45 protein-coding genes and 2 pseudogenes (1 of these 47 only partly in view) are annotated in these 57671 nt (G+C 69.6%); 26 read left to right on the top strand and 21 right to left on the bottom strand.

Annotation, left to right across the window (positions count from 1 at the left end):
• Nucleotides 1-23 precede the first annotated feature (23 nt).
• Nucleotides 24-599 (top strand): TerD family protein, encoded by a 576-nt coding sequence (locus ACFXHE_RS30045; protein WP_379387905.1) that lies wholly within the window; start codon nucleotides 24-26, stop codon nucleotides 597-599.
• Here the strand turns inward: ACFXHE_RS30045 and ACFXHE_RS30040 are convergent.
• Complete coding sequence (locus tag ACFXHE_RS30040; RefSeq protein WP_379387785.1) at nucleotides 596-1375, bottom strand: SGNH/GDSL hydrolase family protein; 780 nt, start codon at nucleotides 1373-1375, stop codon at nucleotides 596-598. The two genes, ACFXHE_RS30045 and ACFXHE_RS30040, sit on opposite strands and share 4 nt — an antisense overlap.
• Before the next feature lie 76 nt (nucleotides 1376-1451).
• Nucleotides 1452-1889 carry a nuclear transport factor 2 family protein gene (locus ACFXHE_RS30035; RefSeq protein WP_379387784.1) on the bottom strand — a complete coding sequence of 146 codons (438 nt, stop codon included), beginning with the start codon at nucleotides 1887-1889 and terminating at the stop codon, nucleotides 1452-1454.
• 164 nt (nucleotides 1890-2053) lie between these two features.
• Here ACFXHE_RS30035 and ACFXHE_RS30030 point away from each other — a divergent pair, with 164 nt between their 5' ends.
• Entirely contained in the window at nucleotides 2054-2986 is a 933-nt protein-coding gene (locus tag ACFXHE_RS30030; protein WP_379387783.1) for a LysR family transcriptional regulator, read from the top strand.
• Nucleotides 2987-3049: 63 nt separating this feature from the next.
• Here ACFXHE_RS30030 and ACFXHE_RS30025 read toward each other — a convergent pair whose 3' ends face one another.
• The 3 genes from ACFXHE_RS30025 to ACFXHE_RS30015 all read right to left on the bottom strand — a co-directional run bounded on the left by ACFXHE_RS30025 (nucleotide 3050) and on the right by ACFXHE_RS30015 (nucleotide 6444).
• Nucleotides 3050-4813, bottom strand: coding sequence for an oleate hydratase (locus tag ACFXHE_RS30025; protein WP_379387782.1), 1764 nt, complete (start codon nucleotides 4811-4813; stop codon nucleotides 3050-3052).
• 90 nt (nucleotides 4814-4903) lie between these two features.
• Nucleotides 4904-5764, bottom strand: coding sequence for a 3-hydroxyacyl-CoA dehydrogenase (locus tag ACFXHE_RS30020; RefSeq protein ID WP_379387781.1), 861 nt, complete (start codon nucleotides 5762-5764; stop codon nucleotides 4904-4906).
• Nucleotides 5765-5766: 2 nt separating this feature from the next.
• Nucleotides 5767-6444 (bottom strand): TetR/AcrR family transcriptional regulator, encoded by a 678-nt coding sequence (locus ACFXHE_RS30015; protein ID WP_379387780.1) that lies wholly within the window; start codon nucleotides 6442-6444, stop codon nucleotides 5767-5769.
• 273 nt (nucleotides 6445-6717) lie between these two features.
• On the opposite strand from ACFXHE_RS30015, the gene ACFXHE_RS30010 reads away from it, so the two are divergent.
• Nucleotides 6718-9006 (top strand): molybdopterin-dependent oxidoreductase, encoded by a 2289-nt coding sequence (locus ACFXHE_RS30010; protein WP_379387779.1) that lies wholly within the window; start codon nucleotides 6718-6720, stop codon nucleotides 9004-9006.
• On the opposite strand, the gene ACFXHE_RS30005 is transcribed toward ACFXHE_RS30010, so the two are convergent.
• A complete protein-coding gene (locus tag ACFXHE_RS30005) occupies nucleotides 8993-9874 on the bottom strand; it encodes a LysR family transcriptional regulator (RefSeq protein WP_379387778.1) in 882 nt (293 codons plus the stop codon). The two genes, ACFXHE_RS30010 and ACFXHE_RS30005, sit on opposite strands and share 14 nt — an antisense overlap.
• 103 nt (nucleotides 9875-9977) lie before the next feature.
• Between ACFXHE_RS30005 and ACFXHE_RS30000 the strand changes: the two genes are divergently transcribed.
• A complete protein-coding gene (locus tag ACFXHE_RS30000) occupies nucleotides 9978-11240 on the top strand; it encodes an MFS transporter (protein WP_379387904.1) in 1263 nt (420 codons plus the stop codon).
• On the opposite strand, the gene ACFXHE_RS29995 is transcribed toward ACFXHE_RS30000, so the two are convergent.
• From ACFXHE_RS29995 to ACFXHE_RS29985, 3 genes are all read right to left on the bottom strand, one after another.
• Nucleotides 11213-12604 carry an aminotransferase class I/II-fold pyridoxal phosphate-dependent enzyme gene (locus ACFXHE_RS29995; RefSeq protein ID WP_379387777.1) on the bottom strand — a complete coding sequence of 464 codons (1392 nt, stop codon included), beginning with the start codon at nucleotides 12602-12604 and terminating at the stop codon, nucleotides 11213-11215. The two genes, ACFXHE_RS30000 and ACFXHE_RS29995, sit on opposite strands and share 28 nt — an antisense overlap.
• Nucleotides 12601-18939, bottom strand: coding sequence for an SDR family NAD(P)-dependent oxidoreductase (locus ACFXHE_RS29990; protein WP_379387776.1), 6339 nt, complete (start codon nucleotides 18937-18939; stop codon nucleotides 12601-12603). Before ACFXHE_RS29990 ends, ACFXHE_RS29995 begins: the two co-directional genes overlap by 4 nt.
• 101 nt (nucleotides 18940-19040) lie before the next feature.
• Entirely contained in the window at nucleotides 19041-19673 is a 633-nt protein-coding gene (locus ACFXHE_RS29985; protein ID WP_379387775.1) for a GNAT family N-acetyltransferase, read from the bottom strand.
• A gap of 283 nt (nucleotides 19674-19956) precedes the next feature.
• Between ACFXHE_RS29985 and ACFXHE_RS29980 the strand changes: the two genes are divergently transcribed.
• Nucleotides 19957-21051, top strand: coding sequence for a TerD family protein (locus ACFXHE_RS29980; protein WP_379387774.1), 1095 nt, complete (start codon nucleotides 19957-19959; stop codon nucleotides 21049-21051).
• A gap of 177 nt (nucleotides 21052-21228) precedes the next feature.
• Nucleotides 21229-22569 (top strand): hypothetical protein, encoded by a 1341-nt coding sequence (locus ACFXHE_RS29975; protein WP_379387773.1) that lies wholly within the window; start codon nucleotides 21229-21231, stop codon nucleotides 22567-22569.
• A 70-nt stretch (nucleotides 22570-22639) separates the two neighbouring features.
• Here the strand turns inward: ACFXHE_RS29975 and ACFXHE_RS29970 are convergent, their stop codons facing one another.
• Both ACFXHE_RS29970 and ACFXHE_RS29965 read right to left on the bottom strand, forming a co-directional pair.
• Complete coding sequence (locus tag ACFXHE_RS29970) at nucleotides 22640-23983, bottom strand: TerD family protein (protein WP_379387772.1); 1344 nt, start codon at nucleotides 23981-23983, stop codon at nucleotides 22640-22642.
• 56 nt (nucleotides 23984-24039) lie between these two features.
• Nucleotides 24040-24747 (bottom strand): haloacid dehalogenase type II, encoded by a 708-nt coding sequence (locus ACFXHE_RS29965; RefSeq protein ID WP_379387771.1) that lies wholly within the window; start codon nucleotides 24745-24747, stop codon nucleotides 24040-24042.
• A 65-nt stretch (nucleotides 24748-24812) separates the two neighbouring features.
• Between ACFXHE_RS29965 and ACFXHE_RS29960 the strand changes: the two genes are divergently transcribed.
• The 5 genes from ACFXHE_RS29960 to ACFXHE_RS29940 all read left to right on the top strand — a co-directional run bounded on the left by ACFXHE_RS29960 (nucleotide 24813) and on the right by ACFXHE_RS29940 (nucleotide 35503).
• Nucleotides 24813-25685, top strand: a complete 873-nt coding sequence (locus ACFXHE_RS29960) for a class I SAM-dependent methyltransferase (protein ID WP_379387770.1) — start codon at nucleotides 24813-24815, stop codon at nucleotides 25683-25685.
• Between the two features lie 64 nt (nucleotides 25686-25749).
• Complete coding sequence (locus ACFXHE_RS29955; RefSeq protein WP_379387769.1) at nucleotides 25750-27054, top strand: DUF1800 domain-containing protein; 1305 nt, start codon at nucleotides 25750-25752, stop codon at nucleotides 27052-27054.
• A gap of 13 nt (nucleotides 27055-27067) precedes the next feature.
• A complete protein-coding gene (locus tag ACFXHE_RS29950) occupies nucleotides 27068-28261 on the top strand; it encodes a DUF1501 domain-containing protein (RefSeq protein WP_379387768.1) in 1194 nt (397 codons plus the stop codon).
• Nucleotides 28262-28378: 117 nt separating this feature from the next.
• The gene (locus ACFXHE_RS29945; protein WP_379387767.1) at nucleotides 28379-34423 is read left to right on the top strand and encodes an amino acid adenylation domain-containing protein; all 6045 of its coding nucleotides are present in this window, start codon (nucleotides 28379-28381) and stop codon (nucleotides 34421-34423) included.
• A gap of 51 nt (nucleotides 34424-34474) precedes the next feature.
• Nucleotides 34475-35503: an LLM class flavin-dependent oxidoreductase gene (locus ACFXHE_RS29940; RefSeq protein WP_379387766.1), complete on the top strand. Its 1029-nt coding sequence runs from the start codon at nucleotides 34475-34477 to the stop codon at nucleotides 35501-35503.
• On the opposite strand, the gene ACFXHE_RS29935 is transcribed toward ACFXHE_RS29940, so the two are convergent.
• The gene (locus ACFXHE_RS29935; protein WP_379387765.1) at nucleotides 35495-36817 is read right to left on the bottom strand and encodes a hypothetical protein; all 1323 of its coding nucleotides are present in this window, start codon (nucleotides 36815-36817) and stop codon (nucleotides 35495-35497) included. The two genes, ACFXHE_RS29940 and ACFXHE_RS29935, sit on opposite strands and share 9 nt — an antisense overlap.
• Before the next feature lie 141 nt (nucleotides 36818-36958).
• On the opposite strand from ACFXHE_RS29935, the gene ACFXHE_RS29930 reads away from it, so the two are divergent.
• The 5 genes and pseudogenes from ACFXHE_RS29930 (at nucleotide 36959) to ACFXHE_RS29910 (ending at nucleotide 39995) form a co-directional block, all read left to right on the top strand.
• The gene (locus ACFXHE_RS29930) at nucleotides 36959-37120 is read left to right on the top strand and encodes a hypothetical protein (RefSeq protein ID WP_354841596.1); all 162 of its coding nucleotides are present in this window, start codon (nucleotides 36959-36961) and stop codon (nucleotides 37118-37120) included.
• A gap of 285 nt (nucleotides 37121-37405) precedes the next feature.
• Entirely contained in the window at nucleotides 37406-38014 is a 609-nt protein-coding gene (locus ACFXHE_RS29925; protein ID WP_379387764.1) for a MerR family transcriptional regulator, read from the top strand.
• A 325-nt stretch (nucleotides 38015-38339) separates the two neighbouring features.
• Nucleotides 38340-38795: pseudogene (locus ACFXHE_RS29920) on the top strand (SDR family NAD(P)-dependent oxidoreductase); the annotation flags it as partial.
• A gap of 37 nt (nucleotides 38796-38832) precedes the next feature.
• Nucleotides 38833-39057: pseudogene (locus tag ACFXHE_RS29915) on the top strand (ferritin-like domain-containing protein); the annotation flags it as partial.
• A 173-nt stretch (nucleotides 39058-39230) separates the two neighbouring features.
• Entirely contained in the window at nucleotides 39231-39995 is a 765-nt protein-coding gene (locus ACFXHE_RS29910; RefSeq protein ID WP_379387763.1) for a MerR family transcriptional regulator, read from the top strand.
• 20 nt (nucleotides 39996-40015) lie between these two features.
• On the opposite strand, the gene rplL is transcribed toward ACFXHE_RS29910, so the two are convergent.
• Together rplL and ACFXHE_RS29900 are read right to left on the bottom strand one after the other, a co-directional pair.
• The gene (gene rplL, locus ACFXHE_RS29905) at nucleotides 40016-40399 is read right to left on the bottom strand and encodes a 50S ribosomal protein L7/L12 (RefSeq protein WP_357001394.1); all 384 of its coding nucleotides are present in this window, start codon (nucleotides 40397-40399) and stop codon (nucleotides 40016-40018) included.
• A 41-nt stretch (nucleotides 40400-40440) separates the two neighbouring features.
• Entirely contained in the window at nucleotides 40441-40689 is a 249-nt protein-coding gene (locus ACFXHE_RS29900) for an acyl-CoA thioesterase (protein WP_379387762.1), read from the bottom strand.
• A gap of 359 nt (nucleotides 40690-41048) precedes the next feature.
• Here ACFXHE_RS29900 and ACFXHE_RS29895 point away from each other — a divergent pair, with 359 nt between their 5' ends.
• The 5 genes from ACFXHE_RS29895 (at nucleotide 41049) to ACFXHE_RS29875 (ending at nucleotide 45959) form a co-directional block, all read left to right on the top strand.
• Nucleotides 41049-42005, top strand: coding sequence for a GlxA family transcriptional regulator (locus ACFXHE_RS29895; protein ID WP_379387761.1), 957 nt, complete (start codon nucleotides 41049-41051; stop codon nucleotides 42003-42005).
• A gap of 15 nt (nucleotides 42006-42020) precedes the next feature.
• On the top strand, nucleotides 42021-42752 hold the full coding sequence (locus ACFXHE_RS29890) for a DJ-1/PfpI family protein (RefSeq protein WP_379387760.1): 732 nt from the start codon (nucleotides 42021-42023) through the stop codon (nucleotides 42750-42752).
• 20 nt (nucleotides 42753-42772) lie between these two features.
• On the top strand, nucleotides 42773-43963 hold the full coding sequence (locus tag ACFXHE_RS29885) for a cytochrome P450 (protein ID WP_379387759.1): 1191 nt from the start codon (nucleotides 42773-42775) through the stop codon (nucleotides 43961-43963).
• 131 nt (nucleotides 43964-44094) lie between these two features.
• On the top strand, nucleotides 44095-45099 hold the full coding sequence (locus ACFXHE_RS29880; protein ID WP_379387758.1) for a saccharopine dehydrogenase NADP-binding domain-containing protein: 1005 nt from the start codon (nucleotides 44095-44097) through the stop codon (nucleotides 45097-45099).
• A gap of 11 nt (nucleotides 45100-45110) precedes the next feature.
• The gene (locus tag ACFXHE_RS29875; protein ID WP_354841619.1) at nucleotides 45111-45959 is read left to right on the top strand and encodes an NAD(P)H-binding protein; all 849 of its coding nucleotides are present in this window, start codon (nucleotides 45111-45113) and stop codon (nucleotides 45957-45959) included.
• Here the strand turns inward: ACFXHE_RS29875 and ACFXHE_RS29870 are convergent.
• The 6 genes from ACFXHE_RS29870 to ACFXHE_RS29845 all read right to left on the bottom strand — a co-directional run bounded on the left by ACFXHE_RS29870 (nucleotide 45946) and on the right by ACFXHE_RS29845 (nucleotide 52510).
• Nucleotides 45946-47598, bottom strand: coding sequence for a sulfatase-like hydrolase/transferase (locus ACFXHE_RS29870; protein WP_379387757.1), 1653 nt, complete (start codon nucleotides 47596-47598; stop codon nucleotides 45946-45948). The two genes, ACFXHE_RS29875 and ACFXHE_RS29870, sit on opposite strands and share 14 nt — an antisense overlap.
• Before the next feature lie 63 nt (nucleotides 47599-47661).
• The gene (locus ACFXHE_RS29865) at nucleotides 47662-48519 is read right to left on the bottom strand and encodes a class II fructose-bisphosphate aldolase (RefSeq protein ID WP_379387756.1); all 858 of its coding nucleotides are present in this window, start codon (nucleotides 48517-48519) and stop codon (nucleotides 47662-47664) included.
• Nucleotides 48516-49454: a hexose kinase gene (locus ACFXHE_RS29860; RefSeq protein WP_379387755.1), complete on the bottom strand. Its 939-nt coding sequence runs from the start codon at nucleotides 49452-49454 to the stop codon at nucleotides 48516-48518. Before ACFXHE_RS29860 ends, ACFXHE_RS29865 begins: the two co-directional genes overlap by 4 nt.
• Nucleotides 49451-50608: an N-acetylglucosamine-6-phosphate deacetylase gene (locus ACFXHE_RS29855; RefSeq protein ID WP_379387754.1), complete on the bottom strand. Its 1158-nt coding sequence runs from the start codon at nucleotides 50606-50608 to the stop codon at nucleotides 49451-49453. The genes ACFXHE_RS29860 and ACFXHE_RS29855 overlap by 4 nt, the downstream gene beginning before the upstream one ends.
• Nucleotides 50605-51546: an ROK family protein gene (locus ACFXHE_RS29850; protein WP_379387753.1), complete on the bottom strand. Its 942-nt coding sequence runs from the start codon at nucleotides 51544-51546 to the stop codon at nucleotides 50605-50607. Before ACFXHE_RS29850 ends, ACFXHE_RS29855 begins: the two co-directional genes overlap by 4 nt.
• Before the next feature lie 10 nt (nucleotides 51547-51556).
• Nucleotides 51557-52510 (bottom strand): SIS domain-containing protein, encoded by a 954-nt coding sequence (locus ACFXHE_RS29845; RefSeq protein WP_379387752.1) that lies wholly within the window; start codon nucleotides 52508-52510, stop codon nucleotides 51557-51559.
• A gap of 158 nt (nucleotides 52511-52668) precedes the next feature.
• Between ACFXHE_RS29845 and ACFXHE_RS29840 the strand changes: the two genes are divergently transcribed.
• From ACFXHE_RS29840 to ACFXHE_RS29825, 4 genes are read left to right on the top strand one after another with little or no spacing between them, the layout of a single operon-like run.
• Nucleotides 52669-53910 carry an extracellular solute-binding protein gene (locus ACFXHE_RS29840; protein WP_379387751.1) on the top strand — a complete coding sequence of 414 codons (1242 nt, stop codon included), beginning with the start codon at nucleotides 52669-52671 and terminating at the stop codon, nucleotides 53908-53910.
• Nucleotides 53907-54806 carry a carbohydrate ABC transporter permease gene (locus ACFXHE_RS29835; RefSeq protein WP_379387750.1) on the top strand — a complete coding sequence of 300 codons (900 nt, stop codon included), beginning with the start codon at nucleotides 53907-53909 and terminating at the stop codon, nucleotides 54804-54806. Before ACFXHE_RS29840 ends, ACFXHE_RS29835 begins: the two co-directional genes overlap by 4 nt.
• Nucleotides 54803-55627, top strand: a complete 825-nt coding sequence (locus tag ACFXHE_RS29830; protein WP_379387749.1) for a carbohydrate ABC transporter permease — start codon at nucleotides 54803-54805, stop codon at nucleotides 55625-55627. The genes ACFXHE_RS29835 and ACFXHE_RS29830 overlap by 4 nt, the downstream gene beginning before the upstream one ends.
• Entirely contained in the window at nucleotides 55624-56415 is a 792-nt protein-coding gene (locus ACFXHE_RS29825; RefSeq protein ID WP_379387748.1) for a DeoR/GlpR family DNA-binding transcription regulator, read from the top strand. The genes ACFXHE_RS29830 and ACFXHE_RS29825 overlap by 4 nt, the downstream gene beginning before the upstream one ends.
• Before the next feature lie 11 nt (nucleotides 56416-56426).
• Here the strand turns inward: ACFXHE_RS29825 and ACFXHE_RS29820 are convergent, their stop codons facing one another.
• Nucleotides 56427-57233, bottom strand: a complete 807-nt coding sequence (locus ACFXHE_RS29820) for a DUF1460 domain-containing protein (protein ID WP_379387747.1) — start codon at nucleotides 57231-57233, stop codon at nucleotides 56427-56429.
• A 101-nt stretch (nucleotides 57234-57334) separates the two neighbouring features.
• Between ACFXHE_RS29820 and ACFXHE_RS29815 the strand changes: the two genes are divergently transcribed.
• Nucleotides 57335-57671: the 5' end (the start) of a class I SAM-dependent methyltransferase gene (locus ACFXHE_RS29815; RefSeq protein ID WP_379387746.1), read on the top strand. Its footprint extends 407 nt past the window's final position; the window shows 337 of its 744 coding nt (coding positions 1-337); the start codon lies at nucleotides 57335-57337; its stop codon lies beyond the right edge, outside the window.

Below are 57671 nucleotides of genomic sequence, written 5' to 3'. Positions count from 1 at the left end.
GCTCGCGGAGGGAAGGTAATGCGATGAGTGTCAGTTTGGCCAAAGGCGGCAATGTCTCGCTGTCGAAGCAGGCGCCGAATCTGACGAAGGTGGCCGTCGCCCTGGGGTGGGACGTACGCAGCACCACCGGAGCCGATTTCGATCTCGATGCCAGTGCGCTCGCCTGCGGGCCGAATCAGCGTGTCGTCTCCGACAAGCATTTCGTGTTCTACAACAACCTGAGGTCCCCGGAGGGCACCATCGAGCACACCGGCGACAACCTCACCGGTGAGGGCGAGGGCGACGACGAGGTGATCACGGTGGATCTGGCGGCCATGCCGCCGAGCATCACCAATATCTTCTTCCCCGTATCGATCTACGAGGCCGAGACCCGGCGCCAGGCCTTCGGGCAGGTGCGCAATGCCTATATCCGGGTCGTGGACGCCGTCACCGGGTCGGAGCTGACCCGCTTCGACCTCACCGAGGACGCCTCGACGGAGACCGCCATGGTGTTCGGCGAGCTGTACCGGCACGGCGCCGAGTGGAAGTTCCGGGCCATCGGACAGGGCTACGCCTCCGGATTGGCCGGTATCGCACGGGATTACGGGGTCAACGTCTAGAGGCGCACCGGGAGCGGCACCGGGCGCTTGGGCACCCGCCGGTCACCGGAGGAGATGCCGCGCAGGCGGCGCATCACCCACGGCCCCAGCGCGGTTGCCGCCCACTGGAATTCGGCCGCGATCGAGCGCAGCGCCCCGTGCTCGGGCAGATCCGGGAGCAGCGGACGGGTCCAGGCGTCGTTCGCGCCGGGCAGCCGCAGGGCCTCGGCCACGGCGTCGGCGATGCGCTGGTGCCCGAGCGGGCTGGCGTGCAGCCGGTCCGCGTCCCACAGGCGGGGATCGGTCACCACGGCATGGTGGCCGGTCTCGGCCACCAGTACCCCGTGCCGCTGGGCCGCCGACCGCAGCCGGTCGTTGATCGCCGCGATCCGGCCGCGAATCGGCCGGGCCAGCGGAATCGTCTCGGCCACATCGGGAAAGGTCAGCGTCGCCACCACCGCGCCGGTGGCGGTGAGCGCGGCGAACATGGCCTCGACGTGCCCGGCGATCTCGTCCGGGTCGAAGTTCGGGCGCAGCAGATCGTTCATGCCGGCCAGCACAGTGGCCAGATCCGGGCGCAGCGCCAGCGCCGCGTCCAGCTGGTCGTCGCGGATCTGGTGGGCCAGCTTGCCGCGTACCGCCAGATTGGCATAGCGCAGTTCGGGATTGGTGAGGGCGAGACGCTCGGCCAGCCGGTCCGCCCACCCGCGCAGGCCGGTCAGGTCGTCGCCGTCGCCCACGCCCTCGGTCTGACTGTCGCCCAGGGCGACGTATCGCGTGTACCTGCCATCGGTCATGGCGGATCGGCCTTTCGGTGACTTTTCGTGGATCATCCCAGGAAATCGGCCGGCACGGGGGTCGGGCCGAACTCGTTCACGAGCCCGCCGCTTGGCGTTCGGCCGCTGCTGCCTCCCGTTCGATTTGCGCGATGGCTTCGGCCTGGATCCGCTCGAACTGCGCGGCCATCGCCTCGGCGAGCGCCTGCGCGCCGGAGAGCGGACGCACCATCACCATGAACTCGTCGATCCGGCCGTCGGCGTCGAAGTGCAGGAAGTCGCATCCGGTGATGCGCTTGCCCGCGACCGTGGTCTCGAAGACCAGCGCGTGATCGCTGCTGTCCGCCGCGCCGATCCCCTTGATGTAGCGGAAGTCCTCGAACACCCGCATGACACCGCGCAGGATGGCCGCGGTGATGGCCTTGCCCGGGTAGGGCTTGAAGGCGACCGGGCTGGTGAACACCACATTGTCGGCGAGCAGGGCCTCCATGGCCGCCTCGTCACGGGCCTCGACGGCCTTGCGGAAGGGGTGCATGATTCCCTCGTTTCCTATAGTCAAATCATTGTCTACTACCTCTGAACCTAGTCTGTAGTGCCTGAGGATGTCCAGGTCGTACATATTCAATAAATTGACTATCAAACAGCTGTTGAACACGCGCCCGCAGCGGCCGCGCATCACCGGGCCAATAGACTCGCCGGGTGCGACATAGGAAGGCCGATGGCTCCATGGACCTGACGCAGCTGCGGACCTTCCTGGCCGTCTACCGGGCCGGGTCGATCACCGCCGCCGCGGGTCAGGTCGGCCTCTCACAGCCGACGGTGACCACCCAGCTGCAGGCGCTGGAACGCCAGGTGGGACGGCCGCTGTTCGAGCGGCTGCCGCGCGGTGTCGCCCCGACCGCGGCCGCGCACGATCTGGCCGCGCGGGTGGCCGCGCCGCTGGACGCCCTGGAATCGGTGATCGGCGACGGCTCCGATGAAGGCGTCGCAGCCGTGGAACCGCCGGTCCTGCTCGGCGGCCCGGCCGAATTGCTGGCCACCCTCGTCCTACCCGCCCTCGCACCGCTGGTCGCGGACGGTGTCCGGCTCGCGGTGAGCACCGGCCTGGCCGACGACCTGCTCGCGGATCTGCGACTCGGGAAACTCGACCTGGTCGTCTCGACCATTCGCCCGCGCGGCCGGACCGTGCTCGCGGAGACGCTCGCCGATGAGGAGTTCGTGCTGGTGGCCGCGCCCGAGGTGGCCGCCCGCGCGGATCTGGAACGCCTGCGCGCCAATGACTTCGGCGGAGTGACCCTGGTGACCTACGCCCCGGATCTGCCGATCGTCCGCCGCTACTGGCGGCACGTCTTCGACACCCGGCTGGAAGCCGACCCCGGCCTGGTGATCCCGGACCTGCGCGCCGTGCTCGCCGTCGTGGTGGCGGGCGCGGGCGTCTCGGTGCTCCCGAGCTACCTGTGCACCCGCGAATTGGCCTCGGGCGCCATCGAAAAGCTCTGGGACCCGCAGGATGCGCCGATCAATACCGTCTTCCTGGCCCGCCGGGTGGGCGGTCCCGTCCGCCCGCACGTGGACCGGGTGCGCGCTCGCCTGCTCGCGGCCGCGCGCGAATGGCACGACTGCCCGGACTGACGACAACGGCCCGGTCCCCAGGGAACCGGGCCGTGGTGGCACGTCGGACCGAATCCGTACCGCCTACTTCTCGATGAGACCGTACTGGGTGAGCAGTTCGCCGATCTCGTTGTTGCCGAGGCGCTTCGCCAGCGCGCGCCAGAGCAGGTCAGGGCCCGGGAGGTCGATGGGATCGCCGTCGCGGAGGCGGCTCATGGCGGCCAGCAGGGTGCGGACGTCGTAGGTGGAGTTGAAGACCTCCGGGACGCCGCGTTCGATATCGAGCAGCCGATACGCCGCCTCCATACCGGTGCGCACCGAGTACTCGGTGGTGAAGATGCAGTCGCGGCTGGTCTCGGCGAACTGACCGATGAAGGCGAAGTTGACCGAACCCTCCGGGACCACGTCCGGGCGGTCACCCGCCTTGCGGGGCATGAAGAAGGCGGTCACGTAGGGCATCATGACCGGCACGCACTTGGCGCCGCTCGCGGCCAGCTCGGGGATGTCCGCTTCGGGAACGCCCAGGTGGTACAGCCACTCCTGGGTGATCTCCTCGCCGGTGCACTCCTGCATCGTCTTCTTCACGTAGTCGCCGGGCTTGTCGACGAACAGCGAGTACACCCAGACCACGATCTGGTCGGCGGGCTGCTGCTTGAAGTGCGGCTGCCGGTTGACCGTCCAGCTCATCAGCCAGCTGGAGTCCTTCACGGTGACGATGCCGCCGGTGACGACCTTGCCACTGAAGGGATCCCGCTTGCAGATCTTCTGAATGTATTCGGGGATGCGCTGATCCAGCGTGGTGACGGTGGCCGACTCCCACTTGGTCTCAGGAATGTGCGAACCGAACACGTCCGGATGGCCGAAGGCCTTGTCCTTGACGGCGATTCGGCGCCACAGATCCCACGCCGGGGCCGGGCCGTCGTCGACCTTGGCGGGCGTATGGTGGTCGCCCTCGTCGGAGTTCTCGGTGAGCGAGCCGATGGTCATCAGCAGCAGATCGTCCGGTCCCAGGTCGACGCTGCCCTCGACGCCGTCCGAGATCCAGTGGATCCGGGTGGCCTGCTTACGATCCGCGGTGAGGTCGAAGTCGACATCGGTGACCGTGGTGTCGAACTTGAAGGTGACGCCCTGGTCCAATAGCCAGCGGTACAGCGGCAGCACCAGCGACTCGTACTGGTTGTACTTGGTGAATTTCAGGGCCGAGAAGTCCGGCAGGCCGCCGATGTGGTGGATGAACCGGTGTAGGTACAGCTTCATCTCGAGCGCGCTGTGCCACTCCTCGAAGGCGAACATGGTGCGCCAGTACATCCAGAAGTTGCTCTCGAAGAAGTCCTTCGAGAACACCTCGTCGATGCGCTTGCCCTCCATCTCCTCACGGGTGGCGAGGAAGATCTTGGTGATGTCCTGCTGCGCCTTGTCGTTCAGCGTGAAGAGGTTCTCGGTCTGGGCGCTCTGACCGCGGTTGACGGTGGCGCGCTCGAGGGAGAAGTTCGGGTCGTCCTTGTTGAGCCAGTAGAACTCGTCGAGCACGCTCGCGTCCTCGACCTCCATGGACGGGATGGTCCGGAAGAGGTCCCACAGACACTCGAAGTGGTTCTCCATCTCGCGGCCACCGCGAATGACGAAGCCCTTCTTGGGTTCCCGGATGCCGTCGAGTGCGCCGCCCGGCAACTTCAGCTCTTCCAGAATGGTGATCTTGCTACCGGGCATCTGGCCATCACGGATGAGGAAGGCCGCCCCGGAGAGCGAGGCCAGGCCCGACCCCACGAACCAGGCCGTCTTGTCCTCGACGCCTGCGGGCTTGCGCGGCCGCGCGAAGGCTTCGTAATTGCCACTGCTGTAGAACATAAGAACTCCTGTCCAAGAGATTGGTCTGGAAGGAAACCCCAACTCGCGGGGGCTCTCAGGGGCCGACGCCCCTGAAACCCCCTGCTCGAATCACGCCGTGTACTTGTAGAACCCTTCCCCGGTGGCGATGCCGAGCTTGCCCTGGTCGATGTAGTTCTCCTTGAGCCACTTGGCGATTCGCTGGGCGTCCTCGTCGCCGTGGGCCATGATGTTGTAGGGCGTGGTCAGGCCGATGATGTCGAGGATCTGGAAGGGTCCCGCCGGCGCGCCGGTGCCGATGCGCCAGGTGTTGTCCACCGCCTCGGGCTCGGCGTAGCCGCCCTCGGCCAGGTTCATGGCCGCGTTCAGCAGCGGCACCAGCAGTGAGTTCAGGACGTAGCCCGCCTTCTCCTTGTGCAGCTCGATGGGCACCATGCCGATGGCGGTGGCGAAGGCCACGACGGCCTGGAAGACGGCCGGATCGGTGTCGGGGGTGCCCATGATCTCGGCGGTGTTGAAGTGCCACACCTGATTCGCGAAGTGCAGCGCCAGGAACCGGTCCGGGCGGCCGGTGAAGTCCTTCATGGCGCTGGGCAGCAGCGTGGAGGAGTTGGTCGCGAAGATGGTGCGCTCGGGCGCGAGCTTGCCCAGCTTCTCGTAGGTGTCCTGCTTGATGGCGAGCACCTCGGGCACCGCCTCGATCACCAGGTCGGCGTCGGCGACCGCCGCGGCCAGATCGGAGGTCAGTGCGATGCCCGCCGCGGCCGTCTCGGCCTTGCCGTCGCCCGCGCCCGGCACCTGCTCGCGGTAGGTGGCGGCCAGTTTGTCGAAGCGGCCGCGAGCGGCGGTCAGCACTTCATCGGTGATGTCGTACGCGGTGACGTCGAAACCGCGGAACGCGGTCTGGAACGCGATCTGGGAACCGAGTACCCCGGTGCCGAGCACGGTGACCTTGCGGATCTCGATGCTCATTGTCATTGCCTCCCTAAGGATGTGAAGAATCCGGCGATTATCTGTGCGATCTGCGCCCGCAGATCCGCCATGGCGTCGTGGCCGGGATGGGCCCCGGTGGACGGTTGCACCAGTGCCAGGTGCAGGACCGCGAAGATGCTGCGCCCCGCCAGCCTGGCCTGCTCTTCCCAACGCGCCGAGGCGGTTTCGTCGCTGGGCGGTGAGCCGATCGCGTCGCGGCGCGCGTCGGCGATGAGCCGCTCGGTGATCATGGACTCCAGCCCGGCCACCAGGGCCAGGCCCTCGGAGCGGTAGGTATCGGTGGGTGAGCCGAACAGCAGCTCACGCTGGTAGACGATGGTGTTCTCGGGCCGCTGCTCGGCCGCGCGCAGGAGCGGGCGCAGCAGGGCCGTCACCGCCTCGACCGCATCGGTCTGCGTGCGGGCCGCCGCGGCGCCGTCCGCCAGCGCGGTCCGTAATTCCTCGTTGTAGACCATCAGCAACAACTCACCCTTGGTGGCGGCGTAGCGGAACAGTGTCCCGGCGGCGATATCCGCCCGATCAGAGATTTGCTGAGTGGTAACTCTATCGAACCCGTGCTCGGCGAACAGGGCGGCGGCGGCGTCGAAGATGCGTGACTGCTTGTCGTGCATCTTGCGCTGGCGTCGGCCGACGTACACCGGACTGGCCTGCGTGACCATCGGACACCTCCAACAACCCGGATCAGAAAACTGAGTGGACTCAAAAATGAGCGTACTCCGAGTTATCGATTGCGCAACCCAGTTGGGCTGCCGAATCCGCCTGGACCGCCCGCCGGATCCGCGTGGACCGCCCGCCGGTAGTCGCGGAACAGCTCATCGGCCGCGTAATCCGTTACCGCGCAGTGTTTTCGACATGGGCTGTGCAGTTGTTCCTGAGCCGGACCGGGTGTCGTTGAGCGAGCCGGCCGGGTCTGCCGGGCGTATGTTGGTCGGATGGCCACGCATCTCACCCACTGGGGCGTTTTCGAGGCGAGCAGCGACGGGGACCGGCTCACGGCGGTGCGGCCCTGGCGAGGTGATCCGGAACCCACCCCGCTGATCGAGAATGTGGCCTCGGCCCAACATCATCCGGCGCGCATCTCGCAGCCCTACGTGCGAAAGGGCTGGCTCGAGAACGGTCCTGGACCCGCGGCGCGCGGCGCCGACGAGTTCGTGCCGGTGTCCTGGGACACCGCGCTGGATCTGCTGGCCGGTGAATTGTCCAGGGTGTACCGCGAATTCGGACCGACGGCGGTGTACGGCGGTTCCTACGGCTGGGCCAGCGCCGGGCGATTCCATCACGCGCAGAGCCAGGTTCACCGCTTCCTGAACTGCCTCGGCGGGTATGTCTCGCACCGCAACAGCTACAGCCTGGGCGCGTCGACGGTGTTGCTGCCGCACATCCTCGCGGATATGGGCACGATCATGTCGCGCGCAACGACGAAATCGGTGCTGGCCGAGCATTCGAGGCTGGTGGTCTCGTTCGGGGGACTGTCGCCGAAGAACACAGCGGTGGCGCCGGGCGGAGTCTCGCGGCACAACGGTCGCGGCTGGATCGAGACGGCGCGGGAGAACGGCTGCCGGTTCGTCACCGTCTCGCCGCTGCGCGACGATATTCCGGCCGGAGCGGACGCCGAATGGATCGCCGCCCGGCCCGGCAGCGATACCGCCCTGATGCTCGCGCTCGCCCAGGTGCTGGACGCGGAAGGCTTGGCGGACAACGCTTTCCTGGACCGCTACACCGTCGGCTACGAGCGCTTCGCCGGCTATCTGCGCGGTGCGGTCGACGGCGTCGTCAAGGATCCGGAGTGGGCCGAGCCGATCACCGGCATTGCCGCGGAACGGATTCGGACGCTGGCGCGGGAGATGGCGGGCACGCGCACGCTGGTCACGGTGAGCTGGTCGCTGCAACGCGCCCGATACGGCGAGCAGCCGCTGTGGCTCGGCGTGGTCCTCGCCGCCATGCTCGGACAGATCGGTTTGCCCGGCGGCGGATTCGGCCACGGCTACGGGTCGGCCGCGAATGTCGGTCTGGCCGTGCGGCTCACGTCGCCCCCGCGTCTGTCCCAGGGCGTCAACGGCGTCGATGACTTCATCCCGGTCGCGCGCATCGCGGACATGCTGCTGAACCCCGGCGCGCCTTACGAATACAACGGCGAGCACCGGACGTATCCGACTATCCGGCTGGTCTACTGGGCCGGCGGCAATCCTTTCCATCACCACCAGAACCTGGCCCGGCTGCGCACCGCCTTCGGCCGCCCGGACACCGTGGTGGTGCACGATCCGTTCTGGACGGCCACCGCCCGGCACGCCGACATCGTGCTCCCGTCGACCATGACGATCGAACGCGACGACTACGGCTCCGGCGAGGGCGACCGCTTCCTGTTCCCGATGCCGGCCTTGACCCGCCCGCACGGCGAGGCCCGTGACGACTACTGGATGTTCGGTGAGCTGGCCGAAAGATTGGGCGTCGGAAAGGAATTCACCGAGGGGCGGACAACGCGGGAGTGGCTGCGCCATCTCTACGACGAATGGCGCGAGCGGCTGCGCGACCGCGGTCACGAGGTGCCGGACTACGACTCGTTCTGGGCCGGGGAGTCGATAGCCCTGCCCATCGAGGCCGAGGAGCACATCGCGTTCGCGGACTTCCGGGCCGACCCGTCGGCGCACCCGCTCCGCACTCCGAGCGGCCGGATCGAGATCTTCTCCGAGACCATCGCGGGCTTCGGCTACGACGATTGCCCGGGACATCCGGTCTGGCTCGAGCCCGACGAGTGGCTGGGCAGCCCGCTGGCGGCGCGGTTCCCGCTGCAGCTGGTGGCCAACCAGCCCCGCACCAAGCTGCACAGTCAGCTGGATATCGGCGCGCACAGCCAGTCCACGAAAATCTCCGGCCGCGAACCGGTCCGGCTACATCCCGACGACGCCGCCGTCCGCGGCCTCGCCGCGGGTGACATCGTCCGGATCTTCAATGACCGCGGCAGCTGTCTGGCCGGGCTGGATATCAGCGACGCGGTACGTCCCGGAGTCGCACAGCTGTCGACCGGCGCCTGGTACGACCCCGACCCGGCCGCCCCGGCTTTCTGCCGCCACGGAAACCCGAACGCGCTGACCGACGATCGCGGCACCTCCCGCCTGAGTCAGGGCTGCACCGGTCAGCTGTCCCTGGTGGAGATCGAGCCCTATACCGGCCCGGTCCCGCCGCTGACCGTCACCGGCCCGCCCGCGATCACCGGTTCCTGAGCCGGTTGTCCGCCGTGAGGGCCTCGATCACGGTGCGAGCCGCATTGGACGGCGTGCGCTCGACTGCGTGGCCGACGCACAGTTTCCAGGGCAGCGGCCGGGGTGCGAATTCGGAGTGGGGCACGCCGGGGGAGAGCAGCGCGACGGACTTCGGGATGAGGACCATCCCGAAGTCCTTGGCGGCCAATTCCAGTGCGAAGGCCTGGTCGGCCACCTCGATCACGGGAACGCGGCCCGGAAAAAGCTCGTCGGCGATGGTGCGGATGCCCCAGCCCGGCGGGAAGTCGATGTAGCGCACGCCGTCCAGGTCGGCGGCCCGGAACGGACGCCCCGCCAGCGGATGGTTCGGCCCGGTGCAGAGCACGAGGGTCTCCTCGGCGATGAGATGCGTGGTGATGCCCGGAAATTCGCTGCTCATGCCGGCCAGCAGCGCCAGCTCGAGCGAATTGTCGCGCAGCCCGGCCACATTGCCCGCGACGCCGGAGATGCTCTGCCGCATCTGCAGGGTCACCGCCGGAAACCGCTGGTGCAGTTGGGCGATGATGCCCGCCAGGTCGAAATTGTGGATGTTCATGAGATTGCCGACGACCACCTCGCCGCGGATCTCGCCGCGGGCGGCGTCGATGGCGTCCACGATGTCGCGCCGGGCGCGCAGCAGCGTCCGGGCGGGAGCGACCATGGCCCGCCCCGCCTCGGTGAGTTCCAGGGTGCGCGGCGTGCGGTCGAACAGGCGCACCCCGAGTTCGTGTTCGAGCTTGCCGACGCTGGTGGAGACCGCCGATTGGACCAGGTTGAGGGCGCGGGCCGCGGCGGTGAAGGACCGATGGTCGCAGCAGGCCAGGAAGCATTCGATCTGACGCAACTCCATACTCCGAGCCTACCGATGCCATCTACTTCAGAGATGGCAGTATCGAAAACCATCGCTTTTGTTGATCCATCGCCGCATCCACCATGGACTGGTGACTGATTCGATGACCGTGGCTCCCGCCCGGCCCGCGCCCGACACCGCGACAGCGCCCGGCGCGGCGCTGACCCGGACGACGGTGCTGGTGTTCGCGGTGACCGCGGGCTCCTCCGCGGCCGGCAACTACTATCTGCAACCCCTGCTGCACCAGGTCGCCGGGGATCTGAGCATCTCCACCGCGACGGCGGCCCTGCTGGTCAGCGCCGCGCAGATCGGCTATCTGTGCGGCCTGGCCCTGCTGGTGCCGCTGGGTGACTTCCTGCGCCGCCACCGCATGGTCCCGGTGCTGCTGCTGGCCTCGGTTGCGGCCCTGCTGGTTTCGGCCTGCGCGCCCAATTTCGCGGTGCTGTTCGCGGGGGTGGTGGCCACCGGTGTCGCGGCCTCGGCCGCGCAGGTGGTGGTGCCGTGGGCCTCGGCGCTGGCCGATCCGGCCCGGCGCGGGCAGGTGGTCGGCACGGTGATGAGCGGACTGCTGCTGGGAATCCTGTTGTCGCGGGTGCTGTCCGGGGCGGTGGCGCAGCTGGGCGGCTGGCGGGCGGTGCTGCTGGTGGCGGCCGGACTGCAGGTGGTCATGGCGGTGAGCGTGTACCTGCTCGCGCCCGCCACGCCGCGGGCGGCCACGGGCGAGAGCTACCCGCAGGTGCTGGCCTCGATCCTGGGTCTGATCCGCCGGCACGCGGTGCTGCGGCAGCGCATGATGCTGGGTTTCATCCTCATGGCCTGCTTCTCGGCGGTGTGGACGGCCATCGCGTTCCTGCTGTCCGGGTCGCACGGAAGTGATTACCACTACGGCGAATTCACCATCGGCCTGTTCGGTCTGGCGGGTGTGGTCGGGGCGCTGGGCGCGCCGGTGGTCGGGCGGATGGCCGATCGCGGGCACCTGCGCCGCGTCACCACGCTGACCTGGCTGGTGCTGCTGGCGAGCTGGGCGCTGATGGCCTGGGGCGGGCACAGCGTGGTCGCGTTGATCGCCGCGCTGGTGATCTTCGACTTCGGCATCCAGGGCGCGCATCTGACCAATCAGAGCGCCATCTACACCCTCGATCCGGCCGCGCGCAGCCGCCTGACGACCGCGTACATGGTCACCTACTTCCTGGGCGGTGTGGCCGGTTCGGTGACCGCCGGGGTGGCCTACGAGGCGGGCGGCTGGGCGCTGGTGTGCGAGATCGGTGTCGTCGCAACCATGCTGGGCCTGCTGCTGTGGGCGGTGTTCGCACTCCGCCCACAGCGCGCGGGGGTGCGTCAGCCCGTCATGTCGGCGGGCAGCTGACCGGACACGGCAATCGCCTCGGCGAGCAGGTCGGCCGTCGAGAGCAGTTGCTGCCGCGTGTGTTCCGAGGTGATGAAGAAGCGGAGCCGCTCCTTGCCCACCGGGACCGCCGGGGCCGAAATGGCCCCGGCGTACACGCCGTGCTGGAGCAGGTGGGCCGAGACGAATCCGGCCCGGATCTCGCCCGGCACGATCACCGGCAGGATCGGGGTGCCCTGGGAGTCACCGAGATTCAGCTCCCGCTCCCGCAGCGCGGCATCGAACAGGCGCGCGTTCTCCCACAGCCGGGTGACCCGCTCCGGCTCGGCCTCCAGCACCTCCAGCCCGGCCAGTGCCGCGGCGATGCCCGAGGGCACGGGCCCGCCGGTCAGCATGGCCACGCCGGGCGCGCTCGACTTCATCGCCCCGATGAGATCGGCGTCGGCGGCGATGAACCCGCCGACGCTGCCCAGCGCCTTGGACAGCGTGCCCATCCAGATGTCCACATCCGCGCCGGCCATGCCGTAGTGCTCGCGAATGCCGTGCCCGGTGGGTCCGAGGACGCCGAGCGAATGGGCCTCGTCCACCATGACCGCACAGTCGAATTCCCGTGCGACGGCGGCCAGTTCGGCAACGCGGCCGACGGTGCCGTCCATGGAGTAGTGGCCTTCGATGACCACCATCGCCCGGTCGAATCCGGAGCGCGACATCTTCAGCACCGACCGCAGCGAGTCCGGGTCATTGTGCCGGAAGTTGATCCGGCGGCAACCCGCCCACTGCGTGCCCGACACCACGCTGCCGTGAATCAGGCTGTCGCAGAAGGCCACATCGCCCTCGCGCAGCAGGAAGCCGATGACCCCGGCATTGGTGAGATAGCCGCTGGTGGTCACCATGGCGTCGCCCACGTCGTAGATCCCGGCCAGCCGCTGTTCGAGTTCGCCGTAGAGCGGGATCTCGCCGGAGACGATCCGGCTGGCCGACGCGGACGCGCCGTACTGGTCGAGCGCGTCCTTGGCGGCCCGCACCACCCGGGGGTGGCTGGACAACCCGAGGTAGTTGTAGGCGCTGAAGTTCACCAGGTCGGTGTCCAGGGCCCGGATCACGGTGTCGTTCGGGCTGGTTCGCGGCAGGAACACCGGGTTCGGCATCCCCGACTGCCCGTAGAGGGCGCCGATGGCGGCCCGCTTCACCACGGCCGCGGCGACATCGGGGTGATCGGCGAACTGACGGCCGGGACCGCGCGGGGTGCGCGCGGCCGCGATCCGGCCCGGCGGTGCGATCCCGGTGGACACCGGGTGCGGTGCCGCGGTGCCCGTGGCCGTCGTCTCCTTGATCCCGTTGCCCGCCAGGAGTTTCCGGGCCAGATCGCGTGCGGACTCGGTCATGCCGGCACCGCCTGGCCGGTTGCCGCCGCGTCGCCGCCGACCAGGAGTTCGGCCGCGCGGGCGCCCGCCTGCTGGAGGGTGAAGGACCGGCCGACCTTCATGGACATCAGGTCCACGCCGAGCGTCTTGCTCACCAGCGCACCGAATTCCACCGCCATCAGCGAGTCCAGGCCCAGTTCCGGCACCGGCACGGTCAGATCGATGGAGTCGGCGTCGACGCCCATGACCACCGCCAGCTGTTCGGCCAGCATGTGCGCCACCACGTCGGCGCGCTTCTGCTCGTCGAGCTCGCGCAGCGCCGCCACCAGATGCGACGCGGCCGAATTGTCCTCGACCGCGGCGGCGACGCGCTCGGCGGTGCGCCCGGTCATGGCGTACCAGGACACCGTGGCGGCCACCCGGGACCAGTCGATGGGAATGATGGACGCCTGGTGGTGGATGCCGAGTTCCAGTGCCTTCTCCAGGTATTCGGCGCCCTCCTCCATGCTGATCGGATCGAATCCGGCGGTGCGCAGGTAGCGGGACACGTACTCGTCCTCGGCCATTCCGCCGCCGGACATGTGGCCCCAGCCGACCGACAGCGCGGTGCCGCCCTGCCGCGCCACCACGTCCGCGGTGGCATCGAGCGCGAGATTGGCCGCGGTGTAGGCGTATTGGCCGATGCTGCCGAAAATGGCGCTGCCGGAGGAGAACAGCACGAACATGTCGAGCTCGGCCCCGGCGGCCTCGATGCCGCGCCGCAGCGCGATCACGCCCTCGGCCTTGGGCCGGTACACGGTGGCGAGGCTGTCCCGGCTCATATCGGGTACGCGCTTGTCGTCGAGGCTGCCCGCGGTGTGGAAGACGCCGCGCAGCGGGTGCTCGGCGGTGTGCGCCCGCGCGATCACCGCGGTCATGGCGTAGGCGTCGGTGACGTCCACCCGCTCCTCGACCACCTCGACGCCCTGTTCCTGCCAGAGTGCGAGCTGGGTCCGGGCGGCCTCGGTCCGCGGGCCGCCGCGCCCGAGCAGGGTGAGCCGCCGGGCGCCCAGCCCGACCAGCCACCGGCCCATGGCCAGGCCGAAGGCGCCGAAGCCGCCGGTGATCAGGTACTGCGCCGCCGGATCCACGGTGACCGCCGGAATCATCGGGCGCACCTGCGGCGCTTCGGATTCCAGGCTCACCGCGATGCGGCCGAAGTGCGCCGACCGGGCCACGTCCTCGAAGGCCTTGGCCACGTCGGCGGTGTCGTACAGCTCGTAGGGCAGGTACCGGTAGATCCCGGCGGCCAGCTTCTCGTGCACGCCCCGCACGAGTTCTCCGGTGGGCCTGCGCTTGAACGCGAGCATGCGGTCCAGGTCGAAGGAGTGGTAGGAGAGGTTCTTGTCGAAGTACCCCAGGTCGAGTACGCCGCCGGTGTAGATGTCGGCCTTGCCGATCTCCACGATGCGCCCGAACTCGGCCACCGCCTTGAAGTTCCGGCGCAGGATCTCCCCGGGCGCGGTGCTGATCACCACGTCCACGCCCCGGCCTTCGGTGAGGCCGAGGACGTCGTCGGCGAAGTTGAGCGAGCGGGAGTCCAGCGCGTGGTCCGCGCCCTGCGACAGGACGTAGGCCCGGCGCTCGTCACTGCCCGCGGTGCCGATCACGGTGGTCCCGTGCAGTTTCGCGATCTGCACCGCCGCCGAGCCGACGCCGCCCGCCGCGCCGTGCACCAGCACCACATCGCCGGCGCGCACCCGCGCCAGCTCCAGCAGCGAGTGCTCGGCGGTGGCGAAGGCCACGGTGCTCGTGCACCGGCCGACCTCGGTGCTGTCGGCGACCCGGGTGATCAGGTCCGCGTCGGTGGTGTGGAAGCGGGAGATCATGGCCTTGGAGGTCAGGAACACCCGATCGCCGACGGCCACATTGTCGACGTCCGCACCGACGCGGACGACGACGGCGTCGGCCTCCATGCCGGGTTCGGTGCCGTAGAAGGTGCCCGCCATCTCGCGCTCGCCGAGCACGCCGATGACCTTGAGCGGGTCCTTGTAGCCCAGGCCGATGGCCAGGATCCGCACCTCGACCTCGGTCGGCCCCGGGGCGCGCCGGTCGCAGCGCCGCCACGCGAGCCGGGACAGCACCCGCGACTTCGGCAGCTCCAGACGGAAATTCGCCTCCGGATCGGTGAGCGGTTCGGCCCGGTCCAGGGCTTCGAGCCGGTCGGGCAGGGTGGCCGCGACCACCGTCACCCAGCGCAGGCCGTTGCGCAGCACCACCTCGTCGGAATGGTCGTAGGTGAAGGCGCCCGCGATGGCGAGCTCGGCGGCCAGATCCGCCTCGGCCACCTCGGGATCCACGTCGATCAGCCGCCAGCGCAGCCGCGACTGCTCATTGAGCAGCACCCGGCGGGCGCCGGCCAGGGCGGCGTGGGCCGGGTCGGGCGCGGCATCCTCGTCCGGGTGCGCGAAGGCGCGCTCGGTGACCAGGGAGACGTGGATGGAACCGTCACCGGTCATGGGGATTTCGTCGCCGCGCTGCTGCAGCCAGTCCTCGAGGAAGCCCTCGATCGTCACCGCGATCCGGCGCAGCGTCCAGAGCGCGTCCAGGTCGGTGTATTCCGAACCCGCCACCAGGACGACGTGCGTGCGCTCGACGCCGCTCAGCGCCACGATCTGCTGAAGCCGTTCGCGCACCACGGCTTCCAGGTCCTCGCGGGTCGGATCGCCGACCGCGAGCACCTCACCGTGGGCCGTCGAGCCCGCGATGAAACCGGCGCGCGGACCGGCCTCGGTGGCGAGGTCGATGGCCAGGGTGTACGCCGTCTCTGGGGACGGCAGCGCGCTGGTGTCCACGGGTTCCCGCATGTCCCAGCGGCCTTCGTAGAAGTAGTCCGTGAGCCGTTGCAGCGCACCGCGATCCGGGTTGATGGCCCCCAGCCGCAGCCCGATGATCCGCATGACCACGTTCCGCTCGGCGTCGAGCAGGTCGTAGTCGCAGGTCAGATTGTCACCACTGTGCAGCCGCGCCACCACGGTCACCTGGTCGGGGATGGGCGCGAACACCCGCACCCCCTCCACCGCGACCGGAACCAGCGCGCCCCGTTCGGCATTCGGCGCGGCGGCGAGGACCGCGCCGAAGCACTGCACGGCCGCGTCGACGACGGCCGGATGGGCGAGGTGGCCGCTGTCGCGGGCGATGGCGCCGTCCAGGGTGGCGACCACGGTATTGCCGGACACCCGCAGCTCGGTGGCGCGGCGGAAGGCCGGGCCGTAGTCCAGGCCGCGTGCGGCGAAGGCGGTGTAGTAGGCGTCCGGGTCGATGGCGAGCATCTCCTCGAGCGCCGGCAGGTCGGCCTTGCTCGGCTCGTACACGCCCTCGACCAGCCGGCCGGTGGCATTGATGGTCCAGTTGATGCTCGCGGGCTCGCGGGAGCGAATCGTGAACCGCCGCGTGGATTCCTCCACGTGCAGCTCCACCACCGGCGCCATGCCCTCGTCCACCACCAGCGGCGCGAGGAAGCGGACATCCTCGACGGCCACCCGGGTGGACTCGGTGCGCAGCGCCGCCGCGCTCAGCGCCGCGTCCAGATAGGCCGCGCCGGGCAGGATCCGGGAGCCGCCCACCACATGGTCGGCCAGCCACGGCAGATCGCCCACGCTGAGCTGGATGCGCCAGGCCGTGGTCGGGTCCTCGAGCATCGGATCGCCGAGCATGCGGTAGCCGCCGGGGGTGCCGTACTTGAGCTGTTGCACGCCCAGCAGTTCGACGCGCAGCCGGGTGCGCTGCCACGGATAGCGCGGCAGGTCCACGTGCGGGGTGACGACGGTGCCGAAGAGGGCGTCGATGTCGAGCACGCCCGCGGTGTAGAGGCCCGCGACGGTCTGCCGGACGCTCTCGTCGTCGGCCTGCTTGCGATTGAGGGTGGCGACGGTGGTGCCGGTCTCGCCCGCCCCGATGAGGATCTCGCGAATGTTGGCTCCCAGCACCGGATGCGGGCCGACCTCCAGGAACACCCGACTGCCCGCGCCCACCAGCTCGGTGACGGCGTCGGCGAAGCGCACCGGCTGCCGCACATTGGCGCACCAGTACTCGGCATCCCAGTCGCCCGCGCCGACGCGGGTCCCGGTCACGGTGGACCACAGGGGAATTCGCGGATCGGCGAGCGCCAGATCGGCCAGCTCCGAGCGCAGCTCGTCGAGGATGGGATCCATCAGATAGCTGTGGTAGGGCACCTCGACCTGTAGTCGGCGCGCGAAAATGCCCTGCTCGGTGAGGGATTCGGCGATCTCGTCGAGCCGCTGCTCATTGCCGGCCAGGGTGACCGCGCTCGGGCTGTTGATCGCCGCGATGCTGACCAGCTCATCGCCCTCGATCAGCTCCAGGGCCGCGGCCTGCGGCAGGCCGATGGCCAGCATGCCGCCCGAACCGGCCGTGGTGGCCTGCAACCGCGCCCGGTGATAACTGACCAGCAGCGCGTCCCGCAGCGAGAGCATCCCGGTGACGTAGGCGGCCGACACCTCGCCGACACTGTGGCCGACCACGGCGGCGGGCCGGATCCCGAGCTCCTCGAGCAGCGCGACCAGCGCCACCTGGATCAGGAAGTTGGCGGGCTGGGCGACCGCCGTCGAGGTGACCCGCGATTCCTCCTCGGGCCGCAACAGTTCCTCGACGATGGACCAGCCCGAGATCTCCCGGAACACGGCGTCGATCCGCTCGGCCGCGGCGGCGAAAGTGCCACCGGCGGTGAGCAGTTGGCGGCCCATGGCCCACCACTGCGGTCCCATGCCGGTGAAGACGAAGACCGGCTCGGGCACCTTGCGGGTGATCACCTTGGCGGTGCGGCCCTCGCCATTGGCGAAGTCCACCAGCGCCCGCACCAGCTCGGCGTCGTCACCGAAGGTCAGGCCGGCGCGCACGGGGTGATGGTGGCGGCGCGTCCACGCCGCCTCGGCCAGCCGGGCGGGCTCGGCGCCCGCCGCGATGAGCTCGGCGAAGCCGCGTGCGAGGGCGCGAGCGGCCGTGTCGGTGCGGGCCGAAATCGGCAGTACGCCATGGTGTCCGGGCTCATGGGCGGGCGCCTCCGCCGGGATGTACTCCTGGAGGATGGCGTGCGCGTTGGTGCCGCCGTATCCGAAGCCGTTGACCGCGATGGTCATTCGCGTCTCCGGCGCGACCGGCTGGGCCTCCAGTTGCAGCGCCAGGCCGAGCTCCTCGAAGGGGATGTCGGGGTTGGGCTCGTCGAGCCAGCCCTGCGGGGCGATCGTGCGGTGGGTGATGGCCAGCGCCGACTTGATGACACTGGCGATGCCGGAGGCCGCCTCGGTGTGCCCGAGCTGCGCCTTCACCGAGCCCACGCCCAGCGGTCCGGTGCGCTCCGCGACCCGTCCGTAGGCGCGGCCGATGGCCCGCAGCTCGAGCGGATCGCCGACCGGCGTGCCGGTCCCGTGCGCCTCCACGTAGGTGACCTCGTGCGGCGCGATGCCCGCCCGCTCGGTCACCGACTTCGCCAGGGCCTCCTGCAGATCGGCATTGGGCACGGTGATGGCGGTGGTGCGCCCGTCCTGATTGGACCCGGTCGCCTTGACCACCGCGTAGATCCGGTCCCCGTCGCGCTCGGCGTCTTCGAGCCGCTTCAGGACCACCATGCCCGAGCCCTCGCCGCGCCCGTAGCCGTCCGCGCTCGCGTCGAAGGGCTTGCTGCGGCCGTCGGCGGCCAGGAAGCCGCCCTTGCACATGGACACGAACGTCTCGGGCTGCAGCATCAGGGTGACGCCGCCGGCCAGCGCCACGGTGCAGTCGCCGTTCTCCAGCGCCTGGCAGGCCAGGTGGAAGGCCACCAGCGACGACGAGCACGCGGTGTCCACCGTCAGGGCGGGGCCGATCATGTTGAGCGCGTACGCGATCCGGTTGGAGATCATGGTGTACGACGCGCCCGCCGGGGTGTGCATGTCCACCCAGGGCAGCGTCGCATTGGTCAGGGACGTGCCCATCTGGTCGAGGGTGAAGGCCCCGACGTAGACGCCGATCGGCGCACCCGAGACGCGACCGGCGATGCCCGCGTCGTCCAGTGCCTCCCAGGCGACCTCGAGCACCAGCCGCTGCTGGGGGTCCATGGCGGCGGCCTCGCGCGGTGAGATGCCGAAGAACTCGGGGTCGAAGGCCCACGGATCGCCGGTCATGAAGGCGGCGCGCTTGGTGTACATGCGCCCCGGCGTGCGCTTGTCCGGGTCGTAGAAGCGGCGGTAGTCCCACCGAGAGGACGGGATCTCCACGACCCCGTCGCCCTTGTTGATGATGAAGTCCCAGAACGATTCCGGTGAATCGATACCACCTGCGTAGCGGCACCCGATTCCGACAATGGCAATGGCAGACACTACGTCTCCTCGGCAAAACAGAAACGAACCTGGCGATCCCCCCCGAGGCAATGCGGAGCCGCCCGGGTCGTGATCCACGATCCGGGCGTCCGCTGCCGACGTCAGCCGGCGCTGACGCGCGTCGGCGGACGCAGCAGGAAGTTCATGTCCGGACCACTACTCCCGATTCGGGTCCGGCCGACCTGCTCGAAGTTGATCGTCTCGTAGTAGGCGACGTTCTCGTCCTTGCAGATTCCGCACAGCGCGCGTCCGTGCGCGTCGGATTCGGCGGTGAGCCGGGCCAGTAACGCGCGGCCCACACCCGCCCGCTGCGCCTGGGGTTCCGCGCCCAGATAGACCAGATAGTTGTGCGGTTCGGCGGGTGCGGTGCGGGCGATGGCGGCATCCACCTCGATGCCGCGCTTGGTCGCGCCGACGCCCATGGCCCACAGCAGCTGGGGGCCCGAAATCGCTTCCCGCCATGCCGGATTGCGGTAGCCGTCCGGAATCCACAGCGACACGCCGACGATCCGGTCGTCCACCTCCGCCACCAGCGCGGCATCGGCGGGCAGGTAGCGGTGTTTGATCAGAACGCGAAGCATGCCGGGCGCGCGCCGGCGGCGGACCACGGGATCGGGGAAGACGTAGTCCTCGATCGGATCGTCGGACTCGAAGGCCAGGGCGAGCACCCGGACCATGTCCTCGATGTCGGCTTCGGTGGCGCGGCGAACGACCGGTGCATCCGACTGAACCAAAACAGTCCCTTACATTTTCATGCCCGTCGGCGCCCGACCCCGATGACGGACAGTCTGCTGGTGTCCAGTGGTGCCTGCGTGTCCCCTACTGAACGGTAGCCCCGCAGGCTACTGTCGAGTAGGGTACTCGTAAGTTACTGATCATGCGACCGATTCGTGTTGTGGCATAAAACGATTCACCGGGGGATGGCCTGACGCTGTGACATGCCCTAAGGTTCGCGCGCGAAAAAGCGATATCGCTTCGTTTCGTCCGGGTGACCCATGGTTCCCATAAAGTGGGAGCGTGGCCGCACTTCTCACCCAAGGGCAGACCGGTGAACTGGGCGTCGCGGATATCACCGTGACGGTGCACTTCAGCGCGGGTATCGATCTGGCCGCGCTGCTTCTCACCGATCGGGGCGCCGTCCGAGACGACAACGACCTGATCTTCTACAGCCAACCCGCGGGCCCCGGCATCCAGCTGGTGCCCGGGCAGAACGCCGTCGCCGTCAGCCTGGCGTCGGTACCGCAGGGGGTGGCGCACATTCGCATCGTGGTCACCCTGGACGACCGCGACGGCCGCCTCGGCGACTATCCCGCACCGCACATCGGCATCGCCGACGAACGCGGAATCCCGTTGTACGAGTACGTGATCGACGGCCTCGGCAACGAGTCGACGGTGGCGGCGGTGGATCTGGACCGCGGCGCCGACGGCTGGTATGCCCGGGCGGTCGGCTTCGGCCATCCCGGCGGCTTCGCGGCACTGCTCGCCGATCACGGCGTGTCGATCAGTACCTCGCCGCAGCCGGCGCGCCCGGCCGCGCCCGTCATCGCGCCGGTGCTGCGGGTCGGCGACACCGTCGCGCTGCGGCGGCAGGGCGCCGACCTGAGCTTCGTCAAGATGGGGCTGGGCTGGGATCCCGTCCATGTGCAGCACAAGTGGGGTTCGCGCCCGGTCGAGATCGATCTGGACGCCTCGGCCCTGGTGTACGCCGGGCACGATCTGGTGGACGCGGCGTACTACGGCCAGCTGGTGACCAAGGACGGCGCCATCCGGCACTCCGGCGACAACCTCACCGGCGAGGGCAAGGGCGACGACGAGGTCATCACGGTCGACCTGACCCGGGTCGGCTCGCACGTCACCGCCATCGTCTTCGTCATCACCTCCTATGCGGGGCACACCTTCGAGCGGGTGCGCAATGCCTTCTGGCGCTTGATCGACGGCACCAACAGCGCCGAGCTCACCCGGTCCAACCTGAGCTCGGGCGGCCCGCACACCGGCATGGTGGTGGCGAAAGTGCACCGCGAGGACGGCATCTGGAAGGTGCAGGCGCTCGGTCACCCGATCCAGGCCGGACATCCGGTCGAGGCGGCGTCGCAGGTCGGTAAGTTCCTCTGAGTTCCGGACCTCGGCCGGCTCGCCCGGCCGAGTTTTCCGGCGAGTCGCCGGTGTGCCGCGGGTGAACAGGTTCATCCGGGTCCGGCCGGATCCGGATTCCGGCCATACTGTCGTAGTTTTCGTGGTTCCAATCTGTGCTGCTCTACCCCCTTCCATTGCTGAAACGAGGTAGCTCACATGTTGCGTACGTCACGACGGTTCGGAGTCACACCGAAATCCCTGCTGCTACTGGTCTTCCTGGCCATCGTCGGGCTCGTCATCACCGCCTGCACGGGCGCGCAGGGCAGTTCGGTTGCCGCGGGCACGCTGGACACCGGGTTCGGTGACGGCGGCAAGGTCACCACGGATCTAGGGTCGCAGGCCGATCACGCGAATGCCGTTGTGGTGCAGCCTGATGGCAAGATCGTCGTCGCCGGCAGCACCCAGGATCCGGCCCAGGGCGACAACTTCGCCGTGGTCCGCTACTCCGCGGACGGCAAGCTGGACAGCGCCTTCGGCAACGGTGGCAAGGTGGTCACCGACTTCGGCGGCAAATCGGATGTGGCGAGCGCGGTCGCGCTCCAGGCCGACGGCAAGATCGTCGCGGTGGGTACCAGCCACAGTACCGCCACCGGGGACAATATCGCCGTCGCCCGCTATTCCGCGGATGGCAAGCTGGACAATGGTTTCGGCGTCAACGGCCAGGTGAGCGCCGACCTGGGCACCGCGGCCGACCATGGCAATGCGGTGGCGGTGCAGGCCGACGGCAAGATCGTGGTGGCCGGCAGCACGCGGGACCAGGTGCAGGGCGACAACTTCGTGGTGCTGCGATATACGCAGGATGGCAAGCTGGACAGCGGATTCGGCACCGACGGCAAGGTATCGACCGATTTCGGTGGTAGGTCCGATATTGCGAAATCCGTTGTCGTGGAATCAGATGGCAAGATCGTGGTCGCCGGGACCAGCAGCGGCACCACCACCGGCGACAATATTGCCGTCGCGCGCTACACCTCCGACGGCAAGCCGGATCCCGGGTTCGGCGTCAACGGTCAGGTGAGCTCCGATCTGGGCACCGCCGCGGATCACGGCAATGCGGTGGCGGTGCAGTCCGACGGCAAGATCGTGGTGGTGGGCAGCACCAAGGATCCGGTGCAGGGCGACAACTTCCTGGTGGTGCGGTACACGCCGGATGGCAAGCCGGACAGCGGTTTCGGTGCCGATGGCAAGGCCACCACGGACTTCGGCGGCAAGTCCGATGTGGCGGCCGCGGTCGCGCTGGCCCACGACGGCACGATCATCGCGGTCGGCACCAGCAGCGGGACCGGCACCGGGGACAATATCGCGCTGGCCCGCTACACCTCCGACGGCAAGCCCGACAGCGGCTTCGGTGCGAACGGGAAGGTGAGCACCGACCTCGGGACGGCGGCCGATCACGGGAATGCCGTGGCGCTGCAGGCGAATGGCGGGATCGTGGTGGCAGGGACCACCAAGGATTCCGCGCAGGGCGACAACTTCGTGGTGCTGCGTTACGGCGCCTGATTCCCGGTTCGGTTCGGGGCGGGGGCGCGTCCAATCCGGGCGCGCCCCGTTTCCGGCGGGCGTTGTGCTCTCAGGAGACGGTGATGAACCGGCCCAGCTGCGGGACAGCCTCGCCCGGATGCTTGGCCTGGAAGCCCTCTCCGATGGCCTGCAGGGCCCACTCGCCGTTCGCGCGGAACACCTTGGCCATGGCGATCGCCGTGAACGGCATGCCACCCGCCAGCGCGTACCGGGCCAGCTCGGCCTGCGTGGTGTCGTCCACCAGCCGGCAGTAGGCATTGCTGACCTGCTCGAAGGTGTGGCCCTGATACGAGGTGACGATGAACAGCAGCGTGTTCACCTGGCGTGGCACCCGGCTCAGGTCGACCAGGATCACCTCGTCGTCCCCGGCAGCGCCCTCACCGGTCAGGTTGTCGCCCGAATGCCGGATGGAGCCGTCCTTGGACGTCAGCTGCCCGTAGTAGGCCACGTCCACCAGATGCCGGTCGGCGAACATGGCCACCCAGGCGTCCAGGTCGATGTTCACCGGTCGCCGCCCGAACAGACCGCCCTGCCGGGCGGGATCCCAGCCGAGCCCCATCCGAATCCGGGTCAGCGCGACACCGCCGTCCTTGCGCAGGGTGACGCGCTGGCCCTTGGACAGATTCACCGGTCGCCCGCGTGAGAGTCCGCCGTCACCGGCCGGCGGCGCGGGGTTCGGGGGCGGCGGGACCTGATACGCCGAATTCTGCTGGGGCTGAGCGGGATACGGTGAAGTCCGCGGTGGTTGAGTGCTATATGGCGAGTTCGGTGGCGGCTGAGTGGGATACGGCGAGTTCGGCGTGACATAGGTCGGCTCGGCCGGCGGCGGGTAGGCCGTGGGGGACGGCGGCGGGGGCGGGGGAGCGGTGCGGGTCTCGGCGGGCGGCGCTTCCTCGACGGTGACCCCGTGGTCGGTGACCAGGGCCGCGAAGCCGCCCGCATAGCCCTGGCCGACCGCGCGCACCTTCCAGTTGCCGTAGCGCCGGTACAGCTCGACCGCGATCACGATCGATTCGCTCTGCAGATCCTCGATCTCGTACTCGTACAGCGGGTTCCCGTGCTCATCGGAGACCAGCGCGATCGGCGGCGCGATGCGGCCGAAGGTGGACCCGGCCTCGTCGAGCGTGATCACCGCCCGGATCTGGGTGATGTCGGCGGGCACCTGGGTCAGCGCCACCGACAGTTCGGCGGGCTGCCCCGCCTCCCCGTTCCGCAGCCGCACCCCGGGCCCGGCCGGCTGGTTGTAGAACACGAAATCCGCGTCCGAGCGCACCTTCCCGTGCTCGGTCACCAGCAGCGCGGACAGCGCGGCGGCCGCCGCGACCCGGACGGAAACCACCACCTCCGGCGCGGTGAGCGGTCCGTTCTGACCCTTCACAAGCGTTGTGGACAAGGCCGATCCTCCCGTATCGAGACGCCCACTTGCCACTGTAGGAGACCGGGGTGCCCTCAGCAGCCGAGCTGATCGGCCAGGTCGAGGAAATCCACGGCATTGATATCGAATTCATCCGAAAACTCCGCATCGCCGAGCTCGGGATCGCCGTACTCCAGGGGGCGCGTGATGAACGCCGTCCGGAATCCGAGCTCGCCGGCCGCCCGGATGTCGTACTTGTGGCTGGCCACCATCATGATCTCGGCGGGTTCCAGCCCCAGATACCGCGCTGCGAGCCGGTAGGTCCGCGGATCCGGCTTGAACACCCCGGCCATCTCCGCTGCGAACACGGCATGCCACGGCAGCTCCCCGTGCCGCGAGATCTCCACCACGGCACTGACATCCGCATTCGACAGCGTCGCCAGCGTGAACCGTCCCCGCAACCGCCGCAGCCCCGCCACCGTATCCGGCCACGGGTCGAGCCGAGCCCAGGCCCGGGCCAGCTCCTCCCGCTGCGGCACCCCGATCGAGATCCCCCTCGCCTCGAGCAGCGGGTCGAGCGTCTTCCGGTACACCGAGGCCACGCTCACCCAGGGCCCCTGCTCCGGCCGCTGCGACGTCGCCGCGAAATACGCGGCCCGCCACTCGTTCACGAACGCGCCCCAGTCCTCTCCCGGCCGCTCACCCCCGAGCGTGGCCTCGGCCGCCCGCCGGATGGTCGAATGGAAATCGGTAGCGGTCCCCTGTACGTCGAACAACAGCGCCTTCGGGCTCAATACGTCCACAGCCGAAGACTAGGCGAGTTGTTTGTCATAGTTCCGACGGCCGGGGACGGTTCTAGGCTGAGCCCATGGAGACGGGTAGGGCGAGTAGGACGGCGTTGGCTACCGCGTATGCGCGGGCCCATCACCAGCTTTCGGGGGAGCCTCGGGTGTTCACCGATCCGCTGGCGGCGCGAATTCTGGGGATGACGGCGGATCGGATCGGGGATCTGGATACCGCGACCCTGGATCGGCCGGGCGGGAACGATCCGCGGCAGCGGGTGCGCCGGTATTTCCTGGCGGCGCGGGCTCGGTTCGCCGAGGAGGTGGTGGCCGCGGCGGTGGCCGACGGGACCACACAGGTGGTGATTCTGGGGGCGGGGCTGGATACGTTCGGGTATCGGAATCCGTATCCCGGTCTGCGGGTGTTCGAGGTCGACCATCCGGACACGCAGGAGTGGAAGCGTGAGATGCTCGCGCAGGCCGGGATCGAGATTCCGGAGTCGCTCACGTTCGTTCCGGTGGATTTCGAAACCGGCACGCTGGCAGGGGGATTGGCTGCCGCTGGCTTCGATCGGGAGCGGTCGGCGGTGTTCGTCTGGCTCGGTGTGGTCATGTATCTGACCCGGGTCGCCATCGAGGAGACCCTGCGGTTCATCGCGGGTCAGGGACAGCCGGTGCATGTCGTGCTCGACTACCTGAGCGCGGGGAACACGGACGAGGAGCGTGCGGCGGTACGGGCGCGGGCCGAGCGGATCGCGGCGTTGAACGAGCCGTGGCTGAGTTTCTTCGAACCCGAGGAGATCGAGAACCTGCTGCGCTCAGTGGGTTTCGATGCGGTCGAGTTGCGGGCGCTGTCGGGATTGTTCGAGGAGTACCTCGGCGAACCGCTGCCCGATCTGCCGCCGGGGTACAGTCGCGCGCCGCTGCTGCACGCGGTCCGCGGGCCGGTCGGGGACTGAAGATTGCCTGAAACTCCGCGCCCGGCACGCTGAGCGGGCGCGCGGGCGCTCGATACTGGGGGACATGGGCAAGTCTGCGGAGTGGATGCGTACCGCGCGGGTGCTGCGCCGGACCGGGTTCGGGGCGACCGGGCCCGAGATCGATGCGGTCCCGGATGTGGCGGGCTACCTGCGCGCCGCGCTGACCGCCGACCCCGAGGCCGATCCGGGTGCGCGGGCCACGCCCGTGCCGGAGCTGGTCCCGCCCGCGCCGGTCGGCAAGGGCGCGACGACCGAGGCCCGCAAGCAGTACCAGGCGCAGATCACCGGTCAGCTGGACACGCTGACCTGGTGGTGGCTGCGGCGCATGGCGGCCGTCCGGGTCCCGGTCCGGGAGAAGCTGACCCTGCTGTGGCACAACCACTTCGCCACCTCGGCCACCAAGGTGCGCAATGCCGCCGAGATGGCCGCGCAGAACCGGACGCTGCGGGCCGGGGGCGCGGGTGACTTCGCCGCGCTCGCCTACGCCATGCTCACCGATCCGGCCATGCTGCGCTGGCTCGACGGTGTCGCCAATACCGCGAAGGCGCCCAACGAGAACCTGTCCCGCGAGTTCATGGAGCTCTTCGCGCTCGGCCACGGCAATGGGTACACCGAGACCGATGTTCGCGAGGGCGCCCGGGCCCTGACCGGCTGGACCATCACCGGCGGTGCGGCCACCTTCGACGTCAAGCGTCATGACACCGGCGCGAAAACCATACTGGGCGTGACGGGTGCGCTGGACGCCCGGTCGTTCTGCGATGCCGTGCTCGCCCGCCCGGAGTCCCCGCGTTTCGTGGCCGGGCGACTGTGGCAGCAGCTGGCCTCCGACGATCCGCCCTCCGATGCCGCCCTGAACCGCCTCACCGCCGCCTACGGCCCCGGCCGGGACCTGTCCGCCCTGGTGACCGCCGTCTGCACCGATCCCGAATTCACCACTGCCCGCGACACTGTCGTCCACGGGCCGGTGGAATGGATGATCGCCGCCGTGCGGGCCTTCCAGATCCCGCTGACCGCGGACGCCGATGCCCGCGCCCTCGCCGGGACGCTGCGCAAACTCGGCCAGCTGCCCTTCTATCCACCCACCGTCGGCGGCTGGCCGCGCGGGCAGGGCTGGATGTCGAGTGCCGCCGCGCAGATACGGCTCACGGCGGCACTGGATCTGATGAAGCAGGCCGACCTGTCGCCGATCACGCGGGCGAGCCGGGGCGACCGCCTGGACGCCACCGCCTACCTGCTCGGCGTCGGCTCCTGGTCCGACCGCAGCGCCGCCGTGCTCGCGACCGCGGTCGATCAGCCGCCCCGGCTGGCCGCGCTCGCCATCAATACGCCCGAATACCTCACCAGCTGAAAGCCACACCACCATGCCGCAATTCAGTCGCAGACAGTTCCTGGTCGGCACCGGCGTGCTGGGCGCGCTCGGCGTGGCCGGCGCCTCCGCGATCACCTGGGACGAGCTGCAGCAGCGCGCCGTCACCACTCCGCTGGCCGCAGGCTCCGGAATCCTGGTGGTGCTCACCCTCTACGGCGGCAATGACGGCATCGGCACCGTGATTCCCTACGCGGACAACGCCTATCACGATGCCCGCCCCGAGCTGTCCTACCGCCCCGAGGAAGTCCTGCACCTGGACGACCAACTGGGCCTCAACCTGGCCTTGAAGGGCCTGTCCGGCCTGTGGCGCGACCGCACCCTCGCCATTGTGCGCGGGGTCGGGTATCCCGAACCCGACCACAGCCACTTCCGTTCCATGGACATCTGGCAGACGGCCTCACCCGACGAGCCGGTGCAGACCGGATGGATCGGCCGCTGGCTGGACGCGACCGGTGACGATCCGGTCCGCGCGGTCAATATCGGGCCCGTCCTGCCCCAGCTCGCCATGGGTGCGAAACACACTGCGGCAGCGCTGGATCCAGCGTCAGCGCCGCTGTCCGACGACCTGGCGGCGGCCCTGTCCGGCCTGGCCGCCGCCGACGCCTCCGACAGCCCGGCGCGGGCCCGGGTCTGTACCGGCTACCAGGCCGAACAGACTGTCCGGCAGACCTTTTCGTCCCTGAGGACGCTCGGGAAGACGGCCGCGAACCCTCTGACCGCCCAGCTGGACCTGGTCTCCCAGTGCGTCAAGGCCGGTGTGCCCACCCGCGTCTACTCGGTCAGCCTGGGCGGCTTCGACACCCACGCCGACGAACGGCACACCCAGGAGCAATTGCTGGGCCGCCTGGACGAGGCGGTCACCGCCTTCCTGAAGGACCTCTCCACGCATCCGCGCGGCCGCGATGTGGTGCTGATGGCCTACAGCGAGTTCGGCCGCCGGGTGGCCGCCAACGCTTCGCAGGGCACCGATCACGGCACCGCCGGACCCGTCTTCCTGGCCGGGGCGTCGGTGGCGGGCGGCTTCCACGGCGACGAGCCCAGCCTCACCGACCTCGACAATGGCGACCTGAAGGTGACCGTCGACTTCCGCGACGTCTATCACGAACTGCTGCACCGGGTCCTCGCCACCGACCCCACCCCGGTGGTCGGTTCCGGTCGCCGTGACCTCGGCCTGCTGTCCGCCTGACCGCGGCGTACCCGGAATGTCGGCCCCGCGACACCCGTAAGTGTTGCCGACCGGCCCGGAACGCGGTATTCAGTTCGCTCGTGTGGGAAGGCGAATCGAGGCTGAGAGTAGGAACCGGTGCGCGCCGATGTTTCTGCGGTGGGCCGGGCGAGAAACCCGCATGGCCGCCGCCACCCACGGATCCGACTGCTGCCCCAGCTGCTGGCCGCGGCGGCGGAGGGTAATCCGTCCGGGATCGCACTGCGCGCGGGCGCGCAGTCGCTGACCTATGCCGAGCTCGACGAGCGATCCACCCGCCTGGCCCGGGTGCTGGTGGCTCGGGGGCTGGGTCCGGGCGATCGGGTGGTGCTGGCGCTGCCGCGTTCGCCCGAGGCGGTGGTCGCGGTCTGGGCGGTGGCCAAATCGGGGGCGGCCTTCGTGCCGGTCGACCCCGGCTATCCGCCGGATCGGGTGGCGCACATGCTCGCCGACGCGGGCGCGCGTTGCGGGCTCACCCTGGCCGCACTCCGCGACCGGCTCGGCGCTGCCCTCGACTGGCTCGAACTCGACGCGCCCGACTGCGCCACGCTCGTGGCCGACGCCTCGGCGGAATCCTTGCACTTCACCGAACGCACCCGCCGCCTGCACGGCGGGGACATCGCGTATGTCATCTATACCTCCGGCTCGACCGGGGCCCCGAAAGGCGTGGCCGTCACGCATTCCGGCCTCGCCGGGCTCTGCGCCGAGCAGTCCCGCCGCTTCGCCGTCACCGCCGAGTCCCGCACCCTGCACTTCGCCTCCCCGAGCTTCGACGCCGCCGTGCTCGAACTGCTGCTGGCCGTCGGAGCCGGCGCGACCATGGTGCTCGCGCCCGCGGACTGCTACGGCGGTCGCGAACTCGCGGACCTGCTGCGCGCCGAGCGGGTGACGCACGCCTTCCTGACCCCGGCCGCCCTGGCGGGACTGGCGGCGAGCGGGCTGCCCGACCTGGCGGTGGTGATCGCGGGCGGCGAGGAGTGCCCGCCGGATCTGGTCGCACGCTGGTCGCCGGGACGGTCCTTCTTCAATCTCTACGGCCCGACCGAAACCACCGTCGCCGCGACCATCAGCGCTGCGCTGACCACCGCGGACACCGTCGATATCGGTGGACCGATCGCCGGGGTGACCGCGCTCGTCCTGGACGCCCGGCTCCGGCCGGTGCCGACGGCGGTGGCCGGCGAGCTGTACCTGGCCGGGCCGGGCCTGGCCCGCGGGTATCACGAGCGTCCCGGGCTGACCGCCGCCCGCTTCGTGGCGCACCCGAATGGCAAGGGGGAGCGCCTCTATCGGACCGGTGATGTGGTGCGCTGGATCAGCGGCCGTGCCGGTGTCCCGGTGCTGCAATATCTGGGCCGCAACGATTCGCAGGTGCAGCTCCGGGGCATTCGGGTGGAGCTCGACGAGATCGACGCGGTCCTGTCCGCACACGAATCCGTGGCCTTCGCAATCACTCTCGTGCGCCGCCTGCGCAGCGGGGCCGATGGTGTGGTGTCGTACGTGGTGCCCGCATCGGATGCGGTCGTGGATACCGCGAGCCTGGCCGAGTATGCGCGGCAACAGCTTCCACGTCACGCCGTCCCTGCCGCCCTCACCGTGATCGACGCCGTTCCGCTGACTCCGTCCGGCAAGCTGGATCGGGCCGCCCTGCCCGAGCCCACCGTCGCCGCGCGCCCGTACCGGCCGTCGTCGACCGCCACCGAGCGTGCCGTGGCCGCCGCCTTCACGGAACTGCTCGGGGTGGGCCGGATCGGCGCGGCCGACGACTTCTTCGAGCTCGGCGGAAACTCCCTGCTCGCCATCCGATTGGCCGGACGACTGAGTGCGGATCGGGGCACCCGGGTGCCCGTGCAGTTGATCTTCGAGCATTCGGCGGTGGCCGAGCTGGCGGCGGCCGTCGACGGGCTCGACGCCGGCGACCGGCCACCGCTGACGGTGCGGTCGCACCGCGCGACCCGGGCGCCGCTGTCGCCGGCACAGCAGCGCCTGTGGTTCCTGGCGCGCCTGGACCCGGGATCGGCGACCTACAACATACCGTTCGCACTGCGTCTGTCCGGCGAACTCGACACGGCGGCTCTGGAACTCGCCGTGCGTGATCTGCTCGACCGGCACGAGGCGCTGCGGACGAGCTATCCCGAGCACCACGGTACCGGCCATCAGGACATCCGGCCCGCCGCCGCTGTCCAGTGGGATCTGGCGCCGGTCGACATCGCGGAGTCCGAGGTACAGCCGCGGCTGATCGCGTTGGCGGGCATGGGATTCGACGTCATCGCCGAGATTCCGGTGCGTGTGCGGCTGTTCCGGATCGCCGACCACGAGCATGTGCTGGCCGTCGTGATCCACCACCTGTCCGCGGACGGCTTCTCCATGGTCCCGCTGACCCGCGACCTCATGACCGCCTATACCGCCCGCACCCGCGGCACGGCCCCAGATTGGCCGCCATTGCGCGTGCAGTACGCGGACTACGCGATCTGGCAGCGCGAATTGCTGGGCGTGGCATCGGATCCCGGCTCACTGCTGGCGACTCGACTGCGGTACTGGCGCGAGGCGCTGGCGGGCCTGCCCCCACTGCTGGACCTGCCCACCGATCGCCCGCGCCCGCCGGTGGCGTCGCATCGCGGTGCGGCCCAGCACTTCCGGGTGGATGCCACCCTGCACCGGGCGCTGGAGAAACTGGCCCGTGCGCGCGGCGTCTCGGTGTTCATGCTGCTGCACGCGGCGCTGGCGGTCGTGCTGGCCCGGCTTGCCGGGACCACGGATGTGGCGGTGGGTGCGCCGGTCGCGGGCCGCGGCGAACCCGAACTCGACGATGTGGTCGGCATGTTCGTCAATACCCTGGTCCTGCGCACCCGTATCGACCCGGGCGAGAGCTTCGCCCGCCTGCTCGACCGGGTGCGCGACACCGACCTGGCCGCCCTCGCCCATGCCGAACTGCCCTTCGAACGGCTGGTGGCCGATCTGGACCCGCCGCGCAGCCGGGCGCATCACCCGATGTTCCAGGTGGCTCTGTCCTTCCAGGAATTCGGCGCTCAGGTGCTGCGGCTGCCCGGTTTGACGGTCACCGCGGCCGATCTCGGTGAGACCTTCTCACCCGTCGATCTGCAACTGACCGTCGTCCCGCAGCGCGACGCCGAAGACGCTGCGGGACTGAACTGTTCGTGGCGGTATGCCGTCGATCTGTTCGACGATCCGACCATCGCCCGGCTCGGCCGGCGGCTGACCGGGCTGCTCGCCGCGGTCGCCGCCGACCCGGAGCGGGAGGTCGGGGACCTGCCGCTCACCGAGGCGGCCGAACTTGCGACCTTCGCGACGGCTGGGCCGAATCACGCAGTGCCACACAGGTTCATGTTCGACGCGTTCACGGACCAGGCCCGCCGAACACCCGACGCGATTGCGGTGACCGGAGACGGTGCCGCACTGACCTACCGTGAGCTCGCCGAGCGATCGAATCGGCTGGCACGCAAGTTGATCGGGCTGGGCGTCGGTCCCGGTGCCAGGGTCGGCGCGGCGCTGGATCCCGGCCCCGATCTGGTGGTATGCCTCTACGCCATCGTGCAGGCCGGTGGCGCGTTCATGCCGATCGACCCGGGCCAGCCCGCCGACCGGATCGAGGCCATGCTGGCCGCGGCCGCGCCGGTGTGCACGGTGACCGCCGATCTTCTGAATTCCGCTGAGCTGTTCGAGTTCTCCGCCGATCCGGTGACCGACGCCGACCGGTTGCGGCCGCTGCGTGGTCAGGATCTCGCCTATGTGATCTTTACCTCCGGATCCACCGGCCGCCCCAAGGCCGTCGGCGTCTCGCACGCCGCCCTCACCGGATACATCGCGTTCTTCACCGCCGAATACCAGCTGACCGAACGCGATACCTATCTCCAGTTGGTGCCCGCCACCTTCGACGCCTCGCTGATCGGTGCCACGGTCCCGCTTGCCGTGGGCGCGCACCTGGTGATCCCGTCGGGTCCGGGCCGCACCGATCCCGAGCACCTGGCCGATCTCATGGCACGCCACCGGGTGTCGGCCTTCCTCGCCGTGCCGTCTCTGCTGCGCGCGCTGCTGGACCATGCTCCAGCGGGAGCCTTCGCGGCACTGCGTGTGGTGTGGGCCGGTGGTGAAGCCCTGCCCGCCGAGCTGATCGCGCGCTTCACCGCCGCCGGACCGGCCCGGCTGCACAACCTGTACGGGCCCACCGAGGCCACCATCTCCGTGACCGGCGTCGAGGTCACGCACTTGGGCGACGCACCGGTGTCCATCGGTGCGCCACACTGGAATTCGCGCGCCTACGTCCTCGATTCCCGGCTGCACCCCGTGCCCGTGGGCACGCCCGGTGAGCTGTATGTCGCGGGTGCTCAACTCGCCCGCGGTTACCTCGGACAGGCCGGCACTACGGCGGATCACTTCGTAGCCGATCCCTTCACCACCGCAGGGGAGCGCATGTACCGGACCGGCGACCTGGTCCGGCGTACCCACTGCGGTGGCCTGGAATACCTGGGCCGTACGGATTTCCAGCTCACGCTGCGCGGCCTGCGCATCGAACCCGGTGAGGTGGAGGCCGCACTGCGCGCGCACCCCGCCGTCGCCGAGGCCGTTGTGGCGATCCGCCGGGACCGGCTGGTGGGATACCTGCGCACCGGCGAGGCCGACCCGGACCTCTCCGACGTGCTCGCGACGGCCCGAAAGCGGCTGCCCGGCTACATGATTCCCACCCAGCTGACCGTAGTTCAAGCCTTCCCCCTCGGACCGACGGGCAAACTGGACCGGTCCGCGCTGCCCGATCCCGAACTCTCGGTGCGGGAATACCGTGCGCCCGAGACACCCGAAGAACTGGCCATTGCGGATGTGCTCAGTGCGGAACTGGGCATCGATCGGGTCGGCCGCGAGGACGACTTCTTCGCCCTGGGTGGAAACTCCCTGTCCGCCATCAGGGTTCGCGCCGCTCTGGCCGACCGGCTCGGCCTTCCCGTGCCGCTCACTCACCTCTTCGCCCATCCACAGGTGCGGGAACTCGCCGCCGCGCTGCGGGCAGACTCGGCCCCGACCGGCGCAGAACCCGGCCCGTCGGCCGACATCTCGCTGGCTCCGGAGATCACCGCCGCGGGTCTCCCCGCGCCGCGCCCCGGCGAGCCCGCCGCCATTCTGCTCACCGGCGCAACAGGATTCCTCGGCGTCTTCCTGCTGCGGGAGCTGCTCGACCGAACCTCCGCCACCATCTACTGCCTGACACGTGCCCGCGATGCCTCCGCCGCACGCGACCGCATCTCCGCGAACGCCACCCGCTTCGGCATCGACATCTCCGCCGATGCCCATCGAATCGCCGCTGTCCCCGGCGATCTCGCCCGACCCTGGCTCGGCCTGACCCCGGCGGACTTCACCGAACTGACCCTGCGGATCGACGTGATCTACCACAATGCCGCGCTCGTCAACCACCTCGAGCCGTATGCCCGCATGCGCGACGCCAACGTCAGCGGAACGGTGGAGATCCTGCGGCTGGCCACCACGGGTCGCTGCAAGCCGGTCCACTACATCTCGACCGCCTCGGTCGCCGACGCCCCGCTCCCGCACGATCTGCCGGGCTACGTCGCTACGAAATGGGTTGCCGAACACCTCGTCCGGACCGCCGCCGACCGCGGCCTGCCCGCTCGGGTCTACCGTCCCGGCCTGATCACCGGCGATTCCCGCACCGGCGCCGCCGGCACCGACGACGCCTGGTGGACCATGCTGCGCGCCATGTTGGTCCTCGGCCTCGCACCCGAGCTGTCGGACGCCGAGGTCGCCATGCTGCCCGTCGACCAGGCGGCCGCGGCCGTCGTGGCCGCGGCAGCCGAGCCCTCGGGGCCCGGCACCGTCGGCTTGCTGCCCGGAAGGACCCTGTCCCTGAAGGCCATTCGCGACGAACTGCTGAGCCGGGGCTATCGGATCGACCTCGTCGACCCGGCCGAATTCGCGGCCGCACTGCTGACCGCGGCCGAACAACCCGGAGCCGATGACCTGCTGGTGCGGGCGGCCGCACTCACCGTCAACTATTCGGCCGAGGTGACCGGGGCACCGAGCGATCCGGACTCCGCCTGTCCCGGAGCCGACCGTGTCACCCTGAAGCGCTACCTCGACTACTACGTCGCCACCGGCTTCCTCCCACCGCCGCCGCTGTGACCCGGATCGCGCGCCCGGAATCAAAGCCCGCCGCCTGCGTTGGCACTGACCATGACTGCGGCACTGCGGGCGATCCGCTTCTCCATCCTGGACCGCTCCCGGGTGCGCCTGGACCAGCCGCACCCAGAGGCCCTGCGCGAGACCGTCGAGTTCGCCCGGCTCGCCGAGGAGTGGGGCTACCACCGCTTCTGGGTCTCCGAACACCACAGCGTGCCCGGCGTGGCCGGGTCCGCACCGACGGTCCTGGCCGCCGGCATTGCCGCGGCCACCTCCCGCATCCGAGTCGGCACCGGCGGCGTCATGCTGCCCAATCATCAGCCGCTGATCGTCGCCGAACAGTTCGGCGTCCTGGAATCGCTGTATCCCGGCCGCATCGATATGGGCCTGGGCCGCTCGGTCGGCTTCACCGGCGGCGTGCGCCGCGCCCTCGGCCACGACCGGCGCGACGCCGAGGACTTCGATGCCCAGTTGTCCGAGCTGCTGGCCTATTTCGCGGGTGGTCGCCAGGGCGTGCACGCCTGGCCCGCGGAGGGACTGCGGGTGCCCGCCTTCCTGCTCGCCACCGGTTCCGGGGCCGAGCGTGCCGCCCGCTCGGGCCTGCCCCTGGTCATTGCGCCCGTGTCCGGTGCGGACGCCATGGTCGAGGCGATCGAGCGGTACCGCACCGGCTTCCGCGCGGGCCCCGGCGGCGACGAACCGTATGTCGTCCTCTCCGGCTCGGTCGTCATCGCCGACACCACCGAGCAGGCCCACCGCCTGCTCCTGCCCGAGGCCTGGTCGGCGGCCTGGTCCCGCACCCGCGGCGAATTCCCGCCCCTGAGCCCGCCCGAGCTCATCGAGCGCGAACCCATGACCGATCGCCAGCGCGAGCTGTTCGAGGAAGCCCTGCGCGGCCACATCCACGGCACCGAATCCGAGGTCCTGGCCGACCTCGACCGCCTGGTTCGCCGCACCGGGGCCGACGAATTCCTGGTCCACACCAGCACTTACGACCGCACCGCTCGCCTGGAGTCCCACCGCCGGCTCGCGAACGCGGTAGGACTGCGCGCCGATGCGGAAGGTCGGCGCGCCTCAGCGTGAGCCGTGCCAGACGCCGTCATGCTCGCGGTGCGTGGACAGGTAGGCCGTGTCGGTGAGCAGCGTGTCGTAGAAGTCCAGGTCGATGTGCTGGGCCTGGAGGTAGTTCATGATCCAGACCGTGGGCACCGTGCCCGGGAACTTCCCGAAGGTCTCGTCGATGTAAGCCGCTTGGAGAGAGACGAATTCGCGGAATCGTCGGTCCCACGGCGCGGCCGCGCCGCGGACGCCCGGGGTGTCGGCGAAGGGCCCCGGCGTCGCCGGGTGGTACGGCCCGCCCGGCCCGAACTTGCGCTCGGCCAGCGCTTCGACCGCGGCGGCCATGGACTCGTGGTGCGGACGGCAGAACGCCTCGAACACCCCGGGCAGCCCGGTGGGATTGGGGAACGGCCACTCCGGATCGGCGTCATAGCGGAACCCGAGGCCCGGGACTTCCGGATCGCCGGACGCCCCCAGCACGGTGAGCCGGTCGATGCCGTCGAAGGTCCACCCGCCCAGGCCCATCGCACCGAGCAGCAGATGGCCGTTCACCACCGCCGCCATGAGTTCCGCGGTGGCCTCGGTCAGTGAGTACTGCTCGACGAAGCTGAGCGGAATCGGATCGGTGAAACGCAAACGGTCCCGGTACTTTTCGACGCCCGGGATCTCACGCTTGTTGATGTCGTCGTACAGCGCGAACCCGTTCTGGACGAAGAACCCGATATTGGCCAGCAGCTGCTGGGCCACATCCGCGACCGGAATCACCAGCAGCGAGCCGGGGTGATTGGCGATCCAGGTGTTGTGGCCCTCCAGGTACGGCTCCTCGCGCGGAATGTGAATGCGCTTGTCCGACAAGCGAATCACCCGCGCCAGCAGCGCGTTCAGCTGGGCCTCGGCCGCACCGTCGCCCTCGGCGTAGGTCGCCGTCGGCGGGGCGTCGCGGGTCGGCAGGAAGTAGGTCCCGGAGTCGTCGGTGAAGAAGAACTCGCTGGTGTGGAATCCGGCCGCCGAGGCGAAGGTTCGTCCTGTTGCCGACCCGCTGTAGTTCGGCCACGCGGGCGCATATCCGGGATGGTGGCTGATCCCGAAATGCCAGCCGGTCCAGCCCGCGACGGTATTGAGCACCACCGCCCGCTCCAGCTCGCTCAGCGCGCGCGGCGCGTGCTTGCTGGTGAACGCCAGCGGGCCCGCCGGGATACTCCCGCCCAGCGGAAAGCGCCGGGAGCGCCGCCCGTAGATGGCATCCAGGAGCGGGAACCGCGCCAGTTCACGCAGCGCGTCCCGTTCGCCATCGCCAAGAGTCAAGGGCGGCAATCCCACAGAGCTCGTATCCGGCATAGTTCTCCTAAGGTAAACGGAAGGTGAACGGAACTTGACCAAAAGGTCGCTGGCGGGCCATAATTGCCGATCTGTACCTCGCAACCGGCGAGGTTTGTGCAATCGGTATTACGCCGGCGCAACTCCGGAAGGAGGGCTGTCATGGCTTTCATCAACTTCTCTCGTAACCCGCTGACCGTGCTCTCGGTCCTCGCAGAGCGTTCCCGCTCGGCGCTGACCGCTCAGGAGCGGGCCAATCTGCGGTCCACGCGCGCCCGCGCCGCGATCTTCAGCGCCGCGCTGGGCGCCCACAGCACCCGCTGAGCCCGGGCTGCGCGAGGTCATCGGGCCGACGCCCGCTGTCCCGAATCATTCGGGGCGGCGGGCGTTTTCGTTATTCGGCCGGCCGCCGGCGGGCGCCACCGGAGCTCGCAGCCAGGCCGGCGGTTTGGTTCGCGCGCTCCCCGGCGTGCCACCTGTCGACACCCAATCGACTGTCATAGCCGAAAAGTATCAGGTCGCGATCGGGAATTTGTGACCGGGCTCACGCTTGAAACCGACGTAACGTCAGGTTTTAGCGTGGGTGGGGCACACCGAAAGGGAGGCGCGATGGGTGAGCGGACCTGGCGGGTCGGCGAGTTGGCCCGGGAGACCGGGGTGACCGTGCGCACGCTGCATCACTACGACCGGCTCGGGCTGGTGACGGCGTCCTCGCGCACCGGTGGCGGGCATCGCTGCTACGGCGCGGCGGATGTGCGGCGGCTGCATCGCGTGATCGCGTTGCGGGACTTCGGGTTCACGCTCGAGGAGATCGCGGGCGTGCTCGCCGACGCGCCGGATCAGGACCCCCGGGACCTGGTCCGCCAGCAGCTCGAGGTGCTCGACCGCCGGATCGCACAGGCTTTGCGCCTGCGCGCCCGCCTGCTCGGTGTGCGCGACGGTCTCGACCGCATGGCCGAGCCGTCGGCACTGGAGTTCCTGCGATTGATCGAGGAGATGGTGGCCATGAATCAGCCCATGACACTGGAGGAATTCACCCGGCTCGCCCAGCAGCGCGAGGCCCGCATGCGAGAGCTCACCGAGGAGCAGCGCGCCGAGTTGTTCCAGCGCCGCGAGGCCGCCTTCGCCGCATTGAGCGCCGAAGACGTCGAGCGCATGCGGGAGGAGCGGCGACGCTACCTGCCGCCCGGCTTCGAACCCGGTGGCGCGCAAGGGTAGTCGTGTCGGCGAGTGTGGCTCCGGTGTCCCGCCGGGGCCACGCTCGTATCGGCGGGTGCATCATCCTGCCACTAGGTCGTTATCAATGTGCCATTGACAACTGTCACATTGAATGGCGATGCTTGGGCTCATGAGGACAAGGTCAACGGCGACCTTCCCGGCACCTGCCGCAGTCCCCACCCGGGCGGCGACGCGGACGCGACTCGCGGCCGCGGCGTCGGTGGTGGGGTTGCGGCAGGTCAATGGGTTGTTGCCGAACAATCGGATCGGGATCTTCGGCGCTGGCGCAATCGAATTCGATATCACGGAAGCAGGTGGGCCGAGTATGTGGCCGATCGACGATCTGATGTTCGCCCTCGGCGGCAAGCGTCGCTCGCATCGAGCCAGGGCAGTGGTGACCGGCGCGGGCAGCGGGATCGGGCGGGCGTTCGCCCTCGAACTCGCCGCACGCGGCGGCGAGGTGGTGTGCGCGGACATCGACAAGGACCGCGCGGACGAGACCGTGCGGCTCATCGAGCGCACGCACGGGTGCACCGCGCACGCCGTGTTCTGCGACGTCTCCCGGCGCGAGGACGTGGAGAGCCTGGCGCTGCACGCGAAGCTGCTGTTCGGTGGCGCACCGACCCTGGTGATCAACAACGCCGGTGTCGGAATCGGCGGGAAATCGGTGGGTGACATCGGTTTCGGCGACTGGGAATGGGCGCTGGGGATCAACCTCTGGGGCGTGGTGCACGGCTGCGAGATCTTCGCGCCGCAGCTGCGGGCGGCCGGGCGCGGCGGCACGCCGGACCGGACCATCCAGAAGACAGGAGTCTGACATGTCCTTCGACTTCGACAACATGCTGGCCAAGATCAAGTCCCGGCAGTGGGCGCTGGCCGATATCGACTGGGACGCACCGGGAGCCGAGCTCATCGACCCGGCACTGCACGCCAAGCTGAAGCCGTTCATGGCCGATCTGATGTGGATCGAGAATGTCGGCGCGCGCGGCTTCGCGGCCATGGCCAAGAAGGCGCCGACCCCGACGCTGGCCGAGATCTACGAACTCCGGCTGCCGCAGCTGGTACCTCACCGAGGACGGCTTCAACGCCACCATGTACCCCGGTTTCGGCACCCAGTACGCGCGGCAGCTGGCCAGGGTGGATCTGGCGGATTACCACCTGCGCTAAGGTCGTGACCGGACTCGGGTGGCCGGCGGCAGGGACGGGAGCGATACGGATGGCGGAGTACCGCATCGACGATCTCGCCCAGGCCGCCGGCACCACCACCCGCAATGTGCGGGCGTATCAGGAGAAGGGGCTGTTGCCCACGCCCACCCGGCGCAGCGGGCGGGCGCTCATCTACGACGAGAGCCACCTGGCCCGGCTGCGCATCATCGACGCGCTGCTGCAGCGCGGGTTCACCATCGCGCACATCGCCGATTTCATCACCAGCTGGGAGACCGGCAAGGATCTCACCGAGATCCTCGGACTGCAGAGCGCGGTCACCGCCACCTGGGGCAAAACCGAAGAGCCGGTGGAGATTCCGCGCGAGCTGGTGGACACCTTCTTCGGTGACAGCGATGAGCATCAGGTGGACGGGGACCAGCTGGCCCGGCTGGAGCAGCTCGGGCTGCTGCGGTTGCACGGCGACACCGTCGAGCTCACCCGGCCCGATCTGCTCGGGATCCTCGCCGACCTCAGCTCGTACGGCTTCGGCCTGCCGGGGCTGATCGATCTGCACGCCGCCCTCGTCGAGCGGCTCGAGGACATCTCCCGGTTGATGGTGGTGGCGGCCAAGGACCACATCGTGGCCCAGCACGGGCCGGGCTGGCTGCCCGAGTCCGACGCCGAGATCGCCGAAACCACCGCGATGATCAACCATTTCCGCGAACTCGGCACCCGATCGATCCGCGACAGCCTCGATCAAGCCCTCGACAAGGTGCTGCAATCCGAACTCGGCGCGTATCTGGAAACGGCCGCCCGCCGCCGCGCACAGGACTGAACCGCGCTGTGCCCCACTGATCAGCGGAGGGCGGCGCGGGCCCCGGCGGCCTCGAGCCTGATCCGGGCCGCCTCGGCGGCGTCCTTGTCGACCTTCTCCAGGACCGCCTTGGGGGCCGCCTCGACCAGGTCCTTGGCCTCCTTGAGGCCGAGGCCGGGAATGATCTCCCGCATGGCCTTGATGACCTGAATCTTCTTGTCCCCGAAGGATTCCAGGACGAGATCGAATTCGCTCTGCTCGTCCGCGGCCTCGGCCGGGGGCGCGTCCGCCACGGCCTGGACGGCCACGGGCGGCGCGGCGGTGACACCGAACTCTTCCTCGAACGCCTTCAGGAACTCCGAAAGCTCCAGCAGCGTCATACCTTTGAAAACGTCGAGCAACTCGACAATGGTCATCTTGGCCATGATGTACCCCTTGCAACGCTGACCAGGCGATACGAACAAGTCTAAGCGTGCGGGGCCGCCAAGGTCATCAGATATTCGCGTTCTCCGCGTGTCAGCGGGCGTGGCGCGCCGTCGTCGATGGCGACCAGCGTGGAAGTGGCGGAGAGATACAGGTATTCGGCGTCGCGGACCTCGTGGGCCAGGGTGAACGAGGTGCTGCCGATGCGCTCCACGACCGAGGTCACGGTGACCGGCGCGGCCCGGAAGAGCAGCGGCATGCGATAGGACAGGCGCTGGCCAGCGACCACCACCCGCTACGGGGCGCCGCCGGATTCGTGGCTACCCGGCAGAGATTCATGGCTACCCGGCAGAGATTCGTGGCTACCCGGCAGAGATTCGTAGCGGCCCAGCGGATCCGAGCGGGCCTCGTTGGGATTCCTCCAGGTAGCGCAGGTGCGCCGCATTGTGCACATGCCCGTCGGCGTCCATGTCGGACCACCGCAGGGGGCACAGGAAAAGGTGTCGGGCCACCCCGCATTCATATCAAGCGGGCCGGGGTGATTCAGCTCATGCCAGTTGGGGGCGGCAACCTCCGGGCTAGTGCCGAATGGCCGAATCTGCAAGAGTCGTGTCATTGACGCCATCGGGGCGGAGACCGCAGGCTGAAGGCATGCGGGTGGTGTTGATCGTGGTCTTCGACGGGTTCCAGCTGACCGATCTCGCCGGGCCCGCCGACGTGTTCACCGGGGCGGCCGCGCTCGGCGCGACTCCGGGCTACCGGGTCGAACTGGCCGCGGCACAGGCCGGTCCGGTGCGTTCCTCGTGCGGCATCGAGGTGACCGCGGCGCACGGGCTCGACACCTGGGACGGACCGCTGGACACGCTGCTCGTGGTGGGCGGGCTGACCGTTTGGGCCGCGGCCGGGGACGCCGAGCTGGTGACCGGCATTCAGCGGCTGGCCCGCGGCTCGGATCGGGTGGGCTCGGTCTGCTCGGGCACCTTCCTGCTGGCCCGGGCCGGACTGCTGGACGGCCGCCGCGCCACCACGCACTGGGCGGGCGGCGAGCTGCTGGCCGAGCAGTTCCCGGCCATCACCACCGAACCCGACCGCATCTACGTGCGCGACGGGCCGATGTGGACCTCGGCCGGGGTGACCGCGGGCATCGACCTGGCGCTGGCCATCGTGGCCGCCGACCACGGGCCGGACCTGGCGCGCGAGGTGGCGCGCTGGATGGTGGTGTATCTGCACCGGCCGGGCGGGCAGAGCCAGTTCAGCGCGCCGCTCGCGGCCAACCCGCCGAAGCGGAATTCGCTGCGGGCGCTGCAGGTCTGGATGGAGGAGAATCCGGAGGCGGATCTCTCGCTGCCCGCGCTGGCCGGGCGGGTCGGCATGAGCATCCGGCATTTCTCCCGAGTCTTCGCGGGCGAGACCGGGACCACCCCCGCCCGCTATGTCGAGCAGGTCCGCGTGGCCGCGGCCCGGCGCCTGCTGGAGACCACCGACCAGCCCATGGACCGGATCGCCGCCGCCGTCGGGCTCGGGAGCCCCGAGACCCTGTACCGAATCTTCCACCGCCAGCTGGGCATACCGCCGGGCGAGTACCGCGCTCGGTTCACCACATTCTGAAAGGGGGAGTGTCCCATGACATTCCAGATCGCCATCGTGCTCTACCCGGGCATGACCGTGCTGGACGCGATCGGGCCGTACGAGGTGCTGCGGATGATTCCGGACAGCGAATTGCGGTTCGTCTCCAATGAAGTCGGCCCGATCGTCTCCGACAGCGGAGTGCTGGCGCTGGGCGCGACCCATACCTTCGCCGAGACCCCCGCACCGGATCTGGTGCTGGTCGGCGGATCCGAGGCCGCGACCACCGAGGCCATGGCCAACCGCGAGCTCATCGACTGGCTGCGGGCCGTGCACCCGAACACGCAGTGGACCACCTCGGTCTGTTCCGGCGCGCTGATCCTGGCCGCCGCCGACATCCTGCGTGGTCATCCCGCCACCACGCACTGGGCCGCCCAGCCCGCCCTGGCCGCGTTCGGGGCCGAGTCGCGCCCGCACGACCGGATCGTGCACAGCGGCAAGATCGTCACCGCCGCCGGGGTTTCCGCCGGAATCGACCTCGGGCTGTGGCTGGTCGGCCGGATCGCGGGGGAGCAGGTCGCGCAGATAACCCAGCTCTACATCGAATACGACCCGCACCCGCCGTTCGACACCGGCCACCCGGACAAGGCGCCCGCCGAGATCATGCGCAAGGCGCGCCTGGAGATGACCAAACGCGCCGCCACACCCCGCCTTCCGGTCGACCTGGCCACCACCTTCTGGCGGCTGACCCTCAACCGCATGCGGGAACGCGCCGCCGCCAAGCGCTGACTTCCCGTACCGTCGGAAGGGTGACCGAGCTGCTCGGCGACCACTTCTTCGCCAATCCGCATGCGTACTACCGGCTTTGGCGCGAGCGGGGCCCGGTCCACCGGGTGCATTTCGGCGACGGCGTGGACCGCTGGCTCATCATCGGCTACGAGGAGGCGCGCGCGGCGCTGGCGGATCCGCGGCTGTGCAAGGACATCGACCGGCTGGAAGCGGTGATCGCGCGCAAGTACGCCGGGACCTGGGCGGGGCCGCGCACCCACGACGGCCTGCGGCACATGCTCAATGCCGATCCGCCCACTCACACCCGGCTGCGCAAGGCGGTGTCCCAGGCGTTCACGGCGCGCCGGGTGGCCGCGCTGCAGCCGGTCATCGAACGTACGGCGAACGACCTGCTCGACGCCATGGCCGGGCACGAGCAGGTGGATCTGCTGCAGGCGTTCGCGGTGCCGCTGCCGGTGGCGGTGATCTGTCACCTGCTGGATGTGGACATCGAGGACCACGGCACCTTCCGCGAGTGGACCAAGGCTCTCGTCGGCACCCTGGAGCCGGATGTGGACCGGGCGCGGGCGCACGACGAGATGGTGGCGTTCCTGCGGAAGATGCTGCAGCGCAAGCGGGCCGAGCCCGGTGCGGACGTGCTCTCGGCGCTCGTCGCCGACGACGCCGAGCTCGACGAGGGCGAACTCATCGGCATGGCACTGCTGCTCCTGGTCGCCGGGCACGAGACCACCGTGAACCTGGTCGGCAACGGCATGCTCGCCCTGCTGCGCGACCGTGCCTGGCTGGAACGGCTGCGCGACGACCCGGATCTGATTCCCGCCGCCGTCGAGGAATTCCTCCGCTTCGACGGCCCGGTCGACGTGGCCACCCTGCGCTTCACGAGCGAGCCGATCACGGTGGGCGGCACCGTCATTCCCGAGGGTGAGATGGTCCTGGTGGCCCTGGCCGCCGCCAATCGCGACCCGCGCCACTTCACCGATCCGCACCGCGTCGACCCCACGGCCGACCGCACCGCTCACCTGGGCTTCGGCTACGGCATCCACTACTGTGTCGGCGCTCCCCTGGCCCGCCTCGAGGGCCGGGTGGCCTTCACCGCACTGTTGCAACGCTTTCCGGACATCACGCTGGCTGTCGACGACTCCGAGCTGCGGTGGTATCCGAATGCCGTGATCCACGGCCTGAAGCGATTGCCCGTGCGCCTGCGTTCCTGACCTGGCTCCGGGTGCGGAGATCCGGGAATCGAAATTCCCCGGCAACGAGCGATGACTTTTCGTCGGCGCAGCGGTCTATATACGTGAACTGACGTTCGAATTGTCCGTCGAGCCAAAAGAGTTGATCTTTCATGACCGTATTCGCCATCTATGGGGCCACCGGTCACACCGGTCGCCTGGTCGCCGCCGATCTCACCGCACGGGGAAAAGAGGTGGTGGTGTCCGGGCGGGATCCGGATGCTCTGGCTGCCCTGGGTTATTCGCGGGTGATGCCGGCCGCACTGGATGATCCGGAGGCACTGCGGGCGCTGGCCGAGGCCGCCGACGTGATCATCCACTGCGCGGGGCCCTTTGCTACCACCGGACTGCCGGTCGCCACCGCCGCCGTCGAGGGCGGTTGCCACTATGTCGATCATGCGGTGGAGGTGCACCATGTCAAGCGGCTGTTCGACAGCTTCACCGAACCCGCGCAGCGCGCCGGGATCACCATGCTGCCGAGCGTGAGTTTCTATGGGGGACTGGGTGATCTACTGGCCGGTGCGGTCGCGCGCGGGATTCCCGACATCGACCGGATCACGGTGGCCTACAACGTCACCAACTGGATGATGACCCACGGCGCGGTGGAGACCGCGCGGCTGCTGTTCGCCGACACCGATCGCATCGGCTACGAGGACGGCGAACAGCGGTACGGATTCGTCGAACCGCGACAGGCGATCTTCGCGTTCCCGCCGCCGGTCGGGCCGCGGCCCATGATCGCGCCGGTGCCGTTCCCGGAAGCGGTCACGGTGCCCCGGCACACCCGCACCGGAGCGGTGGAGGCGCAGCTGACCTCGCGCACCTTCGAGGAGGAGCAGGCCTTCGCCAGTGAGCAGGTGGACGCGGCCGCCCGCGCGGCGAGCGAATTCATGATCGCCGCACAGGTTCTCGCACCCGGCGGCCCCGCGGCCGGGACGCTGACCGGCCGGGACCTGTGGTCGGCGGCCGCGCTGGCTTCGGTGGAAGCCGCGGTGCGGCTCACCGACCGCGGCGCCAAGAGCGGAGTCGCCAGTCCCGGTGAGGCTTTCGACGCCGTGGACTTCCTGACCGGCCTCGCCGCGCGCGGGGCCTTCGAACTGCGGTTGCCGGCGACGGCGTGAGGAGCAGAGCAATGGAACCGATTCTCGTCACCGGCGCGGCCGGTGGAAGCCAAGGCGGTACCGGCAGGCTGGTCGCCGAAACCCTGATGCGCGCGGGCCTGCCGGTGCGTGCTTTCGTGCACAGCGATGACGGCCGTGCGGCCGAGCTGAAGGATCTCGGCGCGGAGGTCGTCGTCGGCGATCTGCGCGAGATCACCGCCGTGACACCCGCCCTGCAGGGTGTGCGCCGGGCCTACTTCACCTATCCGGTGACCGCCGGAATGCTCGACGCCACCGCGGTTCTCGCGGCCGTCGGCCGTCAGGCCGGGCTGCAGCGCGTGGTCGCGACCTCACAGCTCGGCTCCGATCCGCAGGCGGGCACCCCGCACATGCGGCGGCACTGGGTGGCCGAACAGGTGCTCGACACCGCCGGCATCGGCGCGGTGCACCTGCGCGCGGCGGTGTTCTACGAGAACCTGCGGGTGGCCATCGGCGACCGCGGGGAGTTGGCGCTGCCGCTCGGCTCGCCCGACACGGTCCTGCCGCTCATCGCGGGCGCGGATGTGGCCGGGGTCGGGGCGGGCGTGCTGCGCACCGAGGGCCCGGTGGATCCGGTGCTGTGGCTGGCGGGCGAGATCATGACCGTCGGCGAGGCCGCCGAATTGTTCGGCGTCCCCTACCGGAACGTCGATCCGGCGGAGTGGTCGGAGTGGGCCATGACCGTCTACCGCGACGCGGTGGCCGTCGAGCACCTGACCCACCTGTGGACCATGTTCGCCGCCATCGGATCCGGTCACGAGCTCTTCCGTGTGACCGAATCCATCGAGCGGTTCACCGGCCACCCGCCGATCACCCTGCGCGAGTTCGTCACTTCGGCGTGAGGAAGTCCTCCAGGAAGTTGCCCAGGCGCTCGGCGCGCGCGGCGATGCTGCGGTTGGACTGCACATAGTCGTCGATGCCCTGCTCCTGGGCGTCCTTCAGGTACCCGGGCAGCGGCTGCTGGATCTCGGTGTCGATGGCCTGCGCCAGCAGCTGTGCCATGGTGTCCCGCAGCGGATTTCCGCTCGCCGCCTGATTGTCGATCTCCAGGCGGCCGTTCTCGGTGGAGTAGTCGTAGAGCTCGAACTCCTGCTCGGCCGACGTGTCGATCTGGATGCGGCCGTCCAGCCATTTCGAGTAGGAGGCGAACTTGGCGTCGGCCGTGCGCACCATGGCCACGTGGCCGGGCGCGTTGTGGTCGAACAGGATCGCCGCCTCCTCGATGGTGGACTCGTCGGTGGTGTGCGCGATCCACGGGCGTCCGGCGGCGGAGGCATTGCGGCACAGGGCTGCCAGGTCCAAGCGGCCGCGCAGGTGCTCGTAGCGGTCCCCGGCTCGCCAGTCCGCGCCGCCGGTGGCGATGGTCAGCAGCAGGGGCGCGAGGTCCACGCTGGAGGTGAGTTGCGTGCGGGCGCTGGTGGAATCGGTGGGGCTGAGGTATCCGCGTGGGTCGTGTACGTACAGCGGCACCCGGATCGCCTCGTCGTAGGCGCCGCCGCCCTTGCCGTGCAACCCGTGCGATCCGGCGTAATCGCCGTGATCGGAGGTGAACACGATGACCGTATTGGCGGCGACGTCCGGTCGCGAGTACAGCGTGTCGAGCACCCGGCCGATCTGCCCGTCGACCTGCTGCTGCAGCCATAGGTACAGGTTGCGCATATCGATCCAGGCCTGGGTGGCCTCGGGTGTGCCGTAGGGCGCGAGCCCGAACGCCACCACCGACGCCTGCACCAGTGCCATCTGCAGCCGCGGCTTGGCCGAAAGCTGTTCCAGCGATTCGAAATTCCCGGGCAGCTGGTCCATCCAGCGCGGCAGGTCGAGGTTGGCCTGGTCCCGGCGGGTCCAGCGCGGCCAGTACTGGATGTCGTGCGGATTCACCAGCGACACCGTGGTGCACCACGGCGACCCGCCGGAATCGTGCTCGAACCAGTCCACGAAGTCGTCGACGATCTTCGGATCGGCCTGCAACCCCTGCCCCGGCGCGCCGTTCGGCGACGGGTAGGTGCCGCCGCCGAACCCGTAGGCGTCCAGCGCGCCCGGCGTGCGGTCCGGGTAGTGGCCCAGATGCCACTTGCCCCACCAGGTCGTCTCGTAGCCCTGCTCGCGCAGCATGGAGCCCCAGGTCGGGAAGCGCGGGGAGAGCGTGGATTCCGAGACCACCATGCAGCCGGTCTGGTGGCTGTAGAGCCCGGTCACCAGCGCGCCGCGGGAGGCGGTGCAGTCGTTGGCGGCGGTGTAGTGCTGCTCGAACGAGACGCTGCCGTGCCGGATGCGGGCCAGGTTGGGCAGCAGCTGATCCAGGGTCTGCTGATCGGGGAACCAGGCGGGTGCGCGCATCTCGTCGACGATGACGACGAGGATGTTCGGTTTCCCCGGGTCCACATCGGCCCGGGCCCGGGGTGCCGGGCCGGTCGCCGTGGCGGCCACCGCCGCGGTCACCGATGCCGCTGCTCCCGTCAGGAATCCGCGTCTGCCGAACAAGGGGCCTCCTACTGCCGAAGTGGCGATTCCCGGGCAGCGTAGGACAGTTCCGCGAGCCGATCGTCACGCCTGCGCGGGACCCGCCATCCCCCGTCCGGGGGACAGGACGCGGAGGTAGTGCTCGACCTCGTGCTGAATCGCGGTCCGGCCGGGGCCCAGATATCGGCGCGGGTCGGAGAGGTCCGGGTGTGTCGCGAGGGTCGACCGGACCGATTCGGCCAGTGCGATATTCAGGCGGGTCGCGATATTGATCTTCGCCATGCCGTGCCGGACGGCCGCGCCCAGCCCGGCGTCGGAGACACCCGACGATCCGTGCAGTACCAGGGGGACAGGGAGTTTCGCGGCCAGGGCGGCGATCAGCTCGGTGTCCAGCACGGCATCGCGGGTGCGCATGGCGTGGGCGGAGCCGACCGCCACGGCCAGGGCGTCCACCCCGGTCGACGAGACGAAGGCGACGGCCTCGTCGGGATCGGTGCGCACGCCGGGGGTGTGGGCACCGTCCTTGCCTCCGATCGCGCCCAGCTCGGCCTCCACGTGCACGCCCCGGTCGTGGCACCAGCCGGTGATGGCGGCGGTGGCTTCGACATTGGCGGTGTATTCGAGGGCGGAGCCGTCGTACATGACCGAGGTGATGCCGAGTTCCACCGCCTGCGTGATCAATTCGCGGGAGGTGGCGTGGTCCAGATGGACCGTGAGGGCGGCGGCGCTGTCGGCGGCCAGGTGCAGGCAGGCGTGCGCGAGCGGCTTCAGGCCCCGGTGGTAGTGGACGGTGTTCTCCGAAATCTGGAGCACCGCAGGACGATTTGCGGACTCGGCCGCGGCGGCGATGGCCTGCGCGTGCTCCAGGGTGATGACATTGAACGCGCCCAGCCCGCCGGGACGGGCGGCGGCGAGCAGTTCGGGGAGCGGGACCAGCGTCACGGGTGGGACTCCGGGATAGCGATGACCTGGACGGCCGGGGTGAGGCGGTCGCGGAGCGTCAGGTCGATCTCGCCCGCCACCGGGATCACCACGGCCGCCGCGGAGGTCGCGACGGCATCGGTGAGCAGGGCAGGCCAGTCCGGCTCGCCCGGGGCGGCCAGCGCGCGGATCACCGCGGCCGCGGCGGCATCGCCCGCGCCGGTCGGATTGCCCGCCAACGGTTCCTGCAGCGTCGCGGACCAGGCCCCGGACGCCGTCACCGCGACCACGCCGGCCGGGCCGCGGGTGGCGACCACGGCGCGGACACCGGCCGCCAGCAGTGGACCGGCGGCGGCCGCCACGGCCCGCGGGGTCTCGGCGACCACACCGGTGAGACGTTCCAGCTCATCCTGATTGGGGGTGAGCACGACGCCGGGGACGGTGGCCGCGAGCTTCAGCGCCGGACCGTCGACGTCGCACACGGCCGGCACGCCCGCCGCGACGGCCGTGCGCACGAGCTCGGCGGGCACCGCGTCGTCGACCCCGCCGGGCAGCGATCCGGAGATCACCAGCCCGCGCAGCTCGGGCAGCAGGAACGCGACGCGATCCAGCAGCCGGTCCACGGCGTGCGGCTCGTGCACGTATGCGCCCGGCTCCCACAGACCGGTGGCGGTGCCGTCGCGGGATTCGCTGACCACCAGGGTGCGCCGGACCCACGGCAGGGCGGGCACGAAGTCGGCGGGGAATTCGGCGGCGGCCGCCGCGGCGAAGGTGTGGTCGGCGAATCCCGTTGCCCGCACGCAGCTGCCGAGCTGGCACAGGATCCGGGTGACATTGATGCCCTTGCCGCCCAGGCGCTGCTCGACCGACAGCACCCGATGGGCGCGCCCGCGTTCCAGGCGTTCGAGCCGGTAGGTCAGGTCGTAGGCGGGATTCATGGTGACGGTGAGGATCACGCCAGCCACCGTCCCCGCCGCAGCACCCGCCGCAGGTTCAGGTCGTCGTCGAGCACCACGGCGTCGGCGTACAGGCCCGGCCGCAGGTCGCCGACCTGATCCAGCCCGGTGGCGTCGGCGGGGGTGGAGGTGACGGCCGCGACGGCGTCGTACAGCGGGACGCTGCACTCGCGCACCGCCCAGCGCAGGCAGTGCAGCAGCGTCGCGGTGCCGCCGGCCAGCGAGCCGCCCGGCACCCGGGCCACACCGTCGGTCACGGTGACGGGCCGCGGTCCCAGCCGGTACTGCCCGTCCGGCATGCCCGCGGCCTGCATGGCGTCGGTGACCAGCACCACGCGGTCGGGGGCCGCAGCGAAAACCAGTGCGCCGAAACCGGAATCGACGTGCACGCCGTCCCCGATGACCTCCACGAAGGCCTGCCGCTGGGCCGCCGCGACCAGGCCCGCCGCCACCGGCCCGGCCGCCCGATGATGCAGCGGCGGCATGCCATTGGCGAGATGGGTGACCAGGGTGGCGGACCCTTCCGGGCTCAGCGCCGCCCGGAAGCGGGCGAAGGTCGAATCACTGTGGCCGACGGCGACCACCACGCCGCTGTCGGCCAATTGTTTGGCGGCGGTGTCGAATCCGGCACGTTCCGGGGCCAGGGTCATGACTCGCAGGCTGCCTTCGGCGGCCCGCAACAGACGATCGATCAGCGCGGGATCGGGATCGATGAGACAGCCGAGATCGTGTGCCCCGCAGCGGGTCCGGGACAGGAACGGGCCCTCGATGTGGATGCCGGCGATGGCCCCGTCGGCGGCCAGCGTCCGCAGCACGGCGGCCTGGGCCACCATGGTGTCGGGTGCCGCGGTCACCAGGCTGGCCAGCACGCTGGTCGAGCCGTGCCGGTGATGGAAGGCCGCGGCCGCGCGTGCCTCCGCCGGATCCTCGGTGTCGAAACGATGGCCGAAACCGCCGTGGGTGTGGATGTCCACCAGGCCGGGGACGATCGTGCCCGCGTATTCGGGCGGTAGTTCGCGGTGGGTCGTGGCCCATTCGGTGGCCGGTCGCACCGTGGCCACCCGCTCGCCCCGGATCGAGACGACACCGTCCTCCAGCACCCCCGCCCGGGTCACCACCCGGCCGCGCAATTCGAGTCCGCGCCGGGCGCTCATCGCAGTTCACCCGTCCGCGCCAGGTGGGCCGCGCCGATCAGGCCGGCCCGAATACCGAACTCGCCCAGTGTGACCCGGGGGACGGGCGCCACCCGCAGCAGGGTGGTGAGCCGGGCGTGCAGGCCGTCGGTGAGGACCGCGCCCGCGCGGGCCAGGCCGCCGCCGAGCACGATCAGCTCGGGGCAGCTCGCGTGCACGACACCCAGCAGGCCCGCGGCCAGCGCGTCGATGGCATCGTCTATTACCGCCCGGGCCGCCGGATCGGTGTCGACGGCGGCGAAAACGGTTTCCGCGCCGGTTATTTCGTGGCCGGTGCGCGCGGCGTAGGCGCGGGCGATGGCCGGTCCCGACGCGACGGTCTCGACGCAGCCGGTATTGCCGCACGGGCAGCGCAGCCCGTCGCGGTAGCGCACGGGGATGTGGCCGTATTCCCCGGCCTGCGCGAGGCCGAGCTGCCCGGTGGGAGCGCGCACCAGGCGACCGCCCACCGACAGCGTGCCGCTGATGCCGGTGCCGAGGATCAGCACGCACACATCGTCGAGGCCGCGGCCCGCGCCGAAGCGCCATTCGGCCCAGCCCGCCACGGTCACGTCGTGGTCGATGAGCACCGGCAGGCCCCAGCCGTCGGCGAAACGATGGCCCACCTTCACATTCCGCCAGCCGAGATTGCTACTGAACACCGCGATGCCGCGATCGGAGTCGACCAGCCCGGGCAGGACCACCGCCGCACGCGTCACCCGCTGCCGGTCGCCCGGCGGCAGGGCCGCCAGCAGCTCGCGGCCGAGCCGTTCGATGCCGTCGAAGGCGGCCTCGCCGTGCGGTGTCCCGACGGTTGCCGCGCATCGGACGGCGCCGCCCGCATCGGTGATCTCGGCCTTGGTGGTGCCGCCGCCGACGTCCACGGCGAGCACCAGATCCGTTGCTGCGTCGGCGATCACGGCACACCCATCAGCTCAGGATGACTGATCGGGTCAGGTTGCGCGGGTGATCGGGGTCCAAACCCAGGTCGGCGGCCCGCAGCAGGCACAGCCGGTGTACCCGCACGAGCTCGGCCATGGGGTCGATGTCACGCTGCTCGACATGCGCTCCGGTGGCGCGGATGTCGTCCGTGAGCCCGGGCGGTTGCGGGCCCAGCGCCCACACCGCGCGGCCGGGTCCGGCAATGCTGATGGGGCCGTGCCGGTACTCGGTGGACGGGTAGGACTCGGTCCAGGAGCGGCAGGATTCGCGCAGCTTCAGCGCGGCCTCGTCGGCGAGCGCGGCGGCGAAATCCATTCCCACGAAAGTGATCTGCTCGGCATGGCGGACACCGTTCAGCGCATCGGGGTCGTGGTCGGCCAGCACGGCCCGGGCCTGCGCGATCACCGGGCGCAGATCCTCACCGAGGTGCCAGCGCAGCAGCGCCAGCGTCGTTGTGGCGAACCGGGTTTGGACCACCGACCGCTCGTCCACCTCGTCGATGAGGATGGGGTCGGCCAGCTCCAGCACCGGCGTGGCGCGGCTGGAGCTGATGACCGTACGCGGAATCTCCTCGGGCAGCGCGGAGATGGCGTCCAGCACCTCGGTGGTGGTGCCGGAACGGCAGATCACCAGATAGCGGTCGTAGCCGCGGCCGATCCCCGCGAGATCGCGCAGGCGCGGATCGCCCGCCGGCCAGGCGTCGGTGAGCCCCTGTCCGGCGGATTCGCGCAGTGCGGCGAAGGCGCGGGCCATGAACAGCGAGGTGCCGCAGCCGAGTACGGCCACCCGTTCGCCCGAAACGGGCAGCAGGTGGCGGTGCGCGGCGGCGGTGGCTGCGGCGCGGGCCCAGTCGTCGGGCTGGGTGGCCACCTCGCGGGCGAGATGGGATCCGGCGGCCAGATGGCTTGCGGGGATGGAGATTCGATTCGCCTCGGGCAGCACGTACCCAGGATCAACCCAGTGATCGTTCCTGTCAATTTTCCCGGTCAAACGATCACATTCGAGCAGACTTCGCGTTAGATTCGGACATACCGAATCGTTCGCTTCATTCATCATCCGCGATTCGCGTCGCAGGGTGTGCAGATTGAGGAGCCCTTGTCGTGAAACGTCCACTGCGCGGCGTACTTTCCTCGGTGGCGCTGCTGACCGGCCTGGTGCTGACGGTGTCCTCCTGCGGTTTCGGCGGGAGCAAATCCGACGACTCGGACCCCAATACGCTCACCTTCCTCGCGCCGACCTACAGCGACGGGACCAAGGCCGAGTGGGACGCCATCATCGCGGATTTCCAGCAGGCCAATCCGGACGTCAAGGTCAAACTCTCGATGGAGTCCTGGGATTCGATCAATGACGTGGTACGCACCAAACTGCAGTCCAAGGGCACCACGCCCGACATCCTGAACATCGACGCCTATTCGACCTACGCCACCGACGGCCAGCTGTACCCGGCCACCGATATCGCCGACCCGGCGGTGATCGCCGACATCCAGCCCGGCTTCGCGAAGAACGCGTCCATCAACGGAACCCAGTGGGCGCTCCCGCTTTTCGCCTCCACCCGCACGCTGTTCTACAACACCGAGCTGTTCGCCAAGGCAGGCATCAGCGCACCGCCCCGGACGTGGACGGAGCTCACCGACGACGCCAAGAAGATCCAGGCCCTCGGCGGCGTCTCCGGGTACGGGCTGCCGCTGGGCAGCGAGGAAGCCCAGGGCGAGACCTCCATCTGGACCTTCGGCGCGGGCGGCACCTGGTCCGACGGCGACAAGGTCACCGTCGACACCCCGCAGAACCTCGAGGGCGTGCGGGCCATGAAGGCCATCGCGGACGCCGGTGCGACCGAACCGAATCCGGGCGCCACCAACCGGCTCGACGTCATCAACGCGTTCATCCAGGGCAAGATCGGCATGATCGAGGGGCTGCCGCCGACCATCAGCCAGATCGCCGCCAAGAATCCGAGCCTGAAGTACGCCACCGCGCCCTCGCCGACCAAGACCGGCGACCCGTCCACCCTCGGTGTGGCCGATCACCTGATGGCCTTCAAGAAGGACGGCACCAAGGCCGCGGCCATCAAGAAGTTCCTCAGCTACTTCTACTCCGCGGCCGTCTACGCCAAGTTCGTCAGCGGCGAGCACTTCATCCCCATCACCACCAGCGGTGCGGCCGCGCTCACCGACGATCCCGTCACGAAGGCGTTCGCCGCCACCCTGCCGGTCGCCAAGTTCTACCCGAGCAACAACCCGAAATGGGGTGCCGCACAGGGCGCCATCCGGCAGCAGATGGGCACGATCGCGCAGGGCAGCGACCCGGCCTCGGTGCTGCAGAAGATTCAGCAGGCGGCGAGTTGAGGGGCGTCGCCTCCCATCGATCCACGGCCACGCTGCGCGCGTTGCCGTGGATCGGCCCTGTGCTGGTCCTGATCGCGGCGGTGGTGGCGTACCCGGCCGGGTACATGATCTGGACCTCGACCCGCGACCTGAGCGCCTACGGGACCGACCGCGGCCCGGCCGGATTCGCCAATTTCCGCAGGCTGTTCGCCATCGACGAGCTGCCCGCGATCCTGGCGCACACTGTGGTGTGGGTGGTGGCGGTCGTGGTGATCACGCTGGTGCTCTCGGCGGGGCTGGCGCAGTTCCTGAACAAGGACTTCCCGGGGCGGACGGCGGTGCGGCTGGCCATCCTGGTGCCGTGGGCGGCGTCGGTGGTCATGACGACCACCATCTTCGACTACATGCTGGATCCGGATGTGGGAATCGCCAACCGGTTCCTGGTCGATATCGGGGTGCTGGACCGGGGTTTCGGATTCACCAAGGAGCCGGGGCCGGCGTTCCTGGTGGCCATCGGGGTGGCGGTGTTCGTGTCCGTGCCGTTCACGACCTACACGATTCTGGCAGGGCTGCAATCGATTCCGGCCGATATCGACGAGGCGGGGCGGGTCGACGGGGCGAGCTCCTGGCAGCGGTACCTGTATCTGACACTGCCGCAACTGCGTCCGGCCATGGCGGTGGCGACGGTCATCAACATCATCAACTCGTTCAACTCGCTGCCGATCCTGCAGGTGCTGACCGGCAGCATCGCGGGCTTCTCGGCGGACACCACGACCACGTTGACCTTCAAGCTGATTCGGCAGAATCAGCAGGTCGCGACGGCGGCCGCCATGAGTGTGCTGAATTTCGTGCTGATCCTGGTGATCATCGCGATCTATGTGGAGCTGATCCGGCCCGCCGGTGAGGAGGCGCGATGACCCGGCGGCGGTGGGGGCTCACGGCCGTCGGCGCGGTGCTGGCGGCGGTGTTCCTGCTGCCGTATCTGGTGATGGTGCTCGGGTCGCTGAAGCCGCGTTCGGAGATCCTGCGGATCCCGCCGACCTACCTGCCGCGGCAGTGGCGGCCGGACAACTACGCCACCATGTGGCACACGCCGGAGACGCCGCTGCCGTTCAATCTGGTGAGCACCCTGGTGATCTCGGTGTTCGGGACGCTGCTGGTGCTGGTGGTGGCCATTCCGGCCGCGTATTACACGGCGCGGCGGCGGTTTCCGGGCAAGACGCTGTTCCTGGGTCTGGTACTGATCACCCAGATGCTGCAACCGACCGTGCTGGTGACCGGCCTGCTGCGCGAGTTCTTCACCCTCGGCATCAACGACACCTGGCTGGCCATGATCCTGGTGAACGGCGCGTTCAATCTGTCGTTCGCGGTGTGGATCCTGCACAGCTTCTTCACCGGGGTGCCGGTCGAGGTGGAGGAGGCCGCCCAGCTGGACGGGCTGAACCGCTGGCAGATCCTGACCCGGGTGAGCCTGCCGCTGGTGTGGCCCGGCATCGTCACCGCCACCGTGTTCGCCTTCGTCTCGTGCTGGAACGAATTCGCCGCCAGCCTGGTCATTCTCACCACGCCGGAGAATCAGCCGCTGTCGGTGGCGCTCACCAAGTTCGTCGGGCAGTACGACGTGGCTTGGCAATATGTCTTCGCCATCTCTACCGTCGGCATCGTGCCCGTCGTGATTCTGTTCGCTCTCATCGAGAAGCGCCTGGTCGCCGGCCTCACCGCCGGCAGCGTCAAATGACCGCTCCCGCAGACCGTTCCCGGCGCTGGAATCGCCTGCTGGAACTGCTTGCCGACGCCGGCCGCCTCTCGGTCGAGGAGGCCGCCGCCCACCTCGGCGCATCCCCCGCCACCATCCGGCGCGACTTCACCGCCCTCGCCGACCAGGGCCTGGCCACCCGCACCCACGGCGGCATCGTCGCCACCGCCGTCGCCTACGACCTCCCCGCCCGCTACCGCGGCAGCGCCGACGAGCCCAAACAGCGCGTCGCCGAACACGCTGCGGCCCTGATCGATCCGGCCGAAGTGGTCGCCCTCAACGGCGGCACCACCACCACGGCCGTGGCCCGCGCCCTGGCCGCCCGCCCCGACCTCCCCACCTCCACCGACCACGAACTCACCATCGTCACCAACGCTCTCAATATCGCCGCCGAACTGGTCCTGCGCCCCCACCTGCGCACCATCTGCCTCGGCGGCCTGGCCCGCCGCGAGTCCTACGAACTCCACGGCCCCCTGGCCGCCCTGGCCCTGGCCGAATTACGCCTGGACACCGTGATTCTCGGCGTCGGCGCGATCTCCGCCGAGGGCGGCGCCCAATGCCGCCACCTCGACGAGGCGGGCATCAATGCCGAAATGGTCCGCCGCGCCCACCGCGTCATCGCGGTCGCCACCGCCGACAAACTGAACCGCACCGCCCTCGCCCGCATCTGCCCCATCGACGCCATCCACGTCCTGGTCATAGACCGCGAAGCCGACCCCGCCGCCCTCACCCCCATCCGCGACGCGGGCGTCGAGGTCCACCTGGTCTGAGCGGGGCCGAATCAGTTCGGGCGCAGTACGACCAGGCCTGGCACCGTGGTGAGGTACTGGGTCAGGGGGGTGTCGACGACCTGGTTGTTGGCGGTCAGGGAGGAGGCGTTGCGGAACATCGGGCCGTTCGGGGTGCTGATGAAGATGCCCACGTGGGAGACGTCGAGGCCGGCGTCGGGGGTGTAGGCGCCGAGGTAGTCGCCGGTGTGGAGGGCGGTGATGACGGCGTTGTCGAAGGAGCCGCTGGGGATGTAGGTGATGTCGCGGTCCACCACGGGGATGCCCGGAAGGTAGTTGCCGCCATCGGCTTTCGCGTTGAGGTGTTTGGTGACGGTGACCGCGGCGGGGGTGAGGGTGGGGGTGATGTCCGTGGCGGCGATGCGGTTGACGGCGGCCCAGTCGGTGAAGAAGTGCTTGCGGCGGGTGAATTCGACCTGGCCGCCGGCGTAGCGGGTGGCCACCAGGTTCTGGATGAAGTCGGCGCGGGTGGTGGAGCGGCTCAGGGCTTCCACGTAGTCGAGGTAGGTGAAGCAGTCGACGCGGCGGAAGTCGATGACCAGCTGCTCGGGCTGGGTGGCGGAGCCGATGAGCATGTTCGCGCCGTAGGGGGTGCCGAGGAAGCGGCTGGAGAGCTGGGCGATGGCGTCGGTCCGGGTGCCCGTGGTCGAGTTGCGCACGGCGAGGAGCTTGTCCAGCTGTTGCGAGGTGGCCTCGTCGAGCGCGGGGTCGGCAGGGATGGCCATGGCCTGGGAGGGCAGCAGGGCCAGCGCGCAGACCAGCGTGACCAGCATCAGCAGGATTCGGGTGACTGTGCGCAAAACCCCTCCATCGGAACGAGACGTGCAGATCGAACCTAACAGCCGATTCCTGTCCCAGACAATCCTTTCGCTGCGCCGAATACCTGCGTAAGCTGCGCGGCATGATCGCGACCCAGTCGCCGCAGCAGCGCATCGTGGAACTGCTCGTCCCCGAATCTACCGTCGTCCACGGCTATCTCGATGTGCTCGGGGCGGAGACGCCTCCGGCCAAGGGCATCGGGCAGGCGGCCATGCGGGTGCCGCTGATCTCCCGTATCTACGAGCCCATCTGGCGCGAGTTCTTCCGGCTCGCCATGGGACGCAATGCGGTCGGCGTGCGCCGGGAGAAGCAGCGTGCGGTGGATTCGCTCGGAATCGCCGAGGGCGCGCTGGTACTCGATGTCGGTTGCGGGCCGGGGCTGTTCACCAGGGCTTTCGGCAGGGCGGCGGGGGATTCGG

The sequence above is a fragment of the Nocardia sp. NPDC059229 genome (assembly GCF_042754165.1).
Classification (GTDB): domain Bacteria; phylum Actinomycetota; class Actinomycetes; order Mycobacteriales; family Mycobacteriaceae; genus Nocardia.
Note: the sequence above shows the minus strand (reverse complement) of the source record. Positions and strands in the feature narration are given on the sequence as shown.

Bases quoted from the DNA above. Each gene is read 5' to 3' on its own strand.
- ACFXHE_RS30040 (WP_379387785.1), bottom strand. From the start codon at position 1,375: ATGACCGATGGCAGGTACACGCGATACGTCGCCCTGGGCGACAGTCAG.
- ACFXHE_RS30025 (WP_379387782.1), bottom strand. From the start codon at position 4,813: ATGTTCTACAGCAGTGGCAATTACGAAGCCTTCGCGCGGCCGCGCAAG.
- ACFXHE_RS29995 (WP_379387777.1), bottom strand. From the start codon at position 12,604: ATGACCGAGTCCGCACGCGATCTGGCCCGGAAACTCCTGGCGGGCAAC.
- ACFXHE_RS29950 (WP_379387768.1), top strand. From the start codon at position 27,068: ATGCCGCAATTCAGTCGCAGACAGTTCCTGGTCGGCACCGGCGTGCTG.
- ACFXHE_RS29910 (WP_379387763.1), top strand. From the start codon at position 39,231: ATGGCGGAGTACCGCATCGACGATCTCGCCCAGGCCGCCGGCACCACC.
- ACFXHE_RS30015 (WP_379387780.1), bottom strand. From the start codon at position 6,444: ATGGTCACGCAGGCCAGTCCGGTGTACGTCGGCCGACGCCAGCGCAAG.
- ACFXHE_RS29960 (WP_379387770.1), top strand. From the start codon at position 24,813: ATGGAGACGGGTAGGGCGAGTAGGACGGCGTTGGCTACCGCGTATGCG.
- ACFXHE_RS29875 (WP_354841619.1), top strand. From the start codon at position 45,111: ATGGAACCGATTCTCGTCACCGGCGCGGCCGGTGGAAGCCAAGGCGGT.
- ACFXHE_RS29975 (WP_379387773.1), top strand. From the start codon at position 21,229: ATGTTGCGTACGTCACGACGGTTCGGAGTCACACCGAAATCCCTGCTG.
- ACFXHE_RS29935 (WP_379387765.1), bottom strand. From the start codon at position 36,817: ATGCCGGATACGAGCTCTGTGGGATTGCCGCCCTTGACTCTTGGCGAT.
- ACFXHE_RS30045 (WP_379387905.1), top strand. From the start codon at position 24: ATGAGTGTCAGTTTGGCCAAAGGCGGCAATGTCTCGCTGTCGAAGCAG.
- ACFXHE_RS29880 (WP_379387758.1), top strand. From the start codon at position 44,095: ATGACCGTATTCGCCATCTATGGGGCCACCGGTCACACCGGTCGCCTG.
- ACFXHE_RS30020 (WP_379387781.1), bottom strand. From the start codon at position 5,764: ATGAGCATCGAGATCCGCAAGGTCACCGTGCTCGGCACCGGGGTACTC.
- rplL (WP_357001394.1), bottom strand. From the start codon at position 40,399: ATGGCCAAGATGACCATTGTCGAGTTGCTCGACGTTTTCAAAGGTATG.
- ACFXHE_RS29895 (WP_379387761.1), top strand. From the start codon at position 41,049: ATGCGGGTGGTGTTGATCGTGGTCTTCGACGGGTTCCAGCTGACCGAT.
- ACFXHE_RS29830 (WP_379387749.1), top strand. From the start codon at position 54,803: ATGACCCGGCGGCGGTGGGGGCTCACGGCCGTCGGCGCGGTGCTGGCG.
- ACFXHE_RS29890 (WP_379387760.1), top strand. From the start codon at position 42,021: ATGACATTCCAGATCGCCATCGTGCTCTACCCGGGCATGACCGTGCTG.
- ACFXHE_RS29825 (WP_379387748.1), top strand. From the start codon at position 55,624: ATGACCGCTCCCGCAGACCGTTCCCGGCGCTGGAATCGCCTGCTGGAA.
- ACFXHE_RS30000 (WP_379387904.1), top strand. From the start codon at position 9,978: ATGACCGTGGCTCCCGCCCGGCCCGCGCCCGACACCGCGACAGCGCCC.
- ACFXHE_RS29955 (WP_379387769.1), top strand. From the start codon at position 25,750: ATGGGCAAGTCTGCGGAGTGGATGCGTACCGCGCGGGTGCTGCGCCGG.
- ACFXHE_RS30035 (WP_379387784.1), bottom strand. From the start codon at position 1,889: ATGCACCCCTTCCGCAAGGCCGTCGAGGCCCGTGACGAGGCGGCCATG.
- ACFXHE_RS30005 (WP_379387778.1), bottom strand. From the start codon at position 9,874: ATGGAGTTGCGTCAGATCGAATGCTTCCTGGCCTGCTGCGACCATCGG.
- ACFXHE_RS29930 (WP_354841596.1), top strand. From the start codon at position 36,959: ATGGCTTTCATCAACTTCTCTCGTAACCCGCTGACCGTGCTCTCGGTC.
- ACFXHE_RS30010 (WP_379387779.1), top strand. From the start codon at position 6,718: ATGGCCACGCATCTCACCCACTGGGGCGTTTTCGAGGCGAGCAGCGAC.
- ACFXHE_RS29855 (WP_379387754.1), bottom strand. From the start codon at position 50,608: ATGAGCGCCCGGCGCGGACTCGAATTGCGCGGCCGGGTGGTGACCCGG.
- ACFXHE_RS29925 (WP_379387764.1), top strand. From the start codon at position 37,406: ATGGGTGAGCGGACCTGGCGGGTCGGCGAGTTGGCCCGGGAGACCGGG.
- ACFXHE_RS29940 (WP_379387766.1), top strand. From the start codon at position 34,475: ATGACTGCGGCACTGCGGGCGATCCGCTTCTCCATCCTGGACCGCTCC.